General features: G+C 50.6%; 43 protein-coding genes. 11 read left to right on the top strand and 32 right to left on the bottom strand.

Annotated features, from left to right (window positions below; translation table 11 throughout):
- Window positions 1-90: 90 nt before the first annotated feature.
- From ACPLJI_RS05795 to uvrB, 3 genes are all read right to left on the bottom strand, one after another.
- The gene (locus ACPLJI_RS05795) at window positions 91-1,119 is read right to left on the bottom strand and encodes a sensor histidine kinase (protein ID WP_424730156.1); all 1,029 of its coding nucleotides are present in this window, start codon (window positions 1,117-1,119) and stop codon (window positions 91-93) included.
- A 170-nt stretch (window positions 1,120-1,289) separates the two neighbouring features.
- Window positions 1,290-4,169 (bottom strand): excinuclease ABC subunit UvrA, encoded by a 2,880-nt coding sequence (gene uvrA / locus ACPLJI_RS05800; RefSeq protein ID WP_424730157.1) that lies wholly within the window; start codon window positions 4,167-4,169, stop codon window positions 1,290-1,292.
- Window positions 4,170-4,198: 29 nt separating this feature from the next.
- Window positions 4,199-6,145, bottom strand: coding sequence for an excinuclease ABC subunit UvrB (gene uvrB / locus ACPLJI_RS05805; protein ID WP_424730155.1), 1,947 nt, complete (start codon window positions 6,143-6,145; stop codon window positions 4,199-4,201).
- 171 nt (window positions 6,146-6,316) lie between these two features.
- Between uvrB and uvrC the strand changes: the two genes are divergently transcribed.
- From uvrC to ACPLJI_RS05825, 4 genes are all read left to right on the top strand, one after another.
- Window positions 6,317-8,056 (top strand): excinuclease ABC subunit UvrC, encoded by a 1,740-nt coding sequence (gene uvrC, locus ACPLJI_RS05810; protein WP_424741165.1) that lies wholly within the window; start codon window positions 6,317-6,319, stop codon window positions 8,054-8,056.
- A 162-nt stretch (window positions 8,057-8,218) separates the two neighbouring features.
- The gene (locus ACPLJI_RS05815) at window positions 8,219-9,466 is read left to right on the top strand and encodes a methanogen output domain 1-containing protein (RefSeq protein WP_424731635.1); all 1,248 of its coding nucleotides are present in this window, start codon (window positions 8,219-8,221) and stop codon (window positions 9,464-9,466) included.
- Between the two features lie 62 nt (window positions 9,467-9,528).
- The gene (locus ACPLJI_RS05820; protein ID WP_424731634.1) at window positions 9,529-10,242 is read left to right on the top strand and encodes an ATPase domain-containing protein; all 714 of its coding nucleotides are present in this window, start codon (window positions 9,529-9,531) and stop codon (window positions 10,240-10,242) included.
- Between the two features lie 161 nt (window positions 10,243-10,403).
- Window positions 10,404-10,613: a hypothetical protein gene (locus ACPLJI_RS05825; protein ID WP_424731633.1), complete on the top strand. Its 210-nt coding sequence runs from the start codon at window positions 10,404-10,406 to the stop codon at window positions 10,611-10,613.
- Between the two features lie 18 nt (window positions 10,614-10,631).
- On the opposite strand, the gene ACPLJI_RS05830 is transcribed toward ACPLJI_RS05825, so the two are convergent.
- Both ACPLJI_RS05830 and ACPLJI_RS05835 read right to left on the bottom strand, forming a co-directional pair.
- Window positions 10,632-11,654: a M42 family metallopeptidase gene (locus ACPLJI_RS05830; RefSeq protein WP_424731632.1), complete on the bottom strand. Its 1,023-nt coding sequence runs from the start codon at window positions 11,652-11,654 to the stop codon at window positions 10,632-10,634.
- Window positions 11,655-11,665: 11 nt separating this feature from the next.
- Window positions 11,666-11,881 carry a hypothetical protein gene (locus ACPLJI_RS05835; protein WP_424731631.1) on the bottom strand — a complete coding sequence of 72 codons (216 nt, stop codon included), beginning with the start codon at window positions 11,879-11,881 and terminating at the stop codon, window positions 11,666-11,668.
- A gap of 114 nt (window positions 11,882-11,995) precedes the next feature.
- On the opposite strand from ACPLJI_RS05835, the gene ACPLJI_RS05840 reads away from it, so the two are divergent.
- The 3 genes from ACPLJI_RS05840 to ACPLJI_RS05850 are packed head-to-tail and all read left to right on the top strand — an operon-like array spanning window position 11,996 to window position 13,714.
- On the top strand, window positions 11,996-12,751 hold the full coding sequence (locus ACPLJI_RS05840) for a 4-phosphopantoate--beta-alanine ligase (RefSeq protein WP_424731630.1): 756 nt from the start codon (window positions 11,996-11,998) through the stop codon (window positions 12,749-12,751).
- A gap of 19 nt (window positions 12,752-12,770) precedes the next feature.
- Complete coding sequence (locus tag ACPLJI_RS05845; protein WP_424731629.1) at window positions 12,771-13,307, top strand: AAA family ATPase; 537 nt, start codon at window positions 12,771-12,773, stop codon at window positions 13,305-13,307.
- Window positions 13,304-13,714 (top strand): RNA-binding domain-containing protein, encoded by a 411-nt coding sequence (locus ACPLJI_RS05850; protein WP_424731628.1) that lies wholly within the window; start codon window positions 13,304-13,306, stop codon window positions 13,712-13,714. The genes ACPLJI_RS05845 and ACPLJI_RS05850 overlap by 4 nt, the downstream gene beginning before the upstream one ends.
- 49 nt (window positions 13,715-13,763) lie before the next feature.
- On the opposite strand, the gene ACPLJI_RS05855 is transcribed toward ACPLJI_RS05850, so the two are convergent.
- From ACPLJI_RS05855 to ACPLJI_RS05885, 7 genes are all read right to left on the bottom strand, one after another.
- Window positions 13,764-14,444 carry a TIGR00289 family protein gene (locus tag ACPLJI_RS05855; RefSeq protein ID WP_424731627.1) on the bottom strand — a complete coding sequence of 227 codons (681 nt, stop codon included), beginning with the start codon at window positions 14,442-14,444 and terminating at the stop codon, window positions 13,764-13,766.
- Window positions 14,445-14,447: 3 nt separating this feature from the next.
- Window positions 14,448-15,242 (bottom strand): hypothetical protein, encoded by a 795-nt coding sequence (locus ACPLJI_RS05860; RefSeq protein WP_424741166.1) that lies wholly within the window; start codon window positions 15,240-15,242, stop codon window positions 14,448-14,450.
- A 142-nt stretch (window positions 15,243-15,384) separates the two neighbouring features.
- Window positions 15,385-15,786, bottom strand: a complete 402-nt coding sequence (locus tag ACPLJI_RS05865) for a hypothetical protein (RefSeq protein WP_424731332.1) — start codon at window positions 15,784-15,786, stop codon at window positions 15,385-15,387.
- 25 nt (window positions 15,787-15,811) lie between these two features.
- Window positions 15,812-16,207 (bottom strand): hypothetical protein, encoded by a 396-nt coding sequence (locus tag ACPLJI_RS05870; RefSeq protein ID WP_424731333.1) that lies wholly within the window; start codon window positions 16,205-16,207, stop codon window positions 15,812-15,814.
- A 9-nt stretch (window positions 16,208-16,216) separates the two neighbouring features.
- Window positions 16,217-17,266 carry a hypothetical protein gene (locus tag ACPLJI_RS05875; RefSeq protein ID WP_424731334.1) on the bottom strand — a complete coding sequence of 350 codons (1,050 nt, stop codon included), beginning with the start codon at window positions 17,264-17,266 and terminating at the stop codon, window positions 16,217-16,219.
- Between the two features lie 2 nt (window positions 17,267-17,268).
- Window positions 17,269-19,341, bottom strand: a complete 2,073-nt coding sequence (locus ACPLJI_RS05880; protein WP_424731335.1) for a hypothetical protein — start codon at window positions 19,339-19,341, stop codon at window positions 17,269-17,271.
- 34 nt (window positions 19,342-19,375) lie between these two features.
- Window positions 19,376-20,260 carry a hypothetical protein gene (locus ACPLJI_RS05885; RefSeq protein WP_424731336.1) on the bottom strand — a complete coding sequence of 295 codons (885 nt, stop codon included), beginning with the start codon at window positions 20,258-20,260 and terminating at the stop codon, window positions 19,376-19,378.
- A gap of 88 nt (window positions 20,261-20,348) precedes the next feature.
- On the opposite strand from ACPLJI_RS05885, the gene ACPLJI_RS05890 reads away from it, so the two are divergent.
- Window positions 20,349-20,732, top strand: coding sequence for a class III signal peptide-containing protein (locus tag ACPLJI_RS05890; protein WP_424731337.1), 384 nt, complete (start codon window positions 20,349-20,351; stop codon window positions 20,730-20,732).
- Between the two features lie 25 nt (window positions 20,733-20,757).
- On the opposite strand, the gene ACPLJI_RS05895 is transcribed toward ACPLJI_RS05890, so the two are convergent.
- From ACPLJI_RS05895 to ACPLJI_RS05905, 3 genes are all read right to left on the bottom strand, one after another.
- A complete protein-coding gene (locus ACPLJI_RS05895; protein WP_424731338.1) occupies window positions 20,758-21,651 on the bottom strand; it encodes a DUF2101 family protein in 894 nt (297 codons plus the stop codon).
- A 10-nt stretch (window positions 21,652-21,661) separates the two neighbouring features.
- A complete protein-coding gene (locus ACPLJI_RS05900) occupies window positions 21,662-22,093 on the bottom strand; it encodes a class III signal peptide-containing protein (protein ID WP_013295637.1) in 432 nt (143 codons plus the stop codon).
- A gap of 65 nt (window positions 22,094-22,158) precedes the next feature.
- Window positions 22,159-23,301 carry an A24 family peptidase C-terminal domain-containing protein gene (locus ACPLJI_RS05905; protein ID WP_424741167.1) on the bottom strand — a complete coding sequence of 381 codons (1,143 nt, stop codon included), beginning with the start codon at window positions 23,299-23,301 and terminating at the stop codon, window positions 22,159-22,161.
- A gap of 147 nt (window positions 23,302-23,448) precedes the next feature.
- Between ACPLJI_RS05905 and ACPLJI_RS05910 the strand changes: the two genes are divergently transcribed.
- Complete coding sequence (locus tag ACPLJI_RS05910) at window positions 23,449-25,572, top strand: STT3 domain-containing protein (protein WP_424731144.1); 2,124 nt, start codon at window positions 23,449-23,451, stop codon at window positions 25,570-25,572.
- A gap of 10 nt (window positions 25,573-25,582) precedes the next feature.
- Here ACPLJI_RS05910 and pyrG read toward each other — a convergent pair whose 3' ends face one another.
- From pyrG to ACPLJI_RS05945, 7 genes are all read right to left on the bottom strand, one after another.
- Window positions 25,583-27,187, bottom strand: a complete 1,605-nt coding sequence (pyrG, locus tag ACPLJI_RS05915) for a glutamine hydrolyzing CTP synthase (RefSeq protein ID WP_424731143.1) — start codon at window positions 27,185-27,187, stop codon at window positions 25,583-25,585.
- 81 nt (window positions 27,188-27,268) lie between these two features.
- On the bottom strand, window positions 27,269-28,450 hold the full coding sequence (locus tag ACPLJI_RS05920; protein WP_424731142.1) for a cofactor-independent phosphoglycerate mutase: 1,182 nt from the start codon (window positions 28,448-28,450) through the stop codon (window positions 27,269-27,271).
- Window positions 28,451-28,532: 82 nt separating this feature from the next.
- Window positions 28,533-29,558, bottom strand: coding sequence for a homoserine dehydrogenase (locus tag ACPLJI_RS05925; protein ID WP_424731141.1), 1,026 nt, complete (start codon window positions 29,556-29,558; stop codon window positions 28,533-28,535).
- A 2-nt stretch (window positions 29,559-29,560) separates the two neighbouring features.
- Window positions 29,561-30,040 (bottom strand): ACT domain-containing protein, encoded by a 480-nt coding sequence (locus tag ACPLJI_RS05930; protein WP_424731140.1) that lies wholly within the window; start codon window positions 30,038-30,040, stop codon window positions 29,561-29,563.
- A gap of 9 nt (window positions 30,041-30,049) precedes the next feature.
- The gene (gatC, locus tag ACPLJI_RS05935; RefSeq protein WP_147670876.1) at window positions 30,050-30,265 is read right to left on the bottom strand and encodes an Asp-tRNA(Asn) amidotransferase subunit GatC; all 216 of its coding nucleotides are present in this window, start codon (window positions 30,263-30,265) and stop codon (window positions 30,050-30,052) included.
- A 119-nt stretch (window positions 30,266-30,384) separates the two neighbouring features.
- On the bottom strand, window positions 30,385-31,803 hold the full coding sequence (locus tag ACPLJI_RS05940; RefSeq protein ID WP_424731139.1) for a DUF7411 family protein: 1,419 nt from the start codon (window positions 31,801-31,803) through the stop codon (window positions 30,385-30,387).
- An 18-nt stretch (window positions 31,804-31,821) separates the two neighbouring features.
- Window positions 31,822-32,214 (bottom strand): pyridoxamine 5'-phosphate oxidase family protein, encoded by a 393-nt coding sequence (locus ACPLJI_RS05945; RefSeq protein ID WP_321211886.1) that lies wholly within the window; start codon window positions 32,212-32,214, stop codon window positions 31,822-31,824.
- 521 nt (window positions 32,215-32,735) lie between these two features.
- Here ACPLJI_RS05945 and ACPLJI_RS05950 point away from each other — a divergent pair.
- The gene (locus ACPLJI_RS05950) at window positions 32,736-33,029 is read left to right on the top strand and encodes a hypothetical protein (protein ID WP_424731138.1); all 294 of its coding nucleotides are present in this window, start codon (window positions 32,736-32,738) and stop codon (window positions 33,027-33,029) included.
- The gene (locus ACPLJI_RS05955) at window positions 33,023-34,027 is read left to right on the top strand and encodes a pseudomurein-binding repeat-containing protein (RefSeq protein WP_424741168.1); all 1,005 of its coding nucleotides are present in this window, start codon (window positions 33,023-33,025) and stop codon (window positions 34,025-34,027) included. Before ACPLJI_RS05950 ends, ACPLJI_RS05955 begins: the two co-directional genes overlap by 7 nt.
- 67 nt (window positions 34,028-34,094) lie before the next feature.
- Here ACPLJI_RS05955 and ACPLJI_RS05960 read toward each other — a convergent pair whose 3' ends face one another.
- The 10 genes from ACPLJI_RS05960 to ACPLJI_RS06005 form a co-directional block, all read right to left on the bottom strand.
- Window positions 34,095-35,912, bottom strand: coding sequence for a heavy metal translocating P-type ATPase (locus tag ACPLJI_RS05960; RefSeq protein ID WP_424731136.1), 1,818 nt, complete (start codon window positions 35,910-35,912; stop codon window positions 34,095-34,097).
- A gap of 175 nt (window positions 35,913-36,087) precedes the next feature.
- Window positions 36,088-36,723 carry an HPP family protein gene (locus ACPLJI_RS05965; protein WP_424731135.1) on the bottom strand — a complete coding sequence of 212 codons (636 nt, stop codon included), beginning with the start codon at window positions 36,721-36,723 and terminating at the stop codon, window positions 36,088-36,090.
- A complete protein-coding gene (locus tag ACPLJI_RS05970) occupies window positions 36,713-37,471 on the bottom strand; it encodes a 4Fe-4S binding protein (RefSeq protein ID WP_424731134.1) in 759 nt (252 codons plus the stop codon). The genes ACPLJI_RS05965 and ACPLJI_RS05970 overlap by 11 nt, the downstream gene beginning before the upstream one ends.
- Window positions 37,472-37,550: 79 nt before the next feature.
- Entirely contained in the window at window positions 37,551-38,492 is a 942-nt protein-coding gene (locus ACPLJI_RS05975; RefSeq protein WP_424731133.1) for a carbohydrate kinase family protein, read from the bottom strand.
- Window positions 38,492-39,382, bottom strand: coding sequence for a formylmethanofuran--tetrahydromethanopterin N-formyltransferase (locus ACPLJI_RS05980; RefSeq protein ID WP_424731132.1), 891 nt, complete (start codon window positions 39,380-39,382; stop codon window positions 38,492-38,494). Before ACPLJI_RS05980 ends, ACPLJI_RS05975 begins: the two co-directional genes overlap by 1 nt.
- Before the next feature lie 21 nt (window positions 39,383-39,403).
- Window positions 39,404-40,420, bottom strand: coding sequence for an energy-converting hydrogenase A, subunit R (locus ACPLJI_RS05985; RefSeq protein ID WP_424741169.1), 1,017 nt, complete (start codon window positions 40,418-40,420; stop codon window positions 39,404-39,406).
- Entirely contained in the window at window positions 40,413-41,759 is a 1,347-nt protein-coding gene (locus tag ACPLJI_RS05990) for a 4Fe-4S dicluster domain-containing protein (RefSeq protein ID WP_424741170.1), read from the bottom strand. The genes ACPLJI_RS05985 and ACPLJI_RS05990 overlap by 8 nt, the downstream gene beginning before the upstream one ends.
- A 15-nt stretch (window positions 41,760-41,774) precedes the next feature.
- The gene (locus tag ACPLJI_RS05995; RefSeq protein ID WP_013295618.1) at window positions 41,775-42,797 is read right to left on the bottom strand and encodes a 4Fe-4S binding protein; all 1,023 of its coding nucleotides are present in this window, start codon (window positions 42,795-42,797) and stop codon (window positions 41,775-41,777) included.
- A 24-nt stretch (window positions 42,798-42,821) separates the two neighbouring features.
- Window positions 42,822-43,934, bottom strand: coding sequence for a nickel-dependent hydrogenase large subunit (locus tag ACPLJI_RS06000; RefSeq protein ID WP_013295617.1), 1,113 nt, complete (start codon window positions 43,932-43,934; stop codon window positions 42,822-42,824).
- Window positions 43,931-44,377 (bottom strand): NADH-quinone oxidoreductase subunit B family protein, encoded by a 447-nt coding sequence (locus tag ACPLJI_RS06005; protein WP_013295616.1) that lies wholly within the window; start codon window positions 44,375-44,377, stop codon window positions 43,931-43,933. Before ACPLJI_RS06005 ends, ACPLJI_RS06000 begins: the two co-directional genes overlap by 4 nt.
- Window positions 44,378-44,453: the final 76 nt, after the last annotated feature.

The raw sequence follows: 44,453 nt of genomic DNA on the forward strand, positions 1-44,453 counted from the left end.
GGAAGTGTGAAGTATAGGAGTATATCTGCATCTGTCATTATCCCACCGCCTTTGGAAGTGTGAAGTATAGGAGTATATCTGCATCTGTCATTATCCCACCGCCTTTGGAAGTGTGAAGTATATTGTTGCGCCGGCATCAACCTCACCTTCACCCCAGACTCTCCCCCCATGCCTCTTTATTATCCTCTGGACTATTGAAAGACCCACACCTGTTCCCTCAAATTCCTCCTGACTGTGGAGTCTCTGGAAGAGCCCAAAAAGTTTCCCCACATATTTCATATCAAAGCCTGCCCCGTTGTCCCTGACATAGTATATGTGCTCATCGCCCCCATCCATGTATCCAACCTCGATCCTTGCGGGGTTTCTGTCCCTGGTGAACTTGATGGCGTTTGAGAGAAGGTTACCCATAACCTGCCCCATCAGGACCCTGTCTGCCATTGCAGGTGGGAGGTCCTCCACAGAAAACTCTATGACCCTTCCCTTCTCCTGTGAGGCAAGTTCCCTGTAGGTTGACTCTGCAAGTTCCCTCATGTCCAGATTCACAGGGTTCATCTCCTGCCTTCCAGCCCTTGATAGGAGGAGGATGTCGTCGATGAGCTGCCCCATCTTCTTTGTGTTATCCCTGATTATTCCAATTACCCTGAGACCATCATCATCAAGTTTATCCTCATAGTCCTCAACGAGTATCCTTGAAAATCCATCGATGGCCCTTAAAGGGACGCGAAGGTCATGTGAGACAGAGTATGCAAATGCCTCGAGCTCCTTATTGGCATCCTCAAGTTCTGCGGCCTTTTTTGCGAGTTCCCTGTTCAGTTTTCTGAGGGAGCGGACCTTCTCGATCCTCTCAATGAGCAGTGCGATCATTACTGTGAAAAGCATCAGGATAACTATCCTGAAGAGTTCATCTGATATGATGAATCCAGCTGCGCGTGTCATTGGCTGAATTATGATTAAAGCCGTGAATACTGCAAAAACAAAAAGGGCCCATTTAATTACCCTGCCTGAGGGTTTCGGGATTGCCATGAGAGGTAAAATCAGGAAAATTCCGTGTATACAGCTGAAGGAGAACATCATAACTGCCGCTGCAATCATCATCAGAATGTCTTCACTGTATTTCATGATAACCACATAAAATTTATGGGGATGATCATATAAAAAATTTCCTTTAAAGGGAGTGGATTGAAACACCTTTATCTCGCCATAAAGAAGATAAAAGATGTATTTGATTTAAAGAGAGATTATGTAAAAAATTAACCGGGAAGCTGCTCCCTGAGAGCATGCAAACCCGTCTACTTCCCGGTATCCTGTCCCACAGGTACCCTCTCATCCTGTAACCCGCTGAGGACATCCCTGAGGAACCTGCCTGTGTGCGTTCCTGAGCTGGCAACCTCCTCGGGTGTCCCCTCAGCAACCACAAGACCTCCCCTGTCACCGCCCTCTGGACCGAGGTCAATGATGTGGTCCGCAGACTTTATAACGTCAAGGTTGTGTTCTATGACAACGGCTGTGTTACCTGCGTCCACAAGCCTTCCCAGGACATTGAGGAGTTTCTTGATGTCATCGAAGTGGAGTCCTGTGGTTGGCTCATCAAGGATGTATAGAGTCTTCCCGGTGCTCTTCCTGCCAAGTTCCTTTGCCAGCTTGACCCTCTGGGCCTCACCACCTGAGAGTGTTGTGGCTGGCTGACCCAGCTTTATGTAGCCAAGGCCAACGTCATACAGTGTCTGCAGCCTCTTCCTCACCTGGGGTATGCTCTCAAAGAACTCAAGGGCCTCCTCCACCGTCATATCAAGGACCTCTGCGATGTTCCTGCCCCTGTATCTTATCTCAAGGGTCTCATCATTGTACCTTCTGCCTCTGCACACCTCACATGGGACATAGACGTCTGCAAGGAAGTGCATCTCTATCTTGATTATCCCGTCACCACTGCAGGCCTCACAGCGACCACCCTTGACATTGAAGCTGAACCTTCCAGGTCTGTACCCCCTCTTCCTTGCCTCGGGGGTCTGGGCAAAGAGTTCCCTTATATGGGTGAAGACCCCTGTATAGGTGGCAGGGTTTGATCGTGGGGTTCTGCCGATTGGTGACTGGTCTATCATAACAACCTTGTCGATGTGCTCAAGACCCTCGATGTCACTGTGTTTGCCTGCGTTCATGTGCTTGTGGTGGAGCCTCTCATAGACCCCCCTGTAGAGTATATCGTTGACCAGCGTGCTCTTACCTGAACCTGATACGCCCGTGACACAGGTGAAGACACCCAGGGGGATCCTCACGTCTATTTCCTTCAGGTTGTTGGCCCTGGCCCCCCTCACTGTGATATACTTCCCGGACGGCCTCCTTCTTAATTCAGGTACCGGTATTGTTTCCCTGCCTGACAGATACGCCCCTGTGAGGGATGACGGATCCTCCATTATCTCCTCAGGTGTTCCCTCTGCAACCACGTGTCCACCGTGTTCCCCTGCACCCGGTCCAATGTCAACCACGTGGTCAGCGGAGAGTATGGTTTCCTCGTCGTGTTCAACCACTATCAGGGTATTCCCCAGGTCCCTGAGCCTCTTGAGTGTCTCAATCAGCCTCATGTTATCCCGCTGGTGGAGGCCTATGCTGGGTTCGTCCAAGATGTAGAGGACCCCCACAAGGCCCGATCCAATCTGGGTTGCAAGCCTTATCCTCTGGGCCTCACCACCTGAGAGGGTGCCTGATGACCTTGAAAGTGTCAGGTAGTCCAGGCCAACGTCAATTAGAAAGCGTAGCCTCTCCCGTATCTCCTTGAGTATCTCCCTTGCGATGTACTCCTCCCTTCCGGTGAGTTCAAGGCCCTCAAAGAAGCTGTGGGCCTCGCTCACTGACATTTCAACAACATCATGTATTGATTTTCCACCCACCGTGACCGAGAGGCTCTCTGGCCTCAATCTGCTCCCCTTACAGACCGGACATGCATGGTTGCTCATGAATTTACCTATGTAGGTCCTCATGTAGTTGGACTTGGTCTCCATGTAGATTCTTTCCATCCTGGGTATAACACCCTCGAAGCGCCTGTTAACACGGTAGGTTCTGTTTTTACGCTGGAATACGAACTGGATCTTCTCATCCGTCCCGTAGAGGATGGCCCTCCTGTGTTCCTCGTCCAGTTCACCGAAGGGGGTGTCGAGGCTGAAGCCGTAGTGCTCCGCCACAGCCCTCAGCATCTGGTGGTAGTAGTTGTCCCTCTTACCTGACCTGCTCCAGGGGACTATGGCACCCTCATTTATGGAGCGCTCAGGGTAGGGTACGATGAGGTCAGGATCGATCTCAAGTTTGCTCCCGAGGCCGTTGCACTCCGGGCATGCCCCGTGGGGGCTGTTGAATGAGAACATCCTTGGGCTTATCTCCTCAAAGTTTATGCCGCAGTCAGGGCATGCGAAGTGTTCACTGTAGACCCTCTCATCACCGGTGTCATGGTATAGGACCCTGAGGGTGCCCTCACCCATTTCCAGGGCTGTTTCAACGGAGTCTGCGAGTCTCTTCCTGAATTCTGTGTCCTTTCTAACAGCAAGACGGTCCACAACCACATCAACAGAGTGTTTCCTGTTTCTGTCGAGGCTGAATTCCCCGTCAAGGTCCCTTATTTCACCTTCAACCCTGACCCTTACGAATCCCTGTTCCCTGAGCCTCTCAAAAACCCTCTGGTGCTCACCCTTCCTATCCCTCACAATGGGAGCCAGTATGATGATCCTGGTGCCCTCATCATCCTCCATTATACGGTCCACTATCTGGGTTGATGTCTGCTGCTCTATCTCCCTTCCGCAACGGTAGCAGTGGGGTTTACCTATCCTTGCAAAGAGCAGCCGGAGGTAGTCGTAGATCTCTGTTATGGTCCCCACGGTTGAGCGGGGGTTGACCCTTGTGGTCTTCTGGTCTATGGATATTGCAGGGGAGAGGCCCTCTATGTAGTCCACCTCGGGCTTCTTCATCTGCCCCAGGAACTGCCTTGCATAGGCTGAGAGGGACTCAACGTATCGCCGCTGGCCCTCAGCGTATATGGTGTCAAAGGCCAGCGAGGACTTCCCTGACCCGCTTATACCTGTTATAACGATGAATTTATCCCTTGGGAGTTCAAGGTCAATGTTCTGGAGGTTGTGTTCCCTTGCACCCTTAATAACTATCTTTCCTCTCATAATCCTCAGAATCTCCACTTATTCCATTACAGGTTTCAGTTTTATTTTGATGATGACCCCTTGAGGGATATTATCTGGTCCCTGAGTCTTGCGGCCCTTTCGAATTCCAGATTCCTTGCAGCCTCACGCATCTCGGCCTCAAGGTCCTTTATTATTACTTCAAGTTCATCCCGGGGTATCTCCTCGGCCTTAAGCTCCTCTGTCTCCCTCTTCTCCCTGAGGGTCCTTTTTGTGCTCCTGGGCTTTATACCGTGTCTGCTGTTGTACTCCATCTGGAGCTTTCTTCGCCTGTTGGTGGTCTCAACCGCTGCCTTCACCGAGTCTGTGAGTCTGTCGGCGTATATGAGCACCTGGCCGTTGACGTTCCTGGCGGCCCTCCCGATTGTCTGTATGAGGGAGGTCTCTGATCTGAGGAATCCCTCCCTGTCGGCGTCGAGGATCGCCACCAGTGAAACCTCCGGAAGGTCCAGGCCCTCCCTGAGGAGGTTCACACCAACCAGGCAATCGAATTCGCCACGTCTGAGGTCGTCTATGATCTCAACACGCTCGAGGGTATCTATCTCTGAGTGGAGGTACCGCACCCTAACACCAACCCGGGAGTAGTAGTCGGTGAGGTCCTCTGCCATCCTCTTGGTGAGGGTGGTTACCAGGACCCTCTGACCAAGGTCAACCCTCCTTCTTATCTCAGATAGGAGGTCGTCAACCTGTCCCTTAACGGGCCGTATCTTAACCTCGGGGTCCACGAGGCCAGTGGGCCTTATGATCTGTTCAACGATGTTCTGGCTCCTTGAGAGTTCATATTTACCCGGGGTTGCAGAGACATAGATCACCTGGTTTATGCTTTCCTGGAATTCGTCGAAGCGTAGTGGACGGTTCTCCTTTGCACTGGGGAGTCTGAAGCCGTACTCCACGAGGGTCTCCTTCCTTGCCCGGTCACCATTGTACATGCCCCTTATCTGCGGGACAGTCACGTGTGATTCGTCGATGACCGTCAGGAAGTCCTCGGGGAAGTAGTCAAGGAGTGTGTTGGGTTTCTCACCCCACCTCCTGCCGCTGAGGTGCATTGAGTAGTTCTCTATGCCCTGACAGTAGCCCATCTCCCGCAGCATCTCCATATCGAATCTTGTCCTCTGCTCAAGGCGCTGGGCCTCCAGAAGTTTATTCTGGGCCCTGAGTTCCCTGAGGCGATCCTCAAGTTCCTCCTCTATTGACTCTATGGCCCTCTGGAGTCTGTCCTCAGGGATCACGAAGTGTTTGGCAGGGAATACCGTTACGCGGTCCAGTTTCTGCAGCCTCTTACCTGTTACCCTGTGGACGGTTGATATGGAGTCCACCTCGTCCCCGAATAGTTCTATCCTGATTGGGGGTGTCCCATGGATGGGGTTTATTTCTATGGTGTCACCGCGGACCCTGAACTGGCCCCTGTCGAATTCAACGTCGTTCCTCTCGTACTGCATGCTGACAAGGCTTGAGAGGATCTCCTCCCTCCCCATGGTGGAGCCCACCTCAAGATGGAGTGTGAACTCCCCGTAATCTGCGGGGGCTCCTATACCGTAGATGCAGGATACGCTGGACACCACTATAACGTCGTCCCTGGATAGGAGCGCCTGGGTGGCCGAGTGCCTCATTCTGTCTATCTCGTCATTTATGGAGGCCTCCTTGTCTATGTAGGTGTCTGTCTGTGGTATGTAGGCCTCTGGCTGGTAGAAGTCATAGTAGCTCACGAAGTACTCCACTACGTTATCAGGGAAGAACTCCCTGAACTCCTCATAGAGCTGTGCAGCCAGCGTCTTGTTGTGGGATATGACCAGCGTGGGTTTCTGGACCTCCTCGATGACATTGGCGATGGTGAAGGTTTTACCTGACCCTGTGACCCCCAGGAGGGTCTGTTCGCTCATCCCTGAGTTTATACCCTCAACAAGGGACCGTATCGCCTTTGGCTGATCCCCGAGGGGTCTGTAATCTGATACCAGTTCAAATTTCATCACAAATCACTTAAAATAAGAAACTCGATTTATGGTGAAATTATATTTTCAGGTCACATTATATATACCTTTGCAGTTTTAGAATTGTTAAAGGAATGATACACAGGAGACCTATTAAAGAATGATAAACTGGAGGTATACTTCAGAGTCCTATAAACTTAAAGGGATGATACATTGACAGGGGTCAGGGATCCAGGGAAACTTCCAGACAGGACAGGCGTTTACATCTTCCGTGATGAAAACGACAGGGTCCTCTACGTTGGCAAATCGGTCTCAATAAGAAAGAGGGTAGCCTCCTACTTCAGGGAACAGGAGAACCCCCGCCTCAGGGTCATGATGAGGCACCTTGACAGCATAGAGTACATACTCACAGAGAATGAAAAGGAGGCCCTCATCCTTGAATCCAACCTCATAAAGAGGTACAGGCCCCCATACAACGTCCGCCTCAAGGACGATAAGAGGTACCCCTTCATAAAGATAACAGATGAGGAATATCCCCGTGTAATCATAACAAGGACCATCGGGGATGACGGCGCAAGGTACTACGGACCATTCACTGATACAGGGGCAGTCAGGAAGACCCTGAAGTTCATAAAGTCCCTATTCAGGATCAGAAGCTGCAGAAGGATGGATGGTCCCTGCCTGAACAGTCAGATCGACCTCTGCCATGCCCCCTGCGATGGTGGGATAAGCCGGGAGGACTACCTTGAGATCATTGAAAGGGTGGACCTTTTCTTCCAGGGCCGCTACCGTGAGGTGATTGAGGCTCTTGAAGTTGAGATGCGCGATGCCTCCTCCAGGCTGGAGTTCGAGAGGGCCGCGGTTATCAGGGACCAGATTGAATCCATACGGGAGGTTATGGAGAGGCAGTATGCGGCCTTCACAGACTCCATCGACCAGGACATAGTGGCACTTGAGACCAGCGGTGATAACTCCGTTGCGGTGGTTCTGCAGATCCGTGACGGTAAGATCACAGGGAAGGATGACTTCATGCTGAGGGGCTCCGCAGATAGAAGGGAGATCCTTGAGTCCTTCCTCAAGCAGTACTATGCAATCCCCCGTTATATTCCCTCAGAGATACTGGTGCAGTACCCGATAGGAGATGAGGTTATAGCAGAGTGGCTCTCTGAGCTCAGGGGTGGTGAGGTCAAGGTACATTCACCTGAGGGGGGCTCAGGCAGGAGGCTCCTGAACATAGCCTGGAAGAACGCCTCCGTCATCCTCAAGCAGAAGGGTAAGGTGAAGGATGCCCTCATTGAACTTAAGGGTGAACTCAAGCTCCCCTCCATCCCCCGGCGGATTGAGGGCCTTGACATATCCAATATTGGTGGTGACCACGCCACCGGTTCTGTCGCTGTCTTCATGGATGGTAAACCTGCCCCAGGAATGTACCGCCGCTACCGTATAAGGACCCGGGGCCCGGATGACTATGCAATGATGAGGGAACTCGTCATGAGGAGGTACTCCAGTGATGAAACTGAAAAACCGGACCTTGTACTTATTGACGGGGGTAAGGGACAGCTCTCAGCAGCACTGGATGCCCTGAAGTCATGTGGTGTGGATGTGCCCGTTGTGGGCATAGCAAAGAGGGAGGAGGATGTATACCTCCCCGGGCTTTCGGAACCGGTTGAGGTATCAGACAGCGCCCTTCAGCTGCTCAGGCACCTCCGTGACGAGGCCCACAGGTTTGCAGTTGAATACCACAGGAGGATCAGGGACAGAAAATCCCTTGAATCAGAACTCGACAGTATAAGGGGTGTTGGTCCCCGGAGAAAGAGGGCCCTCCTGGAGCACTTTGGAAGTGTTGAGGGTATAGGGAATGCCAGTGTGGAGGAACTTGCAGCGGTGAGGAGCATGAACCGCCCGGTGGCAGAGAGGATATACAGGCACTTCAGAAGTGATGATAACGGTTGAATCCCCTCCATAGGGTTTTCTGCATGTCAAAATGTTTTATGGGGTGATAACGGAATTTTCCAGCAAATTATTTATACCTGCCATTTACATAATACTGGTTGACTGTGTGAACCTTAATCCGGGGGATGGATGGTATCCTGAATGATATCCAGGGAGGATTGAATGTCGCCTACAAGTTTGCTTGTTGTGGAAGATGAGAGTATAGTGGCCATGGACATCAAGCACAGGGCTGAGGGTCTTGGCTACAGGGTGGTTGGCATGGCAGCCTCAGGTGAGGAGGCAATAAAACTTGCCCGTGAGGAGAAACCCGACCTTGTACTCATGGATATAGTGCTCAAGGGCGAAATGGACGGGATAGAGGCGGCAGAGGTCATAAGAGAGGAGATGAATATACCCGTTGTTTACCTCACAGCATACTCCGATGAGAAGACTCTGAGCCGTGCAAAACTCACAGGACCCTTCGGGTATATAATAAAGCCCTTTGAGGATCGTGAGCTTCACAGTGCAATCGAGGTGGCCCTCTACAAGCACAGGATGGACAGTAAACTCCGCGAAAGTGAGGAACGCTACAGGGCCCTCCTTGAGACATCACCCGATCCCATAATCCTCCTGGACTCTGACTCAAGGATACTCTTTGCAAACAGAACCGTCGAGGAGTTAACAGGGCTTGACAGGAAGAGGTTAAGGGGTAAGAAATTCTCCATCTTCGAAAGGAAGGGTCTTTTATCAGGTGAAGTCGTTGAGAAGATCCTTGACCTCATGAACCGTGAGCATAAGAACTTTGAAATCGAATTTGTTGACGTAAAGGGAAGGAAGCACCATTTTGAGATACACTCCACCACCATTGAGACAACAACCGAGAAGAACCTCCTCCAGATAATAGGACACGACATCACAGGGAGGGTGGAGGCCGAGAAGAGGAGGGAGGAACTCATCCTGGAGAGGTCAAAGGCCCAGCTTTATGGGTTCGTTGTTTCGGCTGTGCCTGTCTTTGCATCATCAATCCCTCCACAGCTCAGAAATGCCATCATAAAGAACTTTGCAGACAGGTTTGAGAAGAACCTGAAACCCAACTTCCATAGGATGATGGAGAAGCTGGGGGTTGTTGAGGATATCCGGTCTGGCAGGGCACCGGAGAGGGTTTTCAATGCATACATAAAGTGGCTTTCAGGGTTTCTCGGGAACCTTGGAATCGAGACCACGCTCCGAAAGGAGAAGTCGAGGTATGTCCTTGAATTCAAAACGTTTCCCTGGATCAGTGAGGTACGTCAGAATCCCATCTTCTCGCTCATATTCAGGGCCATGCTGATGAGGAGCTTCACCTGGACAGGTATCAAGGGAAGCGTAATACAGACGTCAACGCTGAGGAGCAGGGACGAGAACCTCACATTCGAATTCCATATGGTATAGTGATGAGAGGGGAACATCACATTTGGATTCATAAGATATTGAATGGATTAAGGGGGTAAATGATGGATGCTATATCTAGGTTAGGCACGGGGGTTAAGGGACTCGACGATATAATAGGGGGATATCCGAAGGGGAGGAGTATTCTTGTAACAGGTGATGCCGGGGCCGGTAAGACCATCATGGCACTCCACTTTGCCATTGAGAGTGCAAAGAAGGGTCTCAAGACCGTCTATGTTACAACGGAGGAGGACGAGACTGACCTGAGGATACAGTGCGCCTCACTTGGGTGGGATATAGATGAACTGATGGAATCAGACACCCTGAGGATCATAGGACTCTCTGCCATAAGGGCAAGGCTCACAGAGGCAGAGATACATATAGGCATTGAATCCGTCAAGGGAAACCTTCAGAAGATACTGGCTGAGATCCCTGAGGATACTGAGGTGCTTGTAATAGACAGCATTGGCAGCCATACAGAGAAACTCACAACACACGAGTTCCGGGACCAGTTTGACCTCCTCATCTATGAACTCAAGAAGAGGGGTATCACTGCAATGATAATCCTTGACAGCGCCACCTCCATGGAGTTCAATGAGATAGCCCTCTACGCGGTATACGGGGCCATAAAGCTGATAAAGAGGGAGAACCCCTACACAGGTAGAAGGGAGAGGGTTATGGACATTATAAAGATGAGGAGCACAAGGACACCAATTGAATTTGTACCGTACATCATATCAGATAATGGCCTTGAGGTCATAGAGAACCCTGAAGATTGAAACCACTGAAAAAAATGGTGCTGGGAGGTTCTTCAAATTATTTGAAGCAACTTAATTCCTGAATTTTTCAGTGTCTCCTTATCTTAGTAATAATTAGATAATTTTATATATTATATTATTACATAATACTGATCAAGGTTATTCAAAAGGAGGTTTGCATATTGAAGAAAAAGGTCATAATAAAGATCTTTGAAATGAAAAAACAGTGCGAATTTCCTTGCGGGGTGAAAATTTCAGAGAAAACAGTTGGCCAGTTTCTGAATGAGATTATGACCCGCGATGTGGGCATGGGCAGCAAATATGTGGTGGAGGTATATGAAAACTGGTGCGACAGCCCATACATCTTTTATCTTGACGGAAAAAAATCGTAGTAAAAAGGTGTGGGGGGTTTACAGTCTTTCAATTGCCTTGACAAGAAGGTCAACGGTCATCTTGATGTCCTTCATGCTTGCCATGCTAACCGTTGTGTGGATGTACCTTGTGGGTACAGAGACCACACCTGCGGGTATACCCTCCCTTGTGAGGTGAATGGCTGTTGCATCGGTCGTGCCCCCCTCACTCACCTCTATCTGCACAGGTATATCCTCCTCCCTTGCGGTCTCAAGAAGCCAGTCCTTAACCCCTGGATGGGTTATTATACCCCTACCACCTGCATCTGTGAGGATGACAGCAGGGCCACCATCCAGCTTTGCAGGTGCCTCCTCCTCCTTCATACCGGGGTGATCACCGGCTATTGTAACGTCAAGGGCAAGGGCCATATCAGGGTTGAGTCTGAAAGCCGAGGTCCTGGCACCCTTCAGCCCGACCTCCTCCTGTACCGTTCCAACACCGTAAACCGTTGCATCAGCATCAACCCTTTTAAGGACCTCAACCATTACAAGGCACCCTATACGGTTATCAAGTGCCTTACCTGTGAATCGGGAATTGGGAAGTTCACTGTAGGGTGCGTGGAATGTCACTGGATCCCCCACAGAGACAAGTTCCTCTGCATCCTCACGGGACTCTGCCCCTATATCGATGAACATGTTATCATGGGTTGTAACCTTCTTCCTCTCAGCGGCCTTCATCCTGTGCGGGGGCTTGGATCCAATGACACCCATCACAGGGCCATTCTCCCCGTGGATCCAGACAGCCTGATTGAGTATCATCTGGTCACTGATTCCCCCGATCTTTGAGAACCTTATGAAGCCCTTCTTATCGATGTGCCTCACCATGAGGCCTATCTCATCCATGTGGGCTGCAAGCATGACCGAGGGACCAGACCCGCTCCTGGTTGCGATGATGTTACCCAGCCTGTCCTCCTCTATCCTATCAACATGACCCTCAAGTTCAGATGCTATGATATCCCTTACCTCTCCCTCAAATCCAGAGACTCCACTGGCAAGTGAGAGACGCTTCATGAGTTCCTTCATACAATCACCGCTCATTTCCTGATGGATTTTATGATTACAAGAACCCCAATGATAACCAGAAGGGCCTGGGGCCAGAACCTTGAATACTGGGGTGGTATAAGGCCTGATGCAAAGGCAAACCATATAACACCCATGATCACCAGCATTGACCCGAGGTAGATCCCCCACAGGCTTTTCCCATGCTCTGGCTTTCTGGGTTTTCTTTTAATCTCAACTTCATCTTCCATTATGGATTCCTCCTCCTAATTCTATCTTCAAGCTGGTATAAAATATTTGGCGACCATCCACCTCAACCTGTGGATTGAAATAAACTTATTAAATGTCCGGTACAATAGAGTACCATGATTTCAAGGGACCATCCACGCTATCATTCACTTATACAGAGAGAGAAAATAACAGATGCCTGGCGAAAGGGCATACTTGCAGATTCAGGGATGATCGCCCATGGAAGGGGTGAGGCCTTTGACTACCTCCTGGGTGAAGAGACAACAGAACCTGCCAGAAAAGCCATAAGGGCTGCAGCAGCAGCTCTTATCCTTGCAGAGAACCCTGTAATTTCAGTTAATGGAAACACTGCGGCACTTGTCCCCGCGGAGGTGGTGGAACTTGCAGGGAAGATCGGTGGAAGAATCGAGATAAACCTCTTCCACAGGACAGAGAAAAGGGTGAAACTAATCGAGGAGGTCCTGAGGAAACATGGAGCATCAGAGGTCCTCGGAACAGGGAAACTCATGCACATAGATGGTATAATGAGCCCGAGGGCAACAGCAAGTCCTGATGGAATATACAGCGCCGATACAGTCCTTGTGCCCCTCGAGGATGGTGACAGGACTGAGATACTGAGAAAATCGGGAAAAACGGTTATAACCGTGGACCTCAACCCCCTCTCACGCACCTCAAGGAGGGCCAGTATAAGCATAACCGATAACATTGTAAGGGCTGTGCCTGCACTGATAGATGCTGTGGGGGAACTCAGGGGCACCCCATGGGAGGAACTTGAAGGTATCCTCAGGGAATTTGACAACACAGAAAACCTGAGGGAAACCATAAAATTGCTTGATATAAGGCGTTACAATCCAGAGATTGAATCCCCATAAAATACATGAGTGTGTTAAAATGGTGGTTATCGGAGTTTCAGGGATGCCAGGAGCAGGTAAGGGTGTTGTTTCAAGGGTCGCCGAGTCCATGGGATTTCAGGTTATAAGGATGGGTGACGTTATAAGGGATGAGGCAAGAAAACGCGGTGAGGACCCGGGGGTGACGGCTGTCCGCCTCAGAGAGGAATACGGTGAATACGTTGTTGCCGAGAAGTGTGTTGAAAGAATCCAGGAGGCAGAATCAGACAGGTTCCTTATAGAGGGAATAAGGAGCCCTTACGAGGTGGAAATATTCAGAGAGAACTTCCCGGGATTCAGGGTGATATCTGTATTTTCAACCAGAAAGACAAGATTCAGACGTCTCAAAAAGCGTAGAAGAGAGGATGATTCATCAAGTTACAGTGAATTCATTGAAAGGGATGAAAGGGAACTTGGATTCGGAATAGGGAATGTAATAGCGACCTCAGATTACATGATAGTCAATGAGGGCCCCATCTGGAAGATAAAAAATCAGGCAAAAAAGATACTTAGGAAACTATGCGAGGAGGGAAGATGATGGATACCGTGAGGGTTAAGGTTCCGGTGAGGGCAACAGAGGACCCTGAGAAGGTCAGGGAGGCCGTTATGAACGTATTCCCAGACCTTGAAATTGAGAGTTATGGAGATTTCCTCAAGGGTGAAGGCAATACTGAAATTCTCAGGGAACTCAGGGAGGCCCTTGAGCTGCGGAGGATACGTTTAACCGCGCGGGGAATCCTGGTTAAGAACATGAGGGGCAAATTGACCCGAATTTATATAAACAAGCAGGCGGCACTCATAGGACGTGTCAATGTTCTCGAGGAGCCCATCACCCCCCTTGGGGATATAATGGTCGAGATTGAATCAGATGATATAATGGGGATCATTGACTGGCTTGCACCTGATGTATCCAGGGAGAGGGACGAAGGTATGGATGAAAAATAAAAAGCAATCCTATCAACAAGCACTCCAGATAAACTAACAAAAAATAAAACTAATCCTTATCAACAAGTACAGCCCTCTTTATATCCATGAATCCATTATCAAAGAACCACTTCTTTTCATATTCAAGTATCTCAAGTCTCTTCTTAAATATGGGACCATCAAGGACAAGGGTCTCAGCCTCACCACCTTCAAAGGCGGGGTTTATACCATACCTCTCACTGAGATCAGCGAGTTCAGAGATCATCCTCCTGTCAACAATCCTCCCAAGCCATGACTCATCCAGGCCCTCAGCTGCAACCGCTGTTACCATGACCCTGAATCCAAGGTCAACCACCTCCTCCATATAATCCAGCGGGTCCCTGTGCCAGAGGGGTGCCACGGACTTAAGGCCAAGGCCCCTGCAGACCTCATCTATCCTTGACCTCTGATACTCAGAGTAAAGTGCCCCTGAGTAAACAGCATCTACACCCCTCTCCTTCAGCATGGAAAGAGTCTCTGCAAGGTCCTCAACCTCCTCCTCCTCAACACCCTCAGTCCTGGATTCAATGAGGGGTATTCCAAGGGCCTCTGCAAGGAGGGATGTGAGTTGGATGTTTGGCACATGGTACATGTGGGACTCGGGGTTATCTGATACCATTGAAACAAGAAATCGAACCTCCGACTCCTGGAGTGCATGGTAGAGGGCCATTGTACTGTCCTTACCCCCTGAATATAGAACCGCGGACCTCATGCTTCACCTCCTGTACTTCCTGTAAATCTTCCTGAAAGAACCCATGATGGAATCTATGAAAACACCTGCAAGACCCGTTATCACTCCAAGAACACCACAGAAGAGTACTATATTGGATTTAGCCGGTAAAGACCTCCTGAGTTCAGCCACCTTATCCTCTGAAGGGCCCCTGACACCTGTTACAACGATGTCCCTCGCCTCAAGGTAGGAGACGACTGCATCGACATTTGCTGGCTTCACCTCCACCACCAGCTTAACCGTGCTGTACCTTGTGTTTATACCTCCGGTGTACATGAGCCACTCCGCAAGGTTCTCAAGGGCATTCACAGGGTTGTATCCCCTTTTAACCTGCAGGATTATGGTGCCATTCGTGTAAACATTCCATGAGGTTATATTGGAGTCTATAACCACTATTTTATCCTCTATTATTCTTTTACGTTCCTCTGTGAATTTATCTGTCTTTATCACGATCCCCTCAGAGTGGACATCCACAACCCCCTCCTGGGAGGCAAGATCCTCTTTGAGCCTCTCTATATCGGTATCTGTTGAGACATCCGCGGTTACGGTTTCTGTGGCTCCAGATGTTGAGAGGTATATGCTCCTTGCAATTTCAGGGATCTCATCGTAAACCGGTGAGATAAGGAATGCACCGCCAATGGTCCCTGCAATGAAGCCTATGAATATCACGAATATAATGTTCTTGCTGCCAATTACAGGCGTCATGAGGCCAGCGGAGAATATGAATGCAAGTAGAAGCAAAAATAGGGCCAGCATTACGATTACACTCAGAACATCCATTTTATTCACCGTGAATCCTTTTGAGGGGCGCTTTAATCACTTACCAATAATATCTCAGCTGGCCTTAAATATGTTGTGATTATTGCCCGCAGGTGAATTCCCTGCCCCGAGAGATGAAATAAGGATTCTGCGGACTGCTTAATCAGGTGAATTCCCTGCTTCCCACAATCTGTCCGCCCTCCATACTCACATAGACCTCCTTAACTGTCCTTCCACTCCTCTGGAGGGGGACAATCCATACCTCCACATTGGTGCCGTTCAGGTTTATTGAGCCCCTTGTGGGCTGTCCTGCTGTGTAACCGGACTCTGCGGCTATCTGCCTGGCCTCCTCGGCAGTAACATTCTCAGTTGTGTTTGTTTTGTTATCCATCATTTCCGGTACACTCACAGGTACCGGCTGTGGCTGGGGTTCAGTTTGTGTGGAATCAGATAGCCTCACCCGCTCCCCCTGGTTGAATGAGCTGTATGAGTACACCATTACAAGGACCGCTATGATGGCGATGATTGCAAGGGCCTTATACTCCCATCTGAGGTCACTGAACACGAGAGATCCTCCAGACTTTTTGATTTCAGGTGACTTTACTTATGGTTATTGTGCCGTCCTGGTTCCTCACAGTGTATGTGAATCCTGGCGTCATGTTGGTCGTCGTCACGTTGACCTTGGGTATAAGGTTGAGTCTGATGGTGCTTGACTTATAGAAAACGGTGACCCTGCCATTCCTCGCCTCAATGGTGTATGGGAAATCAGAAGTTAATGTGAGGTTAACAGCATACCCGGGACCATTTGTGTAGGCTGCATTCACCGCACCCACAACACGTTCACCCATCATCCTGGCCTCCCCAAGTTCACCCGCCTGTGTCCTTGAGAGTTCACTGTCCAGTATGCTTACCATCCCCGCGATTATGATGAGAGCTATCAGTGTTGCGAAGAGGAAGTCTATGCTTAAAACACCAGCATCATCCATTGAATCACCCTAACTGTAATTGTTTGCTGCAAGACCCAGCAGGTCTTTGTAGGTTGCTGAGAGGCAGAATGGACATCCAAGGGGGTCATAAACGACATTATTCCTTACCTTGATGGTTGTCCCAGGGATTCCAAGGAAGTACTCCCTGTCAACCTTTGAGATGTACTGGTTGCCTTTGTGGTCCTCAAGTAGGGGGTCCCCTATTATGAAGGTGCTCATCCTTGTGTACTGGGGGTCCGCTGATGATGACCTGTTCTCAAGGCGGTCAAAGAATGAAAGGCCATACGGGTCCACAAAGTAGTAGGGTCTTGGTGTTATGTTACTGGGGTTGTCGGTCCCGTTGAGGCAGTACCAGAGGTTCTGAAGCCTCCCGTCCCTGTCAACGCTCTCATTGAGCCTGTAGTCTGCATATGTACCGTTACTTGCATAGTAGGGATACTTGTAGATCACGTTACTTGCACGGAACTTGGTGTTTATCCATATGTAGGGGTCCTCTATACCCTCAAGGCTCACATAGGATGACACCTGCGGCAGCCGGAACTCATATACCTGGTCCTTCTGAACAACCTTCACAGGTATGCCGCCGCGTATCTCCACTGAGAACCCGAAGGGGTCATTCTGTGTTATTGTAACGTCTGATGTGGTGAATGTTGCGTTGGTGTAATTGGTTATGGGTATATTGTTGATGTAGATCTGGCGGCCTGTCTGCCTTTCAAGCTCCTGTGATGTGTTTATGACGTTGGCGTTTATGGCATCAACGATATTCCTTGTTATGTTGGCCTTGCTGGTGCCGGCCGGGAAGAACTCAGCGTTATCTATAACGTTCCTTGATGCATTGTATGCCGCGTTACGACCCGCATCCGCCGCTGCTTTCTCAACGGTCGAGTATATTGAGCCAACCACCGTTACGGTGACATCACCACCCATTGTAAGGGCTGCCAGCATGTTGGCCTCATTGGCTATGCTTCCATAGGATATGGCGATTACAATCACCGGTATGAAGAGGAGCACTGCAAGTGGTGTGAATGCGTATCCATCCTCGTCACGGATTATGCTCATATCTAACTCCTCCACAGTGTTAGTCTAACAGGTAATGAATTGGGTATATCCCCTGTGTAGAGGGCCTCGGTCCTTATAAGTGATGGGTCCACGTTGTAGCCTGATGACTGGAGCATCTCTATGAGTTCCTGCCTTGCAAGGGCCTGGGCAGTGTATGCATCGTTGGCATATTCTGTGGCCCACATGTTTGCAAGGAATTTGGGGTATATGACGGCAACACGTGTACCTGAATATATCTCTGCATTGGAGTCCCCTGACTCCCAGCCATTCCCTGAATTTACAGTGACGCGTATATAATAGTTTCCTGGCCTTGTACTGTAGTTTCCAGGGTTGCCTCCTGTTGTGAATATCCTGCTTCCTGCAACATCAATGGCACCTATATCCAGTGAGAAGGGAACTGGACCATTGTAGAGCTGTGTCCAGGCACTCGTTGAGTTTTTAACCTCAACCCTGATGGTCTTGGTGTCAAGTCCCGCCCCCATGAATAGCAGGACCTTCTTGGCGTCCGATCCAATGGCAAACTCCCTCACAGGGGATGATACATTGGTTGAGTTCTGGTAGCTTGCAAAGGGGTAGTTGTTCCACTGGATGGGTAATGATGTGTAGGAGACCGTGGAGTAGCAGTCAACAAGGCCCACGAGGTCGTAGTCCTGGCCAGGGACGTTGTCCCATATTGTCACCCGGACCTTGTTGGTCTGCCCGGACCTCAGGTAGTCCCTGATGTATATTGTACCTGGCACGTTACCGTAACCGTCACTCACCGAACTGTAGTCTACTCCACCATAATCAAACGAACAGAAAGCCATATTCCAGGAGGTACCATTCCATACCTCCACAAGGGCATTGTCAACACCACCATATGGGTTGACAACTGTATAGGCATCGAGTATCCTTGAACCTGGGGGTATGGGGATGTCCTGTGTGACGCTAACCGCACATCCATCTGCGCTACCCCCATTAACGTTCTCAATTACGAATGGCAGACCATCGGAGTATAAATGGTTCTGTCTCACCATACTGTTCCATGCTATCACCCTCCTTGTGTTGAGGTTGGTAACCGTACCTGTGTTGAGGTCATATATACGACCGTAACCCATGGTTCCATTGTTGTCCAGTCTCGTTAAGCTGGGTACTGCGAGGCCAGCAGCGTCATTGAAGGCATATGTGCGGGTAATGATACCCTTCGGCACCTTTATTGTGTTTGTATAGTTGGCTATTAGTGAGAACCATGGCATGTCGTAATCATTATATCCCTTTGTGGTCATGTTGGTGAACTGGACATAGAACCTGTTTGAGCCGCCAGCAAGTGACGTTATGTTTCCCTGATAATTGTACATGAGTTCCCTTGTCGTTCCAGGTCTGAGGTTGAGGAAGGTGAAGCTATTGTTACTGACAACATGGGGAACATTGTTTATCACAACCCTTGCCCCGTATGATGATCTGTTCTGTCTGTTGCAGGAGCCAAGAAGGAACCTGCCCCAATTGATGTTACTTGATGGAACCGAGAATGTGATATTCTGGGGTGCGGTCTGGTACCCCCAGTAGGGTCTTGAGTAGAGGCTGTTCCAGAAATTGGTAAGCCAGTTATGGAAGTTCCATATGGTTGTGGTGGAGTTTATCTCCTGGTCCTCCAGTGAGACCTCCTCCATCTTGTACCATGCACGTCCAAGCCAGCCCTCCTCAGGACCTGAAATGACTATGGCCCTTGACGCAGTGTCCCTTGAGACCATTATGCCGCTGTCATTCCTGAGGGTCGGGTAAGGGCCCATTTTGAACTCATAACCAACTCCGGGTGGTAGCAGCGATCTCAGCTCAGAGCTTATCAGGTTCTCTGCACCTGCCGTGTTGTTCCTGGAGTACATGGCGGCTGCAGAGTAGAGTGTCCCGTCCTGTCTCATGACATCCAGGGCGTCCGCTGCCAGGGCCTCAAGGTGCTGATGGTCAGACCCCATATAATTTGGAAGCGCAAAGTATGTCACAATTGATGCTGTGAATATGAATACAACAACCAGGGCCAGGACGGCATCGGTTGTGAATATGAATCCTCCCTCATCATCGCCAAAATCACGGATCATAACTGATCACCTGCATCAGGTAAATTATTTATTATCATTTTAGCCAGAGGTACAGGACAAATCTGGCTGGCCTTAACCTCACGTTATCAAGTGTTATCTGATCTGGGGGGGTGCCTTTGGGCGCTGCAAGGATGTAGACATCCATTGATGCCCCTGGGTTACTCTGGGTTCTGACACTCAGTATGTTATCCCTGAATGTTGTGTTATTGTAGAGGTAGGTCTCATTTATCTGTTTCTTGATCTCTGTGATGTGCCTGTTTATCTCGTTTGGGGGCACAACACGGTTGTTGTTAACATCCACAAATGCTGAATCGTATCCCCTGTTGATTACAAGAACCCAGTAGTCGTAGATTCTAAGATATGCTTCATTGGTTGGGAAGTTGGTTGTGTATGTCCTTGGCTGCCCAGCATCCCTTATGAGGCCCTCTATTGAACCCACACGCTCAACGTTGGTGGTGAGGACGTAACGTTCAACCCTTGCAATGTCAGGGGCACTTGTGTTAAGGGTTCCAAGGGTTCTGACAGTGAGACCCTCGGTGGTGCTTATGTTTATATAGTAACCATACTCCGGGCCCACAAGTTCCCCCATGTTGGTTGTGTTAATCCCGGCGATCTTTGCCGGGGAGAGGTAGTTTTTCTGGGGCATGTTTCTCACAGGGTCATACCTTGCAAGTCCTATGCTCTGGGGGTTTCCGAGCTGCTCCCAGTCTGGGGGGACACCAGAGGTTTCAACCAATGCATCCGCTATATCAGATGCCTGGCGGTCAAGGGCGCTCTGATAGATGGTGCTCTGTGTTAAATACATTATGTTATCCATATCAGCAGCAAGCATGCCCAGCATGATTGTCAATGGTATCAGAGCCAGAAGTATGTCAAGTGAAAATGCAAAACCCCTCTTATCAGCCAGTATACCCCTCAATTTTATCCCCTTCTCTTTATATGCGATTATTTATGCCGGGAATGTTATATATAATTGATGATTCATATATCAGTAGGATGGTGATTATATGGACTCCAGGGGTCAGATATCAGCAGAATTTATCTTGATCATTTCATTCATACTGATAATCGTGATTGCTTTCTCGTCAATTGCAGGCCCCCAGTCACAGGAGAACAGTATAGCCGCCGCCGCAAGGGAGGGTGCCTCAGCTGCGGTTGCTGAAATGGCATACACCAACGTATCCATGAAGCCCATAAAGGTCACAAAGACAACCATAACAGGTGAAAGCAACAGGATCATAACTGTATACTTCGACACCCCCATTCCTTCAAATTACCGGGCACTGGTGATAAACAGGACCGTTGAGTCCCTCTTAGGTCTCAATGGAGTAAAGCCTGTTAACAGCACCACCGTGAGGCTTGGGGATAAGACATACACGGTACAGATCTAAAAAAAATTATTCATTTATATTCAGTTTACCCTTCCACACCGGTTATCCTAACAGGTCTGTTGCCCCTCATGCTCATTACAGACCCTTCCACTGCAAGCTTCACCGTATCCCCAACCTCCACATCAAAGCCACCATTCTCCACGATGTAGACGTCGGGTTTAACGTTGCTCCTTATATCATAGTCAACCCTGACATAGGATGTGTTTTCACCGGTCTCTATAACCTCACCAAAGGTGTAGTCGCGCACATACCTTATTCTGAATATGAGGAAAACCACTGCAACGGCCAGCACGGCAAAGAGGAGTGTTGTGAGTGCAGGGAAAAATACAAATGGAAAGGCCATTGTGAGGGCAGAGTTACCTGATACGAAAATTATAACGACCCCAACAGCCACGTACATCAGGAAGAAGTCCCTGTAGGCCTCAAAGTCCCCGGGGTACATGACCCTTATCTGGCGGTAGAGTATGTACAGGAGGAGTCCGAGGAGTATAAGTGCCGCCGGCATGAATACAATGAGCGATATGAAATTGAAGACGTATATTATCGAGAGCACGATGAATCCGGAGGCTGTTAGCTGAAGTTTAAGGACCGCGTTTTCCTTCTCTGCTGAGTCAAAGTGCCCTGCCTTGATGATTATTGGGGCGTCGTCCTCAGGTAACTCGATGTCATGGTTCCTCGCCTCCTCAAGGATTTCCTGAACCTCCTCATCCTGCTGGGTTGGGATACGCTCCCCTATTGACTCAGCCCTTTCCCTGACCCTTCTTCTCACATCGTCAACATCAACCTCTGAGATTCCCTTCCGGAGATCAGATGTTATGCTCCTTATCCTAGCCGGAAGCCTTATGATTCCAAAGATTGCCGTTCCAATGAGTGTGAATAGGGTTATCACTGCACTGCCGAGTCTTGAGAAGAAACTCATTAAACCCCTCCTAGGTCCTTGTTACATTTGTTATGAGTACGGTGGTGGAGTTAAGTGGCCACTGAACCACTGCGCGGTACCAACCCCTCTGAACATTCACTGACTGTGATGTGAGGCTGTACTGTGTGGGGGCTGTTATATTTGACTTTGTACCGTTACTGTAGGTGACTGTGAATATCACGCTGTTATTGGCAAAGATGAGTGTGCCATCAACGGGGATGTAGAAACTCACGGTTCTCTTTGCCCCTGGACCATTGGAATAGACTATATCTGCTGCATCTGAGAGTGTCTGAACAGCCACCTTGGCATCCGATGCCCTGGATACATCAGTACTCGCCTCTATTGAGCTCCCTATGAGGGGTATGGTCACGCCACCCAGCACAAGGAGGACCACGAGTATGAGTAGGAGATACTCCAGGGAAACCTGTCCCCTGCTATCCATGCGGATCACCTTCAACATTTAATATCTCACCTGATATTTATGTGGAGGGACTCTTAAATACTTGGCTAAAATACCAGGTCAAATGCCCTGAAGAGTATCACCGCAAGGTCACCCACAAGGAGTGAGATAACAAGCCCGATGAGTATTGCGGGGGCAAAGGGCAGGCCCCTCCTTATGCGGAACTCGTCTCGGATCTTTCCGCTATCCACAAGGTCCCTGAGTGTCTGGATCTCCTCATCCCTCAGGCCGGCGGCCATTGCCGAAATTACAGGTTCGCCCCTGTAGGTCAGTGTGGAGACATCCCCTGTCCTTGCAGCGGTCCTGAATCTGTCGGTGAATGAGGTGTCATCAAAGTAGTATTCATCACCCTTTCTGTAGAGTGTGTGGGCGAGTATCATGCCCTCCCTCAGTTCATCCACGTGCATGGTATCCTGCAGGGCCTCCCTTGTGATTGATGTCAAAAGTTTTCTTATGAGCTGTATGGCTGTTATTGAGACCCAGAGCACAACAAAGCCACTCACGGTTAACTCAAAGTTCCTGTAGAGGGAGTAGACGATTATAACAGATACAATCACAGCCTTCACCCTGTTGGGGAGGCGTGATATGACCATGGTGAGGAGGTATATCAGTATGAGTGAGAGCACTATTATCTGGAAGGGTAGAAAGTCTGTTATGATGAACGTGAGCGTCACCGCCGATGTGATCACAAGGGCGAGGACCATGTTCGTCCTATACTGTTTCAGGGGCTCCATGAATTCATCCATGAGGTCCCTCCTTGATGTGTAGATTATGAAGAAGACGTATACCAGGAGAAATGGTAATAGGGACAGTATGCTGTTTATTATAAGTGTTAATGGGAACGGATAAGCTGCTGTTACAGGAAAATCTACTCCAATGAAGGTGTAACCCACAATGGATGGCTGGAAGGGTAGAAGAGCTGTGATGGCGGTGAATAGCTTGACGTCACCACCAGCCCAGGCACCCATCCTCCAGAGGACGTAACCGAGGGCAAATATGCCCGCAGTGAAGATGACGGTGTATATGAATATCCAGGGGTCCGCCTCAGTGTAGGCCCTAATGGCGTTAAATGCAAGACCAAGACCAATAACAGGAAATGTGAGGCGATTGGGGATTAAACCCCTCTTCATATCACTGTAGGATGCATAGAAACATACGATAAGTGCCAGGAAAACAGGAATCGACTCCATGATCATAAAATCACTCCTCTATTTATCAGCAGGAGAATCTCCATATTTAGGATTCACTTCTAATTAATTCTCAGAGTGAGAATATTTAAGTTTTTTTGAATAAATCTCAGACTGTGTCAGGGTTACAAACCAAAGAGTGGATACAGATTGAGTCAGGACCAGGAATCAACCGGTAATCTTAGAAGAACTGATAGGAGAACACTTGTTCTCATGCTTGTAATATTCGCCACTGGATTTGCCCTTCGGGCCGGTTCGGTTGCCACGGTCCAGGGCGTATACAGTGGGACCTACAGCCAGCCATACATGTATGACATGGACTCCTACTATAACCTCAGACTCGCATCCAACCTCCTTGACCATCAGGCCCTCTCAGAGGATGGCTGGGACAGGTACTCATATTACCCGCCAGGTGTACCCCTCAATTACCCGCCACTTCTCGCTTACCTCACGATCCTCGTTTACATGATCCTCTCACCATTAACAGGGTTAACTGACCTTGCATTCTGGCTTCCAGCATTCATAGCACCCCTTGCAGGTGTCCTGGTATTCGCCCTTGCAAGGTCACTTGAATGTGATGACCTTTCATCGGCGGCCGCGGGTTTTCTGGCGGTTTCTGTACCCTTCTACTTCATGAGGACTGTGCCTGGATTCTATGACACAGACATGTTCAACCTCGTGCTTCCACTGGCTGTGGTACTCTCACTTCACCTTTCTGTTGAGAAGGGCAGCTGGAGGCATGCGGTCTTTGGAGGAGCTCTTATGGCCCTTTACTCAGCCGCATGGAATGGATGGCAGATACTCTACTGTATCCTTGCAGCCAGCGTGATCCTCTCCCGTAGCTTGAGGCGAAGGGAGCCCATTATATTCCTGCTGGTAAGCACGGCCCTCATTGAGGTTATTGCTCCCGGCAGCATCCCCTCGATTCTCTCAGGTGCCCTCAGGATACCTGAAGGAGTGAGTTCCGCATACCCCTTCCCCAATCCATATGCCAACATAACGGAGCTGCAGAGACCTGGACCTGCAGATGCGGTGATGGCCCTCGGACCAGGTCTCCTCCTGGCGGGCACTGCCGGTTTCGGGGCCCTCATAAGGGATCACAGGAAAGGTTTGATGCTACCTCTGCTGACCCTCTGGACAGTGACAGGGGCGGTTTCAATGCTCTGGGGTATAAGGTTTTCTGAGGTGGCTGCTGTCCCCCTTCCTGTCACATCTGCACTGTTTCTCAACGAAATCAGGAGAACAGAAATAACAGCGGGTTTCATGGACCTTTCTGACCCAAAATTCAGAAAAGCCCTCCATGTGGCTGTGGCGGCCATGGTGGTCCTTCCCTCTTTCCTCATATGCATTGACAGTTACAGTGCACTGCACCCGAGGGTTAATGATGACCTCATGGCCGCGGCACATTACATAAGGGAGAATACATCCAGCGGTACGGTGGTGATCTGTAACTGGGTCCACGGGCACTTCTTTGCCTTCATGGCTGAGAGGCCTGTAAATTTTGATGGAAGACTTGCCTACATTGAAACCATTCCCTGGAGGGGTTCTGATTATCCGCTTGATCCCCGGGTTCCCGGGGTTTACAGGGAGTACTGGCAGGACAGGGCACTTGCAACATCAGACCCTGTGCTTTCAGCTGAGATCCTCTCAATGCTCGCATCCTCTGGAGATGATGCCTACCTTGAGGTTCTGAAAAATGAAAATGACTCTGCAGCTTCAGCCCTAATCCTGGGGGACGTTCTGGGTGTTAAAAGTGCTGAACGCGCTGATTACCTCATGGAGAGGTATGGTTTCCATGAAGATGCTGCGAAAAATCTTGCATCCATCCTCAAAAGAAAATCAGATTATGTTCTCGTAACCTACGATCGCCTCATAGACAAGGGTTACTGGATACTCTACTATGGAAGCTGGAACTTCACAGGAAAAACAGAGGAACCACTCTACTCCACAGGCACCATCCTCTCAATTGAACCGCTAAGAAGCAGCGACGGCCTTTTATATGATGATGGAAGCGTGAAATTCAATGGTATGAATGTTTCGAGGCTTTACCTGGTGAATGGAACTTCAGAGATTATTGAGGGTGACCCTGATTCAGATATCGTTGCATTCGCACTCCTTGCAAGAAACCGGACCGTTGTTCTCCAGAGGGAGTATGAGAGGTCAATGTTTGTGAGACTTGTGATTCTGGGTGATGGTGGTGGTGTATTCAGGGCTGTTATGAGGAGCGGGGATGTAACGGTATGGGAGCCTGTTATAAGGAAATTTGAAAAATAGGTTAAAGGAATCAAGATTCCCTGTTTTCAAATGCCGCCTTCAGGAATGATACGAAAAGTGGGTGCGCCCTGTTTGGTCTTGATTTGAACTCAGGGTGGAACTGGCATCCCAGGAACCATGGGTGATCCCTGATTTCAACAATCTCCACCAGAAACTCGTCGGGTGATGTCCCTGAAATCACAAGGCCCTTATCCTCAAGTTCATCCCTGAATTCATTGTTCAGCTCAAACCTGTGCCTGTGCCTCTCAGTTACAAGTTCCTCCCCGTAGGCCTCATGGGCGAGGGTGCCCTCCCTGACCCTGCACTCATAGGAGCCGAGCCGCATGGTTCCACCCATCTTCCTTATCCTCTTCTGCTCCTCCATCATGTCAATCACAGGGTAGGGTGTGTCCTGGTCGAACTCTGTACTGTTGGCGCCCTCCATCCCATTGAGCCTTGCAAACTCTATCACCATGCACTGCATCCCCAGGCATATGCCGAAGATGGGAATCTTCTCCTGAAGGGCGAATCTCACAGCATCGAGTTTTCCTGAGATACCCCTCTCACCGAAGCCGCCCGGGATCAGTATGGAGTCAAGGTGTCTGAGTTCATCCACACTGAAGTTATCATCGGCACTTATCCATTCAATTTCAACGCGGATTCCCAGGTGGGCTGCGGCGTGCCTGAGGGCCTCCCTTATGCTTATGTAGGAGTCCTCAAGTTCCACGTACTTGCCCACTATTCCAACTGTCACCACCGGCTCATCTATCATGAGGGATTCCACGATTTTTCTCCACTCCTTAAGATCCGCCCCTCCCTCAACATCCAGTTCTATCCTCCTCACTATGTATTCACCGACATTTTCACTGTCAAGGACCAGGGGGACCTCATATATGGATGATGCGTCTGGGGCGTTTACGACCGCCTCCTCCTCAACGTCACAGAAGTGGGCTATCTTCTTTTTGAGTGATGAGTCTATGGACATCTCACTGCGGCAGATTATCATATCGGGGTTTATACCCGTACTCCTGAGCTCCTTTGTGCTGTGCTGTGTTGGCTTTGTCTTGAATTCCCCTGCAGCCCGCAGATATGGTACATAGGTTACATGGACGAACATGACATTCTCATGGCCCTCCTCATTCCTCAACTGCCTCAGAGCCTCCAGGAACGGCTGTCCCTCTATGTCACCCACGGTTCCGCCCACCTCAACCAGGACGACTTCGGCCCCGCTTTTATCTGCAATCCCCCTTATCATGGATTTGATCTCATCGGTGATGTGGGGTATTATCTGCACACATGAGCCCAGGTAGTCGCCGGACCTCTCCTTGTTGATGACAGACATGTAAACCTTACCGGTGGTTATGTTGGCCTCACCGGGAAGGTCTGAGTCCAGGAAGCGCTCGTAGTGGCCCAGGTCAAGGTCAGTCTCCATACCATCATCGGTAACAAAGACCTCACCGTGCTGGTAGGGGTTGAGGGTCCCCGAGTCCCAGTTGAGATAGGGGTCTATCTTGATGGCTGTCACGGAAAGCCCGTATGATCTCAGTATCCTTCCAATTGATGCTGCTGTTATCCCCTTGCCTATGGAACTTACAACTCCTCCTGTTACAACAATGTACTTGGCCAGATGAACCAACTCCTGATTGGTTTAATAAGATTAATGAAAATAGTCTATGTGGCTCATAGGTATTAAAAATTCGTACCCTGAAGCCAGAACCTAGAGGGTTTTCATTACCTCTATGAGTCTGTGACCCTCCTCAAGGCCCAGTGAGCCCTCTCTGACGGAAAATTCATCGTATGATTTTACAGAATCAGGTTCAATACCATCACCTGCAAGTATGCAGGGTACAGGGTCAGGTACATGGGTTTTCACCTCAACTGGTGTTGGGTGGTCTGGAAGCACGGATATCCTGCAATCGTATTCTGTCATACCATCAAGTATCCTTCCAAGCACGAAGCGGTCTATGTTCTCTATTGCCCTTATCTTCTCCTCAACGTCACCTGCGTGTCCAGCCTCGTCGGGTGCCTCCACATGGACAAAGAGGAAGTCGTATTCCTCGAGAGCCGCTGCGGCGTACCTCCCCTTGGCCCTGTAGTCGGTGTCAAGGTAGCCTGTTGCGCCGGGGACATGGATGTTCTTCAGGCCCGCATACACACCAAGGCCCTTTATCAGGTCAACGGCTGTTATTGTGGCGCCCTTCAGACCATATTTCTCAGTGAATGGTTCCATCGATGGTCTGGTGCCCTGGCCCCAGAGCCATATCATGTTTGCTGGCCTCTTTCCCCTGGCAATCCTTTCATGGTTGACCCTGTGTGATTCAAGTACCTCCCTTGAGCCGAGCATGAGCTCCCTTATATGGTCTGCCTCAGGTGACCCCCCTGGAAGGTGCTGGTCCAGGGGTTCGCCCACGATGTCATGGGGGGGTTCGACTCGCACATCGGTATAACCGGCTCCCGTGATGACAAAGAGGTTCCTGTAGCTCACTCCTGGATAGAATCTTCCCGGGGTTTCAAGGTGGGTGTTGAGGGTATCTATGAGCTCTGCTGCATCATCTGTTTCAATGTGGTCAGCGTTAAAGTCCACTATCCTCTCATCTGCGTTTATCAGGTTGCATCTGAATGCAACGTCCCTGGTTGAGAGCTCCACGCCTATACTTGCAGCTTCGAGGGGTCCTCTCCCTGTGTAGTACCTTCTGGGGCTGTAACCCATTATGCTGAGGTTAGCAACATCTGAGCCTGCCTCCATACCTTCGGGTACTGTCCTGAGGAGTCCGCATGCGCCTTCAGATGCAAGCTGGTCCATGTTGGGTTTATCCGCAACCTGGAGCGGTGTCCTGCCATCAAGTTCATCAAGGGGATAATCTGCCATTCCATCTCCAACAAGAATAACATACTTCATGATAATCACTGCAATGGATTGAAATATCCAGTAACGTACTTCATTATCATCACTGTAATGGATTAAAAAACATGAAAAACCGTTATCTGATACCTCTGTGCCTACGCCATATGGTGAGGGTGTCTGTTAGCATGGCCGAGGCTGTCTCCAGTGAACCTGCACCCCTCCCAACGGCTGTGACCTCACCTGCAAGGTCGGTCCTGAGGGTTGCCATGTTGAGTGTCCCGTCAACAGCGTAGGGGGACCCCATCCTCACGAGCCTCGGGCCCACCTCCAGTTTATCATCCGATATCTCAGCAATGAGCTTTATGAGGTAACCCTCCTGGCCTGCCAGTTCAATGGCCCCCTGGGTTATGCCAGTGATGCCCTCCACACTGACATCCCTGAGGGTGCATGGCCTCCCGAGGATTGCATTGGCGAGTATCACCGCCTTGCATGCAGCGTCCGTACCCTCAACATCCTGTGCAGGGTTGGTCTCTGCTATACCAAGTTCCTGTGCCTCAAGGAGGGCCTGCTCATAGGATGAACCCTCTGAGGTCATCCTTGAGAGTATGAAGTTTGTGGTTCCGTTCAGTATCCCTATCACCGATTCTATGCTGCAGGATGTGAGGGTCTCCCTTGCAAGGTTTATTATGGGCATGGCCCCACCAACCGACGCCTCGAACATGAGCTCAGCGCCGACCTCCAGGGAGAGCTCCATGAGTTCAGAGTAAAAGAGTGCCAGGTGCCCCTTATTGGATGTTACAACGTGTTTCCCATCGCCAAGGGCCTTCATGAGGAGTGACCTGCCGGGTTCACCATCCGTTATGCTTGTGGGGGTTGCCTCAACCAGGCAGTCGTATTCGACCTCATCCAGGAGTTCAAGGCCGCTCATACCCTCGTATCCATCGGGGTGTGTGCCCACACCCTCCCTCTTCTTGTGTTTTAGGATTTCAGCTATATCAAGGCCGTTTCTATCATTGATGGCCCCTGATGAATCTGCAACCCCTGTGAAGGTTAGCTCTAAACCATATCTTTTTTTTAAGTATTCACCCTTGAGCTGGGCCGCCCTGAGGAAGCCCTGACCCACCGCTCCAAGACCAACTAGACATATCCTCACTCTTATCACCCCTAGACCTCTGTTATGAGGAGGAGGTCATGTCTGGCGGCGGCCTCCTGAATCCTCTCAAGGACCATCTCCCTGGTTCCATGCTGGACCTCAACGGTTATCCTGGCTGACTGTCTTTCCCCGGACATTCTGAGGGAAAGGTCAGACACTGATGCTCCTCTGACGCTGTTTATTGATTCCACAGCCTCATGGAGGTCTCCCTCTGAGATTTCACCTATCAGTATGCTTGTGAATTTTTCCCTCAGGGGGGCGCCGTCCATCTCGATTATGTTAACACCCCGCTCCTGAAGTTTGCTGATGGCGGCGTCAAGGGTTTCCCTGTCACCCTCCACTGTGAGCTGCACCGGTACCACTGGCCCGTATTCACGGTCCCTCTCATGTATAACAGTCACTATATTGGCGCCGGAACTTCCCAGGGGTTCCAGTACAGATAAAAGTTGCCCGGGGGCATCCCGGAGTTCAATCACCAGGTTTAACCGCATCCTTAACACCTACTGGGTCCATTCACCCCTCTCAACAACTATGTTGCCGTCCTCATCAACCGGGGCGTTTCTGAGGATCTTCTCAGGGTCAGTCTTCTCAACCTCATCCTCACTTGTCCTGTTAAGGTTATCAACGATGTAATATGTTTCCTCAAGTTCAGGGACGTCTTCAAGTGCCCTTGAGAATTCCTCGAGGATCTTCTCAGCCTCTTTCTCTATCTTCATGCTGGATTCCTCCCGTGATGGGTAATCGTGAATATGAACATGTGAGTCTACTATTGATTTGAAGTGATATAAATGCTTAGATTAGACCTGGTACCTGGTGGGGCGAACCAGTGATGGGATCATCCCTGGAAGACCCCACCTTCATTCATGAGTCTCCTCATGAAGGCCTCATGGTCAAATCCAGGGAGCACCCTCCTTCTAAGTATCCGATCAACTCCTGAACCGTACTGGGCGGCCTTCTTGGGCCTCTTTGCAATGTACCCGGGGACCCCCATCTCAGCCGCCACATCCCTGAGGATGTGCTTTCTCATCTCATCATCGGGACCGGTTATCTTGAGGCATGTGGGGACCCTGAGGGCTGCCCCAATGACCTCCAGGTCAAGGAAGGGGACCCTGAGTTCCACCGAGTTTGCCATTGTAACAGCGTCATCCCTTTCAAGGTTGACACGGTACATGTTTTCCAAATCATGCCTGAGGGCCTCTTCAATGTTTCCCTCCTCCAGGAGCCTCCTGTAGCGGTGGTAGCCTGCGAAGAGCTCATCAGCTCCCTGACCTGAAAATATGACTCTGAAGCCTGCAGCCGATGCCTCCCTGGATGCAAGGTAGAGGGGTGTGGCAATGGCGATCTGAATGGGACTGTACACCTCAATTGCACGGAGGACATGGGGGAGGGCACTCCTCACAGCCTCCTCTGTAACATCAATTACCTGGAGGTCCATGTCAAGGTCCTCTGCTGCCCTTGATGCGAATTCAAGATCCGCTGATCCCGGCGTACCCACGGTGTAGAGGGTTATGTCCAGGTATTCGCTGAGGATCACCGCAAGGAGGGTGCTGTCCACACCACCTGAGAATACGAGTGCGGCCTTCCTGAGTCCCCTGGTCCTCTTTTTTACCGACTCCATGATGGCAGATTTCAGGAGGCCCTTAAGTTCCGTGGGGTTTTCAGTGCATTTTCCAGGCCGGGGAAGTCCCCGCAGCTTCACCATCCCACCATTTATAATTGCGTGTCCCGGTGGAAGACTCTCCACATCCCTCAGGCCTATACTCCAGAGGGCCTTTCTCTCTGATGCAAAGACCTCCCCGGCATGGTAGAGGGGCTTAACACCAACAGGGTCCCTCACTGCCGCAAGGTTCTCACCATCGGTGTAGATGAAGGCATAGTCCCCATCTAGTTCACCGACGGCAAAGCGGATTGCATCCTCAAGGTCGCCTCCGTGGCCCTCTATGAGGTCCAGTATGATGTGGGCGTCACTCCCTCCAGAGGGGGGTTCATGACTGTAGATTTCACCGTTGAAGACCAGGATGCCGTCACCTGCAACCGGCTGGGGTCCGCCCACTATTGAGAGGAGGTTGTGTCCCAGTGCAATGTCCTCTGAGGGCGGTGCCTCAATCACATCCTCCCCCGCACCGGTTTTTATGGTGATCCTGCTGTCATGGTAGAGGCCCCTTGCATCAGGGCCCCTGTGTCCAATCGTTCCGAGCATTGCGGCGACCCTGTCCCTGGCGCCCGGTCCCCTGAAACCTGCTATGCCGCACATCCATTTCACTCTGGAGCTTCAGGCAACCTTTTCACCGGCCTCTGGGCCCGGTTTTACTGAGTATATTTCCTCAACCGTCATGAGTATGGCGGATTTTGGTTCGAGTTCTGTCATGACGTTCTGGGCCCATTCAACGACCATGTCAAAGTATTTGCCTGATTTGAATATCTCGACTGTGCCCTTGAACTGGTATGGGCATTCCCTGGCGTTCTGTGGTATCAGTGCAATCTTGGGGTTTTCATGGAGGTTTCTTATTGTCTTTTTCATGTAGTTGTCTGCAATGAGGATGGTCTTCTCATCAAGTGGCCTTGCGAATCCTATGGGGACCACGTTTGGTGTGCCCTCCTCATCGGCGGTTGCGACAAAAACGAGTTCCTTTTCGATGGCATCCATCATCTCACGACTCATCATATAATATCACCGTTTACCTATTACTCAGTGATCAGTAGATAAATTTAACCCTCATTCTTAGGATTGTTATGAGACCTTTGAATAAGTTTTAAACCGTTATAAGACAGTATATGTGCCTCTAAAGCATTCAGCACATTTCTAATGCCTCCTGAATCTCCTCTGTCCCCTGAGGATCATGTGGGCCTCCCACCATGCCATACTGAATCCCATCTGGAGAGCCCCTAAACTTAAACTGAAATCCCGTTAAGATCCCGCTGGAATATTGGGTTCTGTATGTGCCTTTAAGCTGGATAGGGGATTGGAAATTGTCATTCAGTCCATTGGGGAGATGGAAAGAGCATATTCACTTATCATTAAAATGAAAAGATTTCATGAAGCCTATTTTGATTTGAAAGGTTCATATAAGACTTTTTTCAGTCAAATAAACCAAAATATTTATATATGACCTTAAATTCAAGTTTTTAATGTCACAGTGACCCTACCGGGCACTGTGGATTGGAGGCGGTAAAATTTCGGTGAACATGAGACTGGTGTGCATGCTCACCGCATGCATGCTCCTCATGAATACAGCAGGATATGCAGTGGCAGCTGATGATACAGCCTTTGAGGTTGAAGAGCCGCTGGATCAGTGCTTCAGTTTAAAGGAAAATTGCAGTAAAGAGCTGGTGGACAGTGGCAGCAACGAAACGTTCCATGGGGGGAGCGATCAGCTGGGTGCAGATAAAACTGAGCCCCCTGTTTCAGTGGACCGGGAGGGGATGAAGCCCCTGACAACAGCACAAATAAAGCTGGAGTGGCAGGTACAGACATGGTGAACGCCAGTGGCAATTCAGGCAGCCATTTCCAGGCTGCAGGTGATAATTCAGGCGTGACCCATGCAAACATCCTGAGGGCTGCGGTTAACCTCAGGAAGTACATTGAGACCTATGGTAAGCTACCATCAACGGTATCGGTGGGAAGCCAGAAGCTGACAGCTGCACAGTTCCTTGACCTTATGCTCAGGGATCTACTTAAAACTGCAGGAAGGTCAACTCCACTTACAGTGCGTTCAGTGGCGGCAGCACCCAACCCATCAGGGTCAGCGACAGGGAAGCTATCAAAGTCAGCCTACATCAAAGTTGCAGAGAACGTAGTGAAATTCATAAACAGTAATGGCAGGGCACCCAACTATGTGAGTTCAGCCATAGGAAAGGTATCCTATGAGAATCTCGTATATGCGGTTTCAAGGATCCTGGCATTCCATGCTGACAGTGGCAGATTACCCAGCTATGTCACGGTAAAGAAAATCAGTGCTTCTTCAGCACCAGCACAATCATCCCTTAAAAAGAGACCCGAGAATGATCCCTACACTGGTGAGAGCACCTCCCGGTACCTTTCGGCAACAGCAAACTGTCAGGTGAATGACGCGGCAATAAGGTCACTGGCAGCCAGCCTCACCTCAGGCCTCACCGGTGCATGGGATAAGGCAACAGCGATATTCAACTGGGTACGCGACAGCATCAGCTACAGCTTCTACTACAACACCAGGTACGGTGCCACCGGCACGCTGAAAACAAGGACAGGAAACTGTGTTGACCATTCACACCTCCTGGTGGCCCTCTTCAGGGCCGCGGGGCTTGCTGCCAGGTACGTGCATGGTACATGCACCTTCACCTCAGGTAACACCTATGGCCATGTCTGGGCCCAGGTACTTGTGGGTGACACCTGGTACGCTGCAGATGCCACGAGTTCAGGGAACAGCCTCGGCGCTGTATCAAGCTGGAACACTGCAACAGCAAAGATTAAGGGAATATACGCAGGTCTTCCCTTCTAGTGGTTTTTAAACCACATTTTATTCTTTTTTTCTGATTATTGTCATGGAAATCTAAAAAATTGCGGTATCAGTACCTTGCAATGAGCAGACTGTTCACTATAACAAAGAGTGACAGCCCCATATCACCCACAGCAACCGCGACCCAGAGGGGTACGGAGCCGGTGACAGAGAGCACTGCAAGGGAGAGTTTAACTGTAACCGTTAAAGCCGTGTTGATCCTAACGGTGCGGAGGGTCCTCCTGCTTAGATCCATAAGTTCGCCTATCCTCTCAAGGTTATCCTCCACCAGGGTTATATCTGCTGTTTCAAGCGCCACATCTGATCCCCGGACACCCATGGCTATCCCCACGTCTGCAGCTGCAAGGGCCGGGGCATCGTTAACACCATCACCCACCATTGCGACGGGTCCACTCTTTCTTACCTCATCAATCACCTTCATCTTATCGTCGGGGAGAAGACCTCCCTGATAGCTTTCAACTCCAAGTTTTGCTGCAACATCAGCCGCAGCCTCCTCGGTGTCCCCGCTCAGCATCATGACTTTAATTCCCCTATCCCTGAGTTCTGAGACTGTCCCTCTGGCTGAATCCCTGAGTGTATCTGCAAGTGTTATCCTTCCAGTGATTCCCTCTGGTCCCCTGAGGTAGACTGTGGTACCGTTACCGGGGCTGGCCCCAACAAGCTCGGGGCTTCCAATGGTGTACTTCACCCCGTTGATGTGGCCTGAAACACCCCTCCCTGGCATGGACTCAAATTCACTGACATCGTCTGTCTCCCCATGGTAGGAGTCCACTATGGCCTCTGCGATGGGGTGCCCTGACCTCTTCTCAAGGGAGGCTGCGATCCTGAGGACCTCATCCCTCCTCTCAGCGGGTTCAACAGATATGACCCGGGGGGATCCCTCGGTGAGTGTTCCTGTTTTATCGAATATCATGTTTCTCACAGAGGCCATGGCCTCCAGGAACTCCGAACCCTTGATGAGGATACCCCTGCGGGCGGCCGCGGTCATCCCCGAGACCATTGCAACCGGTGTTGATATGAGGAGTGCGCATGGACATGAGATGACAAGGAGTACCAGGGCCCTGTAGATCCATGTCACGATGGATCCACCCATTATAATGGGGACCGCTGCCGTTAGAACCGCGAGGGCTATGACAGCTGGAGTGTAGACTGATGCAAAGCGTTCTATGAACCTCTCCCTGCGGGATCTTCTGGTGGCAGCTCTTTTAACGGTTTCAATAACACCTGCAAGTACTGTGTTATCTGCTTCCCTTGTAACCCTGACCTCCAGGTATCCGTCAAGGTTCCGGGTACCTGCAAATACTTCACTGCCCTCCTGCACGGTTACTGGGATGGATTCACCTGTTATGTTTGACTGGTCCACCTTTGACCTGCCATTGGTTACGGTTCCGTCGAGTGGAATGGTTTCGCCGGGTTTTATACCCATTATGGATCCCAAAGCCACCTCCTCAACCTTAAACATCTTCTCCCCCTCATCGAGGATCCTCGCGGTTCTGGGCCTGAGTCTCATAAGTGATTCAACGGAACTGTGGGATCTTCTGTGGGCGTACTCCTCAAGGTACTCTGCGATGTTATATAAAACCGTTACAAGGGCCGCCTCTGTGTAGTCACCCAGTAATATGGCCCCAGCGGCTGCTATGAGTATGAGGAAGTTCACTGTGAAGCGTCCCCTCAGAACTGATCTGATTGCTGGTGGGAATATCCTGTAGCCGGCAGCCGCCACTGAGGCAAGTAGAAATGGGACTGAGATCAAACCACCTGCGAAGCTGAGGATGATTCCTGATATGAGGAGCGCGCCTGATGCTGCGATGATCCGTATATCTTTATCCCCCTCCTCCGGGGAACATGAGCTGCATTCACATCCCATACAATTCACCTGAACATATGAATACACATTCATATGTATTCATATTATATAAGTGTTCCTTAATATCAGTGGTGCCAGAAGCATCATAGGCCTGCCCCCATGAACCTTCAGGAAAGCCACAGATTACGTCCATCCGTGATACATGAAACCATGAACAATCAAAAAAATAAGGGGATTATTTCCGTGCCCTTGCAATCTTCCTTGCAATCACAAGTTCACCTATGGCTATCAAACCGACAAAGAACTTTTCAAGACCGCCTGTAGCCCATATGGCCTCGCCAAATGTGGAGTTCCTGATCCTCTCCTCGTATTCCTTCGGCTTGATCCTCTTACCTGTGCGTCTCCTTGTGATGATTGCTGCGGCCTCCATGAGTTCGTCCCAGCTAACACCCTTGAGTTCAGTGTTCATGGCCTCAAATATCTTGGAGACCTTGATCTCATAGAGCTGTGAGAGCGTTTCAACGATATCAAAGGACCTCACAACACCCACAACCCTTCCCTCATCGTCCAGCACAGGGACACTCACAAGTTTGTGGTGGGCTGTTTCAAGGACCGCCAGCCGCGCCGGGTCGTTCTCATTGACATGCACTATCCTCTCAGGGGGCTGCATGATTTCAGATACAAGTTCAAATCCGTCCCGGAGCCCCCTCATAACATCAAAGCTTGTAACCCATCCCACAAGTTTCCCCTCATCATCCACAACCGGTGTTGTGAATTTCCTTGTTTTCTCCATCTTCAGGGAGACATCAACAACCCTGTCCCCAGGGGATACTGCTATAAACTCCTTATCCATTATTTCCTTAACTTTCATCTGACAACCTCTCCAGTTTAAGTGCTGCCACAGGACACTTAGAAGAACAGACCTCACAGAGGATACATTTATCCCCATCAACAACAACTTCCCCATCATCGATCCTTATGGCGCCGGTGGGGCAGTTCTCCTCACATACAAGGCACTCAACACATGCATCCTGGTCAACGATGAGCCTGCGGGTTTCAATGACAGGTCCAAGTTCCCTTTCAAGTTTTATGGCATCTGAGGGGCACACGTTGACGCAGGCACCGCAGCCAATGCAGATGGATTCATCCACTGCTGCAGTTTCACCCACCACCCCTATTGCGCCCGTGGGGCAGAACCTCTCACAGGTGCCACAGGCGGTGCATTTATCTGTAACCTGGATATCCCTCATGCGGAGTGTTCTGTGGGGAATCCTCAGGTATTCAAGGTTGTATGTGACATCCTCATCAATGGTGGCTGTGCTCTCAACAACATTTATGCATCTCACAGGACATGTCTGGGCACATATCTCACATTTAACACAGTTGTCGAGTATCCTGGCGGCCCGTGAGGCAGATGAATCTGATATGGCATCAACGGGACACTCCTCAACGCAGAGGTTGCACCTGACGCACTTTGGTGTTATGTCTATGAATTTATCACGAACCCTGCACCTTCCAAGTTCCACCCTGACCTCATCAGGGCTCTCCTCAAGGTCCATCGACTTCAGTGCAACGTCCCTCTGGAGATCATCAAGTTTCTTTTTAAAGACAATATCCATGATACAACCCCGGTATTTGTTCAATCTTTAAAGAGATTAACATGATCCTCCTCTATTAATTTAAACATGTTCACTTAAATTATTTTCCAGAATCGCCGCTTGTACCCTGATTGACATCCCCCCTGAGGTACCCCTCCAGAACCTCAAGGGCCTCCCTCCCCGGGAGGGACGATGTGGCACCGTAGCCCTCTATGCACCGTGATGCTATGTAGCTTCCAAATAGGCACGATATCTCGAGTCCATGTCCTGAAAGCCATGCATAGAGGAAACCCGCATTGAATGCATCCCCGGCGCCCGTTGTATCCCTGCAGGTGGTCTCAAATGCCTCAACCACCACCTCGGAACCGTCGAAGGCTCTGACACCCTCAGAGCCCATCTTCACGACAACCACGTCAACCCCCAGTTCAGCCGATGCCCCGACAGGGTCAGTGGATCCTGTCATGAGCTCCAGTTCCCTCCGGTTGACCAGGAGGATGTCTGTCCTCTCAAGAATATCCCCAAGTTCAGATGCGCCCAGTTCTGCATAGAGGTGCCCGGGGTCCAGGCTCACTGTAACAGACTCATTGATGACCTCCAGGACATCCCTCTGCACCCGGATACCTGATCCTGCAAAGGATGTGAGGTGAAGGAGTCTGGTTTTAAGTGCATCCTCCGGGACCTCCTCCAGGGTGAGTGTGTCGTTAACACCGGGATCCACGTAGAGCGCCCTGTTCCCATGGGGGTCAACGAATCCCATGACCCTGCCACTTCTTCCCTCCTCTGACACAGCGACGTAATCGGCCACACCCTCCCCCCTGAGGTTCCCCCTGAGGATCGAACCCTCCCTGTCACCTGCAACCTTGCCTATGAATGCCGTCCGCAGACCGAGCCTTGCAAGACCTATTATGGTGTTGGCCGCTGATCCACCGCAGGACTCCACTGCATCACGGACAAAGACCTCCTCATCAGGTCCCGCTATCCTCTCAACCATGTGGAGCTGGTCCAGGTTAAGGGCCCCCAGGCCCACTGCATCAAATAACATCAGAGAACACCGTGAAGGTCTATCCTGTGGTCCCCAAGTTTACCATCATAGTTACCTGCTGAAACCATCAGGACGCCGTCGTAGCGGCAGACAGCCTCTATACCCGCCCTCATGGCCTCCTCAAGTGCCTCCAGAGATAGGCCATTTATGACTATCTCCGGTATGTAGCCCACACCCTCAGGTACCCTTGACTCATCACCCAGCAGGTCCCTCAGGCTTGGACAGTAGGGGTGGTTGGTTGTGGGGCCGATCCAGGGGTAATTCGTCTCGGGCTTGGAGGCGGCCGAGCAGATATCAAAGGGCGTTACAACACCCTCAACCTCACCTATAGCGTTTATGGCGGCTCTTCCAGCCTCAAGGACGGTTTCAGGGTCCCTGCACATGTACCAGAAGTTGGCCCCCATAATCGCATCCCTGTATCCCATTTTTGATTCGATCTTAAAGTCCGGGACCGCTATGGGAATGTTGATCATTTCACGGCCATTGAATTCCTCAATCCACTCATAACCGTCCCCGCAGTGACCCACATGCTTCATCATATCCATGTACCCCTCAGGGTCGGGCGTGGAATTGTAGAGGGCTGTGAATGGCTTCACCAGTATATCCTGCCTGATCCTGTAGGAGAGTTCGACCTGGAATTTCTCCAGGTCAGGGAGGGCATAGTAGAACTGCACAGTGGCCCCTGGCCTCCCATCCGGTGTTTCATCAGCTGAGAGGAATGATTCAACACCACCCTCAACCCTGCCTATAACCGCGCCCGGGGTTGCAGTTGAATCACGGGCCGCCATCCTCACGGTTTCCATGTCACGGGCCGTTATGGTGGCCCTCACACACCTTCCATTGAAGGCCTCTGAGAATGTATCCTCAATCACCGTTCCGTTAATCTCCATAATCAACACCTGACGCTCAATTCAGCCCAGGGACCCCACGTCCTCTCCCCGTATCCTCTTCCTGACTGCGAGGCTCTCCTCAACCAGTTCCTCTGTATCATCCACAGGTGTGATGGTGGGGTATGCGTCCCGGAATATGTTCTCGAATCTCTCAGCAACCCTGAAGTCCACCCTGAAGGATTCAAGGGCCCTTTCAGGGTCCTCTGAGTACGCCTTAACGAATTCCATTACATAGTCCCTGCCGAACCTTGAGTGGAGGTCCACGAGTGGTAGAAGGGCCCTTGAGTCCCTGGATATGACGGCCACCTCAGCCTCCCTGAGTGCGTACCTGTTGCCGTTAAATGAGACAGGTATACCCTTCCCCCTGAGTTCCCTGAGGGGTTCAACGTCTGTTATGCTGTCCCCCACGTACATGGCCGCCTTAGGTGATAGGCCAAGTTCAGACAGTATACCCCTCAGGGCCACCCTCTTACCGTCCCCGCCAACAGTCCTGACCTCATCAAGAAGCCTCCCTATCCTCATCTCAGGTATTTTCTTGAAGAATATCTCATCCAGGTCCTGGAAGTCTCCATCAATGACTTCCTCCCTCAGTTTCATGAGCATCTCCCTTTCATCATCCCCGATGGGGACATTGAGGTTCAGGGTTGTGTGGCGGGTGTTCCCAATGGGGAAACCTGTGCGCCTGCAGAGGGCCTCTATGTAGTGCCTGTAACTTGTGCTTATTATGTAGGCTGGCATGAGCTGCATGGCAAGCTCGAGGGTCTCCTCTGCCCCAGGTACAAGTTTCAGGGTCCTCTCTGAGAATTCAATTAGCTTCTCATCGGTGACACCATAGGCCACCAGGAAGGGGACTATGAGTTTCAGGGTGTCCCCTGCATTGTAGCCGGGCCTTTTTATCTCATCTGCCAGTATATCATCAAATTCGCTGACCTTCCTGAAGAACACATCACCTTCAGGCATGAAGTGGGCCGCGGCCTCGAATGCGTTGTCGTTCAGTGAAACCGGGCCCTCGCAGTCTGTCACAAAGACCCTATTCAAGGTTATCATCCTCCAGGTTAAGTTTCACTGCGGTAACAGGGCATATGTCCTGGCATTCACCGCAGAGTATGCAGGTATCCACATCAATCTCCACCTCACCATCCATTGCCATGGCATCAACGGGGCAGTGGTTGACACAGACGCCGCACCTCTGGCAGATCACATGATCCACCTCCACAGCCCCCCTTCTCGGTCCCCTGAGGATTCTGCGCTCAAGGTATATCCTGCCATCGGATGCCCTGAAGCCCTCCTCTGTTATTTCAACTGCATCAACAGGGCAAACTCCTCTGCAGCGACCGCAGAAGACGCATCCATCCTTTATCTCAACAGGGGCTGGTGTTACCGGTTCTATAACTCCAACCGGGCACTCGGTGACGCATAGCCCGCAGCCGATGCACCTCTCCTCAAGGACCCTTATGCTCCTCTTTGGCTTTGTGAAGTCCACTATATGGTTGAGTTCCAGGATTTCAAGGTCCGAGTCAACGAGTTCCTCTATACCTTCCCTTATTTCATCTGTGACATCCACACTGAACTCGGGTTCATCCCTGGAGAACCTTCTCTTCACGCTCCTCAGAACCGAGTCTATCCTGCCAAGGTTCCTTACGAGTTTCTCTGATTCCCTCTCAAGGATATCCCCTGCTATCTCCATGTTATTTAGCTTTGAGAAGTTTTCGTATGCCCTCTTTCTGGATGAGTACTTTATGGCTGCTGATGGGCAGACATCCATGCACTCCTCGCACCTTGCACAGTATGATGGGTCTATGTAGGGGAGCCTGTTGATCTTACCAACCTTTATGGCGCCCCTGGATGGGCAGACCCTGGTGCAGGTCATGCAGCCTATGCAGTCCCTCTGGTTAACCACAACAGCCTTTCCACCCACCACGGATCTCGGCAGGATCTCACCATATTTTATGGCCTCTGTGGGACATGCCCTTGCACAGTAGCCGCACCTGACGCATTTATCCTCGTCTATCTCACTGTGAACCCCTGTCTTCCCTGATGATGTCAGGTGTATGGCCCCTGTCCTGCAGGCAGATACACAGGCACCGCAGCCACGGCAGATCCTGGGGTTTATCACAGGGACGTTTTCCCTCACTGGCTCCCCGAGGATTGTCTTCATCCTTATGGCATCGTAGGGGCAGGCCTCCCTGCAGAGGACGCAGCCAAAGCAACGGTCATCTATCTCAACCTCCCCTGTGTCCGGGTCGATGTGCACGGCATCAACAGGGCATGCATTCAGGCAGGGCTTATCAGGGCAGTTCCTGCATTTCTCATGGTGGATTTCATAGTCAACGTCAACTTCCCTCAGGGGCTTTACGGGTTTTGCTGCAGCTGGAATGTTATCATCTCCTCATCACTTTACAGGAAGCGCCGCCGGTTTTATGGTGATCCTGATCACTTCCTCACCGTTGGACTCGTCAATGAGAAACCTTGCAACGTAGTACCCGGCAACACCGAACGGGCAGGTCTGGTAGCATGTGCTGCACCTGAGACACTTTTCAGGGTCCCTCACGACTCCCTCATCCTCCGAATAGGTTATGGCACCCGATGGGCACTCATCTACGCATAACCTGCACTGAACACACTTCTCAGGGCTCCATGTTATGATCCTCATCTTCAGGCGGTCTGTTATCATCTCAAGGATGTCCCTGGTTATATCCTCATCGGGCAGAATCTCAAGGGCCCTTTCAAGGAGGGGTCGCAGGGGGTGGTTCATCCTGTAGACCTCACCCGCCCCGAGTTTCTTTATATCATCACTGCGCTCCTCGATGGCCGCCTCCAGTTCATTGACAGCCAGGTTTATAACCATCTTCTGTTCCTCAACATATGCCACGTGTATCCTCTTGAGCGCACCCTTGACAGGGCACTTCTCAAGGCAGTCACCGCATGCTATGCACCTGCTCTGGTCAATCTCGACCCTGCCGTCCTCCTCAACGATGGCATCAACCGGGCAGGCCTTCATGCATTTCCTGCAGCGTATGCAGAGGTAATCGTCTATCACGTAGAGCTTCTCTGAGGGTACGATTGTGAACTCTTCCCTTATGAGGTGGTTCTCACCGCATTCTATAGTCTTGGGGTCGGTGGGGCAGACCTCGGCGCAGAATCCGCACCTGATACAGGCCCCCCTCACTATCACCGGGTAGGTCAGGCCCTCCTCCTCGGAGGTGTCGGTATCGCGGACCAGTTTTATCGCGCCGGGGGCAGGGCATGCTGTGGTGCAGGCCCCGCAGCCTATGCAGTACTCCTTATGTACTGTGGGGAAATCCCTGAACCTTTCGGGTTTTTCAAGGATCTCGTGTTCTGTATGTGCATTTGCAAATTTCTCTGCCCATGATTTGCGGGCAAACTCGTAGAGGTACCATATTACAGAGGACATAGGACATCAACATGATCAATTCTTTTAAAGGAGTATCTCCCTCTTTCCCTCATTCTCGTCCAGGACCACGACCCTCTCTGCACATGCTATGCATGGGTCTGCACTGGCATAGGTTGCAACGGCATCTGCAACGGTTGCAACGTCACGCAGCATGTACTTTGCACAGGCATCGATGTTCATGATGCTGGGGGTCCTTATGGAGATGTTCTTTATGAGGTTTCCGTTGGTCTCAATCATGTAGGCCACCTCACCGCGGGGTGCCTCGTTTCTCCACTCCCCGTAGCCTGCCTTCACATCCACCTTCCTCCTCACAGGGCCAGAGGGGATACTGTCTATCACCTGCTTTATGAGGTCAATTGAGACCCTTATCTCATCGAAGCGGTTCATGACCCTTGCAAAGTTGTCCCCCTCATCCCTCCAGATTGTCCTGAAATCCAGGTGGTCCCGGTAGGTGGGGTGATCCTCCCTGAAGTCATACCGTATACCCGAGGCCCTTCCGATGGGTCCCACTGCCCGGGCCTTCTCTGCCTCCTCACGGCTCATGTAACCCACGTCCCTTGACCTGAGTCCTATGAGTGGCCCGTGCTCGAACATTTCAACGTAACGGTCGAATTCCCTTTCAAGGTCCACTATGATCTCCCTTATCCTTGAGAGGTGATCCTCTGAGGCGTCCATCCTCACACCCCCCACAACGTTCCAGCCCATGTTGACACGGTTACCTGTGAGTAACTCGATGGCATCCATGACAGGCTCCCTCAGGGCCAGCATGTACATGAACATTGTCTCATGGTCAAGGGCCTTGAAGTAGGTTGAATTTGCAATGAGGTGACTCTGTATCCTGTCAAGTTCGTTGGTCAGTGCACGGAGGAACTGGGCCCTCGGTGGGGCCTCCACCTCAGATATGGCCTCGAATGCCTCTGCAAAGGTCTGTGTGTGTATATATGAGCATATCCCGCAGACCCGCTCAGAGAGGTATATGGCCTTCTGCCAGGTCTTGTTCCTCATCACCCTCTCTATTCCCCTGTGAACGTATCCATACTCTATCTCGGCCTTGAGAACCTTCTCACCCCTTGTCTTAACCTTGAGCCTTATGGGCTCCTTGTAGCCGGGGTGCATGGGTCCAAGTGGCAGTATCATCTCTTTCTCCCCCTCTCTGCTATTGCACCGGGTGCCACAGACAGTATCGCTTCAAGTATCTCAGATGGCCTTGGCGGACAACCAGGGACCTCAGCGTCCACCGGTATGAAGTCAGAGACCGGTGCATAGACGCTCCCACCCTCCTGGTTGAACACGTCCCCTGAGATGGGGCAGTTGCCCAGGGCCACCACTATCTTTGGCTCAGGTGCCTTGCTGTATATCCTCTGAAGCTTCTCTCTCCACTGCTCTGTAACGGCACCGGTCACCAGTATCACATCAGCCTCCCTGGGGTTCTGGTGGACGTATATACCGTACTGTTCAAGGTCATATCTGGGTGAGAGGAGTGCAAGGACCTCTATGTCGCAGCCGTTGCACCCTCCGGTGTTCACAAGACACACGTGGATTGATGTTTTCCTCAGAATACTTTTAAGAGCATCCAACATTTCTTTACCTCTACATCTACTCTTTAATGATCAATCTTAAGCTTAAGAACATCCAACATTTCTTTACCTCTACATC

The organism is Methanothermobacter sp. (genome assembly GCF_049720995.1).
GTDB lineage: Archaea > Methanobacteriota > Methanobacteria > Methanobacteriales > Methanothermobacteraceae > Methanothermobacter.

What these genes read in the sequence shown, in the direction of transcription:
- ACPLJI_RS05795 (WP_424730156.1), bottom strand. Translation starts at nt 1,119, where the DNA reads ATGAAATACAGTGAAGACATTCTGATGATGATTGCAGCGGCAGTTATG.
- ACPLJI_RS05815 (WP_424731635.1), top strand. Translation starts at nt 8,219, where the DNA reads ATGTCGCCTACAAGTTTGCTTGTTGTGGAAGATGAGAGTATAGTGGCC.
- ACPLJI_RS05820 (WP_424731634.1), top strand. Translation starts at nt 9,529, where the DNA reads ATGGATGCTATATCTAGGTTAGGCACGGGGGTTAAGGGACTCGACGAT.
- ACPLJI_RS05830 (WP_424731632.1), bottom strand. Translation starts at nt 11,654, where the DNA reads ATGAAGGAACTCATGAAGCGTCTCTCACTTGCCAGTGGAGTCTCTGGA.
- ACPLJI_RS05835 (WP_424731631.1), bottom strand. Translation starts at nt 11,881, where the DNA reads ATGGAAGATGAAGTTGAGATTAAAAGAAAACCCAGAAAGCCAGAGCAT.
- ACPLJI_RS05840 (WP_424731630.1), top strand. Translation starts at nt 11,996, where the DNA reads ATGATTTCAAGGGACCATCCACGCTATCATTCACTTATACAGAGAGAG.
- ACPLJI_RS05845 (WP_424731629.1), top strand. Translation starts at nt 12,771, where the DNA reads ATGGTGGTTATCGGAGTTTCAGGGATGCCAGGAGCAGGTAAGGGTGTT.
- ACPLJI_RS05850 (WP_424731628.1), top strand. Translation starts at nt 13,304, where the DNA reads ATGATGGATACCGTGAGGGTTAAGGTTCCGGTGAGGGCAACAGAGGAC.
- ACPLJI_RS05855 (WP_424731627.1), bottom strand. Translation starts at nt 14,444, where the DNA reads ATGAGGTCCGCGGTTCTATATTCAGGGGGTAAGGACAGTACAATGGCC.
- ACPLJI_RS05860 (WP_424741166.1), bottom strand. Translation starts at nt 15,242, where the DNA reads ATGGATGTTCTGAGTGTAATCGTAATGCTGGCCCTATTTTTGCTTCTA.
- ACPLJI_RS05870 (WP_424731333.1), bottom strand. Translation starts at nt 16,207, where the DNA reads ATGGATGATGCTGGTGTTTTAAGCATAGACTTCCTCTTCGCAACACTG.
- ACPLJI_RS05875 (WP_424731334.1), bottom strand. Translation starts at nt 17,266, where the DNA reads ATGAGCATAATCCGTGACGAGGATGGATACGCATTCACACCACTTGCA.
- ACPLJI_RS05880 (WP_424731335.1), bottom strand. Translation starts at nt 19,341, where the DNA reads ATGATCCGTGATTTTGGCGATGATGAGGGAGGATTCATATTCACAACC.
- ACPLJI_RS05890 (WP_424731337.1), top strand. Translation starts at nt 20,349, where the DNA reads ATGGACTCCAGGGGTCAGATATCAGCAGAATTTATCTTGATCATTTCA.
- ACPLJI_RS05895 (WP_424731338.1), bottom strand. Translation starts at nt 21,651, where the DNA reads ATGAGTTTCTTCTCAAGACTCGGCAGTGCAGTGATAACCCTATTCACA.
- ACPLJI_RS05900 (WP_013295637.1), bottom strand. Translation starts at nt 22,093, where the DNA reads ATGGATAGCAGGGGACAGGTTTCCCTGGAGTATCTCCTACTCATACTC.
- ACPLJI_RS05905 (WP_424741167.1), bottom strand. Translation starts at nt 23,301, where the DNA reads ATGGAGTCGATTCCTGTTTTCCTGGCACTTATCGTATGTTTCTATGCA.
- ACPLJI_RS05920 (WP_424731142.1), bottom strand. Translation starts at nt 28,450, where the DNA reads ATGAAGTATGTTATTCTTGTTGGAGATGGAATGGCAGATTATCCCCTT.
- ACPLJI_RS05930 (WP_424731140.1), bottom strand. Translation starts at nt 30,040, where the DNA reads ATGCGGTTAAACCTGGTGATTGAACTCCGGGATGCCCCCGGGCAACTT.
- gatC (WP_147670876.1), bottom strand. Translation starts at nt 30,265, where the DNA reads ATGAAGATAGAGAAAGAGGCTGAGAAGATCCTCGAGGAATTCTCAAGG.
- ACPLJI_RS05940 (WP_424731139.1), bottom strand. Translation starts at nt 31,803, where the DNA reads ATGTGCGGCATAGCAGGTTTCAGGGGACCGGGCGCCAGGGACAGGGTC.
- ACPLJI_RS05945 (WP_321211886.1), bottom strand. Translation starts at nt 32,214, where the DNA reads ATGATGAGTCGTGAGATGATGGATGCCATCGAAAAGGAACTCGTTTTT.
- ACPLJI_RS05950 (WP_424731138.1), top strand. Translation starts at nt 32,736, where the DNA reads ATGAGACTGGTGTGCATGCTCACCGCATGCATGCTCCTCATGAATACA.
- ACPLJI_RS05955 (WP_424741168.1), top strand. Translation starts at nt 33,023, where the DNA reads ATGGTGAACGCCAGTGGCAATTCAGGCAGCCATTTCCAGGCTGCAGGT.
- ACPLJI_RS05960 (WP_424731136.1), bottom strand. Translation starts at nt 35,912, where the DNA reads ATGGGATGTGAATGCAGCTCATGTTCCCCGGAGGAGGGGGATAAAGAT.
- ACPLJI_RS05965 (WP_424731135.1), bottom strand. Translation starts at nt 36,723, where the DNA reads ATGAAAGTTAAGGAAATAATGGATAAGGAGTTTATAGCAGTATCCCCT.
- ACPLJI_RS05970 (WP_424731134.1), bottom strand. Translation starts at nt 37,471, where the DNA reads ATGGATATTGTCTTTAAAAAGAAACTTGATGATCTCCAGAGGGACGTT.
- ACPLJI_RS05975 (WP_424731133.1), bottom strand. Translation starts at nt 38,492, where the DNA reads ATGTTATTTGATGCAGTGGGCCTGGGGGCCCTTAACCTGGACCAGCTC.
- ACPLJI_RS05980 (WP_424731132.1), bottom strand. Translation starts at nt 39,382, where the DNA reads ATGGAGATTAACGGAACGGTGATTGAGGATACATTCTCAGAGGCCTTC.
- ACPLJI_RS05995 (WP_013295618.1), bottom strand. Translation starts at nt 42,797, where the DNA reads ATGTCCTCTGTAATATGGTACCTCTACGAGTTTGCCCGCAAATCATGG.
- ACPLJI_RS06000 (WP_013295617.1), bottom strand. Translation starts at nt 43,934, where the DNA reads ATGATACTGCCACTTGGACCCATGCACCCCGGCTACAAGGAGCCCATA.
- ACPLJI_RS06005 (WP_013295616.1), bottom strand. Translation starts at nt 44,377, where the DNA reads ATGTTGGATGCTCTTAAAAGTATTCTGAGGAAAACATCAATCCACGTG.